This is a genomic window from Boseongicola sp. (assembly GCF_057460485.1).
Map to the genome: position 1 here is coordinate 1 of NZ_JBVCWP010000005.1, position 54,593 is coordinate 54,593.

At 58.8% G+C, this 54,593-nt stretch carries 64 protein-coding genes (1 of these 64 running past the window's edge); 40 read left to right on the top strand and 24 right to left on the bottom strand.

The features are described 5' to 3' along the window. Positions 1-45: 45 nt before the first annotated feature. Positions 46-1,005 (top strand): fumarylacetoacetate hydrolase family protein, encoded by a 960-nt coding sequence (locus AC221Y_RS01740; protein WP_486706693.1) that lies wholly within the window; start codon positions 46-48, stop codon positions 1,003-1,005. Here AC221Y_RS01740 and AC221Y_RS01745 read toward each other — a convergent pair. Then, positions 1,002-1,562, bottom strand: coding sequence for a DUF2585 domain-containing protein (locus tag AC221Y_RS01745; RefSeq protein WP_299751950.1), 561 nt, complete (start codon positions 1,560-1,562; stop codon positions 1,002-1,004). The two genes, AC221Y_RS01740 and AC221Y_RS01745, sit on opposite strands and share 4 nt — an antisense overlap. A gap of 381 nt (positions 1,563-1,943) precedes the next feature. On the opposite strand from AC221Y_RS01745, the gene AC221Y_RS01750 reads away from it, so the two are divergent. Both AC221Y_RS01750 and AC221Y_RS01755 read left to right on the top strand, forming a co-directional pair. Further along, positions 1,944-2,141 carry a DinB family protein gene (locus AC221Y_RS01750; protein WP_299751952.1) on the top strand — a complete coding sequence of 66 codons (198 nt, stop codon included), beginning with the start codon at positions 1,944-1,946 and terminating at the stop codon, positions 2,139-2,141. Continuing rightward, positions 2,138-2,341, top strand: coding sequence for a hypothetical protein (locus AC221Y_RS01755; protein WP_299751955.1), 204 nt, complete (start codon positions 2,138-2,140; stop codon positions 2,339-2,341). The genes AC221Y_RS01750 and AC221Y_RS01755 overlap by 4 nt, the downstream gene beginning before the upstream one ends. On the opposite strand, the gene AC221Y_RS01760 is transcribed toward AC221Y_RS01755, so the two are convergent. From AC221Y_RS01760 to AC221Y_RS01770, 3 genes are all read right to left on the bottom strand, one after another. Continuing rightward, on the bottom strand, positions 2,338-3,078 hold the full coding sequence (locus tag AC221Y_RS01760; protein ID WP_486706694.1) for a metallophosphoesterase: 741 nt from the start codon (positions 3,076-3,078) through the stop codon (positions 2,338-2,340). The genes AC221Y_RS01755 and AC221Y_RS01760 overlap by 4 nt on opposite strands. A gap of 86 nt (positions 3,079-3,164) precedes the next feature. Beyond that, a complete protein-coding gene (gene serA, locus AC221Y_RS01765) occupies positions 3,165-4,757 on the bottom strand; it encodes a phosphoglycerate dehydrogenase (RefSeq protein WP_299751960.1) in 1,593 nt (530 codons plus the stop codon). A gap of 85 nt (positions 4,758-4,842) precedes the next feature. After that, positions 4,843-5,997, bottom strand: a complete 1,155-nt coding sequence (locus AC221Y_RS01770; RefSeq protein WP_299751963.1) for a phosphoserine transaminase — start codon at positions 5,995-5,997, stop codon at positions 4,843-4,845. Positions 5,998-6,160: 163 nt separating this feature from the next. Between AC221Y_RS01770 and serB the strand changes: the two genes are divergently transcribed. Continuing rightward, on the top strand, positions 6,161-7,027 hold the full coding sequence (gene serB / locus AC221Y_RS01775) for a phosphoserine phosphatase SerB (protein ID WP_299751965.1): 867 nt from the start codon (positions 6,161-6,163) through the stop codon (positions 7,025-7,027). A 10-nt stretch (positions 7,028-7,037) separates the two neighbouring features. Here serB and AC221Y_RS01780 read toward each other — a convergent pair whose 3' ends face one another. Continuing rightward, entirely contained in the window at positions 7,038-8,030 is a 993-nt protein-coding gene (locus AC221Y_RS01780; protein ID WP_299751968.1) for an asparaginase, read from the bottom strand. A gap of 160 nt (positions 8,031-8,190) precedes the next feature. Between AC221Y_RS01780 and AC221Y_RS01785 the strand changes: the two genes are divergently transcribed. Then, the gene (locus AC221Y_RS01785) at positions 8,191-8,718 is read left to right on the top strand and encodes an invasion associated locus B family protein (protein ID WP_486706695.1); all 528 of its coding nucleotides are present in this window, start codon (positions 8,191-8,193) and stop codon (positions 8,716-8,718) included. 73 nt (positions 8,719-8,791) lie between these two features. Then, a complete protein-coding gene (rlmN, locus tag AC221Y_RS01790) occupies positions 8,792-9,976 on the top strand; it encodes a dual-specificity RNA methyltransferase RlmN (protein WP_299751974.1) in 1,185 nt (394 codons plus the stop codon). Here the strand turns inward: rlmN and AC221Y_RS01795 are convergent. Then, positions 9,973-10,212 (bottom strand): GlsB/YeaQ/YmgE family stress response membrane protein, encoded by a 240-nt coding sequence (locus AC221Y_RS01795; protein WP_299751977.1) that lies wholly within the window; start codon positions 10,210-10,212, stop codon positions 9,973-9,975. The two genes, rlmN and AC221Y_RS01795, sit on opposite strands and share 4 nt — an antisense overlap. Before the next feature lie 62 nt (positions 10,213-10,274). Then, positions 10,275-11,120, bottom strand: a complete 846-nt coding sequence (locus AC221Y_RS01800; protein ID WP_299751980.1) for an LOG family protein — start codon at positions 11,118-11,120, stop codon at positions 10,275-10,277. A gap of 74 nt (positions 11,121-11,194) precedes the next feature. Here AC221Y_RS01800 and AC221Y_RS01805 point away from each other — a divergent pair, with 74 nt between their 5' ends. From AC221Y_RS01805 to rnr, 9 genes are all read left to right on the top strand, one after another. Further along, the gene (locus AC221Y_RS01805; protein ID WP_299751983.1) at positions 11,195-12,121 is read left to right on the top strand and encodes a threonine/serine dehydratase; all 927 of its coding nucleotides are present in this window, start codon (positions 11,195-11,197) and stop codon (positions 12,119-12,121) included. A gap of 62 nt (positions 12,122-12,183) precedes the next feature. After that, a complete protein-coding gene (dapD, locus tag AC221Y_RS01810; RefSeq protein WP_486706696.1) occupies positions 12,184-13,011 on the top strand; it encodes a 2,3,4,5-tetrahydropyridine-2,6-dicarboxylate N-succinyltransferase in 828 nt (275 codons plus the stop codon). 362 nt (positions 13,012-13,373) lie between these two features. Further along, positions 13,374-13,862, top strand: coding sequence for a hypothetical protein (locus tag AC221Y_RS01815; protein ID WP_486706697.1), 489 nt, complete (start codon positions 13,374-13,376; stop codon positions 13,860-13,862). 44 nt (positions 13,863-13,906) lie between these two features. Beyond that, positions 13,907-14,245, top strand: a complete 339-nt coding sequence (locus AC221Y_RS01820; protein WP_299749959.1) for a hypothetical protein — start codon at positions 13,907-13,909, stop codon at positions 14,243-14,245. Then, positions 14,242-14,889 (top strand): HAD hydrolase-like protein, encoded by a 648-nt coding sequence (locus AC221Y_RS01825; RefSeq protein ID WP_299749956.1) that lies wholly within the window; start codon positions 14,242-14,244, stop codon positions 14,887-14,889. Before AC221Y_RS01820 ends, AC221Y_RS01825 begins: the two co-directional genes overlap by 4 nt. 31 nt (positions 14,890-14,920) lie before the next feature. After that, entirely contained in the window at positions 14,921-16,066 is a 1,146-nt protein-coding gene (gene dapE, locus AC221Y_RS01830; protein WP_299749953.1) for a succinyl-diaminopimelate desuccinylase, read from the top strand. 4 nt (positions 16,067-16,070) lie between these two features. Beyond that, complete coding sequence (locus AC221Y_RS01835) at positions 16,071-16,490, top strand: GNAT family N-acetyltransferase (protein WP_299749949.1); 420 nt, start codon at positions 16,071-16,073, stop codon at positions 16,488-16,490. A gap of 20 nt (positions 16,491-16,510) precedes the next feature. Next, complete coding sequence (locus AC221Y_RS01840) at positions 16,511-17,053, top strand: TIGR04282 family arsenosugar biosynthesis glycosyltransferase (RefSeq protein WP_299749968.1); 543 nt, start codon at positions 16,511-16,513, stop codon at positions 17,051-17,053. A gap of 110 nt (positions 17,054-17,163) precedes the next feature. Then, positions 17,164-19,407 (top strand): ribonuclease R, encoded by a 2,244-nt coding sequence (gene rnr, locus AC221Y_RS01845; RefSeq protein ID WP_299749946.1) that lies wholly within the window; start codon positions 17,164-17,166, stop codon positions 19,405-19,407. A gap of 6 nt (positions 19,408-19,413) precedes the next feature. On the opposite strand, the gene AC221Y_RS01850 is transcribed toward rnr, so the two are convergent. Continuing rightward, complete coding sequence (locus AC221Y_RS01850; protein WP_299749943.1) at positions 19,414-20,388, bottom strand: zinc-ribbon domain-containing protein; 975 nt, start codon at positions 20,386-20,388, stop codon at positions 19,414-19,416. Between the two features lie 148 nt (positions 20,389-20,536). Here AC221Y_RS01850 and AC221Y_RS01855 point away from each other — a divergent pair, with 148 nt between their 5' ends. Genes AC221Y_RS01855 through AC221Y_RS01870 form a run of 4 tightly spaced genes read left to right on the top strand, consistent with a single transcriptional unit; the run spans position 20,537 to position 23,432 of the window. Further along, entirely contained in the window at positions 20,537-21,229 is a 693-nt protein-coding gene (locus tag AC221Y_RS01855; RefSeq protein WP_486706698.1) for a cell division ATP-binding protein FtsE, read from the top strand. Further along, complete coding sequence (locus AC221Y_RS01860) at positions 21,226-22,116, top strand: cell division protein FtsX (RefSeq protein WP_299749940.1); 891 nt, start codon at positions 21,226-21,228, stop codon at positions 22,114-22,116. Before AC221Y_RS01855 ends, AC221Y_RS01860 begins: the two co-directional genes overlap by 4 nt. Positions 22,117-22,119: 3 nt before the next feature. Next, positions 22,120-22,836, top strand: a complete 717-nt coding sequence (locus AC221Y_RS01865; protein ID WP_299749936.1) for a lysophospholipid acyltransferase family protein — start codon at positions 22,120-22,122, stop codon at positions 22,834-22,836. Then, a complete protein-coding gene (locus tag AC221Y_RS01870; protein ID WP_299749933.1) occupies positions 22,833-23,432 on the top strand; it encodes a pyridoxamine 5'-phosphate oxidase family protein in 600 nt (199 codons plus the stop codon). The genes AC221Y_RS01865 and AC221Y_RS01870 overlap by 4 nt, the downstream gene beginning before the upstream one ends. A 4-nt stretch (positions 23,433-23,436) precedes the next feature. Here the strand turns inward: AC221Y_RS01870 and AC221Y_RS01875 are convergent, their stop codons facing one another. The 3 genes from AC221Y_RS01875 to AC221Y_RS01885 all read right to left on the bottom strand — a co-directional run bounded on the left by AC221Y_RS01875 (position 23,437) and on the right by AC221Y_RS01885 (position 26,491). Next, a complete protein-coding gene (locus AC221Y_RS01875; RefSeq protein ID WP_299749930.1) occupies positions 23,437-24,300 on the bottom strand; it encodes a sugar phosphate isomerase/epimerase family protein in 864 nt (287 codons plus the stop codon). An 84-nt stretch (positions 24,301-24,384) separates the two neighbouring features. Beyond that, entirely contained in the window at positions 24,385-25,284 is a 900-nt protein-coding gene (locus tag AC221Y_RS01880) for an NAD(P)-dependent oxidoreductase (RefSeq protein WP_299749927.1), read from the bottom strand. Between the two features lie 247 nt (positions 25,285-25,531). Further along, on the bottom strand, positions 25,532-26,491 hold the full coding sequence (locus tag AC221Y_RS01885) for an L-malyl-CoA/beta-methylmalyl-CoA lyase (RefSeq protein ID WP_299749924.1): 960 nt from the start codon (positions 26,489-26,491) through the stop codon (positions 25,532-25,534). A gap of 332 nt (positions 26,492-26,823) precedes the next feature. Between AC221Y_RS01885 and AC221Y_RS01890 the strand changes: the two genes are divergently transcribed. The 5 genes from AC221Y_RS01890 to AC221Y_RS01910 all read left to right on the top strand — a co-directional run bounded on the left by AC221Y_RS01890 (position 26,824) and on the right by AC221Y_RS01910 (position 30,638). Next, entirely contained in the window at positions 26,824-27,192 is a 369-nt protein-coding gene (locus AC221Y_RS01890) for a methyltransferase family protein (RefSeq protein WP_366141660.1), read from the top strand. 130 nt (positions 27,193-27,322) lie between these two features. Beyond that, complete coding sequence (gene dgcN / locus AC221Y_RS01895; RefSeq protein WP_299749921.1) at positions 27,323-28,324, top strand: N-acetyltransferase DgcN; 1,002 nt, start codon at positions 27,323-27,325, stop codon at positions 28,322-28,324. A gap of 51 nt (positions 28,325-28,375) precedes the next feature. After that, positions 28,376-29,341, top strand: coding sequence for an N-acetyl-D-Glu racemase DgcA (gene dgcA / locus AC221Y_RS01900; protein ID WP_299749918.1), 966 nt, complete (start codon positions 28,376-28,378; stop codon positions 29,339-29,341). Positions 29,342-29,422: 81 nt separating this feature from the next. Continuing rightward, on the top strand, positions 29,423-30,283 hold the full coding sequence (locus tag AC221Y_RS01905; protein WP_299749915.1) for a D-amino-acid transaminase: 861 nt from the start codon (positions 29,423-29,425) through the stop codon (positions 30,281-30,283). A gap of 88 nt (positions 30,284-30,371) precedes the next feature. Continuing rightward, positions 30,372-30,638 carry an EAL domain-containing protein gene (locus AC221Y_RS01910; protein ID WP_366141659.1) on the top strand — a complete coding sequence of 89 codons (267 nt, stop codon included), beginning with the start codon at positions 30,372-30,374 and terminating at the stop codon, positions 30,636-30,638. On the opposite strand, the gene AC221Y_RS01915 is transcribed toward AC221Y_RS01910, so the two are convergent. Both AC221Y_RS01915 and AC221Y_RS01920 read right to left on the bottom strand, forming a co-directional pair. After that, positions 30,598-30,918: a DUF1244 domain-containing protein gene (locus tag AC221Y_RS01915; RefSeq protein ID WP_299749912.1), complete on the bottom strand. Its 321-nt coding sequence runs from the start codon at positions 30,916-30,918 to the stop codon at positions 30,598-30,600. The genes AC221Y_RS01910 and AC221Y_RS01915 overlap by 41 nt on opposite strands. Before the next feature lie 12 nt (positions 30,919-30,930). After that, a complete protein-coding gene (locus tag AC221Y_RS01920; RefSeq protein WP_299749909.1) occupies positions 30,931-31,692 on the bottom strand; it encodes an N-formylglutamate amidohydrolase in 762 nt (253 codons plus the stop codon). A 106-nt stretch (positions 31,693-31,798) separates the two neighbouring features. On the opposite strand from AC221Y_RS01920, the gene pyk reads away from it, so the two are divergent. The 9 genes from pyk (at position 31,799) to AC221Y_RS01965 (ending at position 39,890) form a co-directional block, all read left to right on the top strand. Beyond that, positions 31,799-33,247, top strand: a complete 1,449-nt coding sequence (pyk, locus tag AC221Y_RS01925; RefSeq protein ID WP_299749906.1) for a pyruvate kinase — start codon at positions 31,799-31,801, stop codon at positions 33,245-33,247. Positions 33,248-33,386: 139 nt separating this feature from the next. Next, positions 33,387-33,587 carry a 50S ribosomal protein L35 gene (rpmI, locus tag AC221Y_RS01930; RefSeq protein ID WP_299749903.1) on the top strand — a complete coding sequence of 67 codons (201 nt, stop codon included), beginning with the start codon at positions 33,387-33,389 and terminating at the stop codon, positions 33,585-33,587. A 12-nt stretch (positions 33,588-33,599) separates the two neighbouring features. Beyond that, positions 33,600-33,962: a 50S ribosomal protein L20 gene (gene rplT / locus AC221Y_RS01935; protein WP_299749900.1), complete on the top strand. Its 363-nt coding sequence runs from the start codon at positions 33,600-33,602 to the stop codon at positions 33,960-33,962. 318 nt (positions 33,963-34,280) lie between these two features. Continuing rightward, positions 34,281-34,454 carry a hypothetical protein gene (locus tag AC221Y_RS01940; protein ID WP_299749897.1) on the top strand — a complete coding sequence of 58 codons (174 nt, stop codon included), beginning with the start codon at positions 34,281-34,283 and terminating at the stop codon, positions 34,452-34,454. Positions 34,455-34,945: 491 nt separating this feature from the next. Next, positions 34,946-36,016: a phenylalanine--tRNA ligase subunit alpha gene (pheS, locus tag AC221Y_RS01945; protein WP_299749894.1), complete on the top strand. Its 1,071-nt coding sequence runs from the start codon at positions 34,946-34,948 to the stop codon at positions 36,014-36,016. Further along, entirely contained in the window at positions 36,013-36,438 is a 426-nt protein-coding gene (locus AC221Y_RS01950; protein WP_299749891.1) for an ASCH domain-containing protein, read from the top strand. The genes pheS and AC221Y_RS01950 overlap by 4 nt, the downstream gene beginning before the upstream one ends. 127 nt (positions 36,439-36,565) lie before the next feature. Next, complete coding sequence (locus AC221Y_RS01955; protein WP_299749888.1) at positions 36,566-36,988, top strand: hypothetical protein; 423 nt, start codon at positions 36,566-36,568, stop codon at positions 36,986-36,988. Continuing rightward, positions 36,985-39,381, top strand: a complete 2,397-nt coding sequence (gene pheT, locus AC221Y_RS01960) for a phenylalanine--tRNA ligase subunit beta (RefSeq protein ID WP_299749885.1) — start codon at positions 36,985-36,987, stop codon at positions 39,379-39,381. Before AC221Y_RS01955 ends, pheT begins: the two co-directional genes overlap by 4 nt. A gap of 38 nt (positions 39,382-39,419) precedes the next feature. Continuing rightward, positions 39,420-39,890 (top strand): YtoQ family protein, encoded by a 471-nt coding sequence (locus tag AC221Y_RS01965; protein ID WP_299749882.1) that lies wholly within the window; start codon positions 39,420-39,422, stop codon positions 39,888-39,890. On the opposite strand, the gene AC221Y_RS01970 is transcribed toward AC221Y_RS01965, so the two are convergent. Then, positions 39,891-40,598 carry a glutathione S-transferase N-terminal domain-containing protein gene (locus AC221Y_RS01970; protein ID WP_299749879.1) on the bottom strand — a complete coding sequence of 236 codons (708 nt, stop codon included), beginning with the start codon at positions 40,596-40,598 and terminating at the stop codon, positions 39,891-39,893. A 158-nt stretch (positions 40,599-40,756) separates the two neighbouring features. Between AC221Y_RS01970 and mscL the strand changes: the two genes are divergently transcribed. Both mscL and AC221Y_RS01980 read left to right on the top strand, forming a co-directional pair. Further along, positions 40,757-41,197, top strand: coding sequence for a large conductance mechanosensitive channel protein MscL (gene mscL / locus AC221Y_RS01975; protein WP_299749876.1), 441 nt, complete (start codon positions 40,757-40,759; stop codon positions 41,195-41,197). 99 nt (positions 41,198-41,296) lie between these two features. After that, the gene (locus tag AC221Y_RS01980; protein WP_299749873.1) at positions 41,297-41,851 is read left to right on the top strand and encodes a thioredoxin family protein; all 555 of its coding nucleotides are present in this window, start codon (positions 41,297-41,299) and stop codon (positions 41,849-41,851) included. Positions 41,852-41,866: 15 nt separating this feature from the next. Here the strand turns inward: AC221Y_RS01980 and ald are convergent, their stop codons facing one another. Then, complete coding sequence (gene ald, locus AC221Y_RS01985) at positions 41,867-42,985, bottom strand: alanine dehydrogenase (protein ID WP_486706699.1); 1,119 nt, start codon at positions 42,983-42,985, stop codon at positions 41,867-41,869. Positions 42,986-43,123: 138 nt separating this feature from the next. Here ald and AC221Y_RS01990 point away from each other — a divergent pair, with 138 nt between their 5' ends. Further along, positions 43,124-43,582, top strand: a complete 459-nt coding sequence (locus AC221Y_RS01990; protein ID WP_299754575.1) for an Lrp/AsnC family transcriptional regulator — start codon at positions 43,124-43,126, stop codon at positions 43,580-43,582. 3 nt (positions 43,583-43,585) lie between these two features. On the opposite strand, the gene AC221Y_RS01995 is transcribed toward AC221Y_RS01990, so the two are convergent. From AC221Y_RS01995 to rpsU, 3 genes are all read right to left on the bottom strand, one after another. Then, on the bottom strand, positions 43,586-43,999 hold the full coding sequence (locus tag AC221Y_RS01995) for an OsmC family protein (RefSeq protein ID WP_299754571.1): 414 nt from the start codon (positions 43,997-43,999) through the stop codon (positions 43,586-43,588). Then, on the bottom strand, positions 43,996-44,559 hold the full coding sequence (locus AC221Y_RS02000) for a class I SAM-dependent methyltransferase (RefSeq protein WP_299754573.1): 564 nt from the start codon (positions 44,557-44,559) through the stop codon (positions 43,996-43,998). Before AC221Y_RS02000 ends, AC221Y_RS01995 begins: the two co-directional genes overlap by 4 nt. Before the next feature lie 536 nt (positions 44,560-45,095). Then, the gene (gene rpsU / locus AC221Y_RS02005; RefSeq protein ID WP_486706700.1) at positions 45,096-45,302 is read right to left on the bottom strand and encodes a 30S ribosomal protein S21; all 207 of its coding nucleotides are present in this window, start codon (positions 45,300-45,302) and stop codon (positions 45,096-45,098) included. Between the two features lie 112 nt (positions 45,303-45,414). On the opposite strand from rpsU, the gene AC221Y_RS02010 reads away from it, so the two are divergent. From AC221Y_RS02010 to AC221Y_RS02020, 3 genes are read left to right on the top strand one after another with little or no spacing between them, the layout of a single operon-like run. Next, positions 45,415-46,104, top strand: a complete 690-nt coding sequence (locus AC221Y_RS02010) for a COQ9 family protein (protein WP_299752504.1) — start codon at positions 45,415-45,417, stop codon at positions 46,102-46,104. A gap of 14 nt (positions 46,105-46,118) precedes the next feature. Beyond that, positions 46,119-47,114 carry an NAD(P)H-quinone oxidoreductase gene (locus tag AC221Y_RS02015; RefSeq protein WP_299752501.1) on the top strand — a complete coding sequence of 332 codons (996 nt, stop codon included), beginning with the start codon at positions 46,119-46,121 and terminating at the stop codon, positions 47,112-47,114. Continuing rightward, positions 47,111-47,938, top strand: coding sequence for an aldo/keto reductase (locus tag AC221Y_RS02020; protein ID WP_299752498.1), 828 nt, complete (start codon positions 47,111-47,113; stop codon positions 47,936-47,938). Before AC221Y_RS02015 ends, AC221Y_RS02020 begins: the two co-directional genes overlap by 4 nt. Before the next feature lie 12 nt (positions 47,939-47,950). Here the strand turns inward: AC221Y_RS02020 and AC221Y_RS02025 are convergent, their stop codons facing one another. Next, the gene (locus tag AC221Y_RS02025; protein WP_486706701.1) at positions 47,951-48,580 is read right to left on the bottom strand and encodes a ribonuclease T2 family protein; all 630 of its coding nucleotides are present in this window, start codon (positions 48,578-48,580) and stop codon (positions 47,951-47,953) included. 122 nt (positions 48,581-48,702) lie between these two features. On the opposite strand from AC221Y_RS02025, the gene AC221Y_RS02030 reads away from it, so the two are divergent. Next, positions 48,703-49,452 carry a DUF1013 domain-containing protein gene (locus AC221Y_RS02030; RefSeq protein ID WP_299752492.1) on the top strand — a complete coding sequence of 250 codons (750 nt, stop codon included), beginning with the start codon at positions 48,703-48,705 and terminating at the stop codon, positions 49,450-49,452. A gap of 91 nt (positions 49,453-49,543) precedes the next feature. On the opposite strand, the gene AC221Y_RS02035 is transcribed toward AC221Y_RS02030, so the two are convergent. The 5 genes from AC221Y_RS02035 to AC221Y_RS02055 form a co-directional block, all read right to left on the bottom strand. Next, the gene (locus AC221Y_RS02035) at positions 49,544-50,212 is read right to left on the bottom strand and encodes an ureidoglycolate lyase (RefSeq protein ID WP_299752489.1); all 669 of its coding nucleotides are present in this window, start codon (positions 50,210-50,212) and stop codon (positions 49,544-49,546) included. 93 nt (positions 50,213-50,305) lie between these two features. Then, the gene (locus AC221Y_RS02040) at positions 50,306-51,451 is read right to left on the bottom strand and encodes an iron-containing alcohol dehydrogenase (protein WP_299752486.1); all 1,146 of its coding nucleotides are present in this window, start codon (positions 51,449-51,451) and stop codon (positions 50,306-50,308) included. A 1-nt stretch (position 51,452) separates the two neighbouring features. Beyond that, the gene (locus tag AC221Y_RS02045) at positions 51,453-52,835 is read right to left on the bottom strand and encodes an aldehyde dehydrogenase family protein (RefSeq protein ID WP_486706702.1); all 1,383 of its coding nucleotides are present in this window, start codon (positions 52,833-52,835) and stop codon (positions 51,453-51,455) included. A gap of 76 nt (positions 52,836-52,911) precedes the next feature. Beyond that, positions 52,912-54,276, bottom strand: coding sequence for a glutamine synthetase family protein (locus AC221Y_RS02050; RefSeq protein ID WP_299757467.1), 1,365 nt, complete (start codon positions 54,274-54,276; stop codon positions 52,912-52,914). A 17-nt stretch (positions 54,277-54,293) separates the two neighbouring features. Next, positions 54,294-54,593, bottom strand: partial view of a Na/Pi cotransporter family protein gene (locus AC221Y_RS02055; protein ID WP_486706703.1) — the 3' end only. The gene runs 1,374 nt beyond the window's last position; only the last 300 of its 1,674 coding nucleotides appear in the window; its start codon lies off the right edge, out of view; the stop codon is at positions 54,294-54,296.

Here is a 54,593-nt window from a genome sequence, read left to right on the forward strand (position 1 = left end):
CAGGATTTTTGAACCCAAAGAAGGATCAGAAAGAAGGACCAGACGGTGAAGATAGCAACTTTGGGTCTTGGAGGCCGGGACGGGCGGTTGGTTGTTGTCTCTGACAATCTGAAAACGTGTCGATGGTGTACAGACGCGACATTGCAGGCCGCGCTTGATTTGGATCGGCTGGTACCGGAGGTCACGGACCACGCCTTTGATCTCACACAGTGTGCCGCGCCGTTGCCGCGCGGTCACCAGTTCCTTGATGGATCGGCTTATGTAAACCACGTTGATCTTGTTCGCCGCGCGCGCGGCGCGGAAATGCCTGCGCGATTCTGGACAGACCCGCTGATGTATCAGGGCCTGTCGGTGTTTGCCGCTGCTGGTGATGTGATCAGGGGGCAGGCCGGCTGGGGCGTTGATTTTGAGGCTGAGATTGCGGTTATCACGACCGAGGTTCATCAAGGTATTTCAGCCGAAGAAGCTGCGGGATGTGTGGCCTACGTCATGCTTTTGAACGACATATCCTTGCGCAATCTGATTCCTGACGAGTTGTCCAAGGGGTTTGGCTTCGTCCATTCCAAGCCCATTTCTGCCTGTTCCCCTGTCGCCGTCACGCCCGACGCACTTCCGGGCTGGGACGGGCGCAAATTGCACGGTGTGTTGAACGTCGATCTGAACGGCGCGCCCTTCGGGCGCGCCAATGCCGGCGTGGATATGACTTTCGATTTCGGTGATTTGATCGCGCATGCTGCCAAGACCCGCGACCTGCCAGCAGGGACGGTCATCGGGTCGGGTACTGTGTCGAACCGTGGTCCGCACGGAGGCCCCGGCACACCGGTTGCCGCAGGCGGGCGCGGATATTCGTGTATCGCAGAGCAGCGCATGGTCGAGACGATCCTGAACGGCGCGCCCGTAACCCCGTTCCTCAAGACCGGCGACCGCGTGCGTATCTGGATGGAAGATGAAACCGGTCAGTTGATTTTCGGCGCTATCGACCAGACTTTGCAACTTGATCCCTAACCGACGCTCTGCCAGTCGCGGATGATATCAAGCGGGTACAAAAGCATGATGATGTTCAACGCCAACCCGTCGCGGATAACCCACATGGTCACGCCCTCAAAGACGAACACGATCAGCACGCTTGCCCAGACCGGTAGCCGTCCGGCAAGCCAGAAGCCAACCCACATTGCCAAAACATCCGCGATCGAATTGACAATAGAGTCACCGAAGTAATCTAGTGAAATCGTCACGGCGCGGTAGCGTTCGATGATCGTATCCGAGTTCTCGACGATCTCCCAAGCGGCCTCGACCAGCGTGGCAATCGACAGTCGCCAAGGCACGGAAACGCGCCGGGCCATCAGCCAAAGCAGACCGTAAAACAGAATGCCATGCAGTATGTGGCTTGGCGTGTACCAGTCCGACAAATGCTGAGAGTTCTCGCTCGACATGGTTTGCCCGTGCCAAAGCTTCACCACTCCACAGGTGCAGATCGGTTCGCGTCCAATCCACAACAGCCAAACCGCCATGGTCACAAGGATCAGCGCCGTGGCGGCATAAGGTGTCAGCGCGCGTTGCATGACCTAAAAGAATCACGGCATCATCAATGCGTCCAGCAAAAAAGGTCTGACCGGATGAATGCACAAAAAGCGCCGTTGCTTGCGATGGCCCTTAATCGTGCCTGGGCGAACGCTACGCATTACAAGTCGGTACAAACGTTGCCGCCCGATACCTTCACCGCTGCGCGCCCGGGGTCCTTTTCCTCGCTGTCGTAAACGCTCAACCACATCAATGCGGCCGATCTTTACTATCTCGATGTACTGGAAAGCGGTGATTTCGGTCGATCCGTTTCTGACGGCCCGGACATCGACGACCCGTTCATGCTTGGACAAAAGCAGTATGAAGCCGACCTGCGCTTCACCACACTCTGCGGGAAAATAACTGACAATATAGTTGCCTAAATGCGGGTGACGGAGCGCGCAAGCGGCCCGGTCGAGGAAACCGTCGTCGCGCTACTTGCGCATCTGGTCCAGCACCAAACCCACCACTGTGGCCAGGCGCATGTGCAACTGTCAGACGCCGGGATCCCACCGCGTCAGCTTGATGATTTCTACCTGACCTGTGGCCGGGGGCCTTCGGCTTGGGCCTATTGGGCGTGAAATACGGCCCCATGCGCGGTGAATTCCTGTTTCGCTTCTGGGCATCCATCGCCGCACTTGCGCTTTGTGGCGTGGCGCTTGCCATAAAGGGCGTCCAGATAAATATGGTCGCTGTGGAACCTGGCGTGATCGCCTTTGCATTTCTTGGGGGAAGTGCTGCTCCTGCGGCATGGCACCTGTGGGTGTGCAAAGATCGCTAGTGCGCTTCGACCGGAACGCGCCCGTCATCGGTCAGCGCAAAGCACGCGCCATCTTCAAACACCACCGGCACAAGCTCGTGACCATATCCTGCGCCCGTGTCGATATTCACGCGGTTGCCGTAATGGGTCGGCTCGTCAATCGGCGTGTGGCCATGCACGATCAAGGCCTCATGGCTTTCCAACCGCCACAAAAACTCGTCACGTATCCACAAAAGATCGTCCTCGTCCTGCGTATCCATAGAAAATCCGGGTCGAATTCCCGCATGGACGAAAATCATATCCCCCAGGCGGTGATACAAAGGCATTTTCTCGATGAATGCCACATGCGCCTCGGGTACCGCTTTCTTCGCGCGCGCATGAAACTTTGCAGCCCCCTCAAGCGTGCGCTTTTCGATGCCGTAGGACTTCAAGGTATCCCGCCCACCCATCGATGGGCTGAGCCAATTCAGATCTTTGCGTAACCGGGCGTCGGTGACTTCGCCGGTCCGCACATAATTCGAGAAGAACCGGTCGTGGTTGCCTTTGACGACCAACCAATCCGCACCGGCATCCATCCCGTCCATCAGGAACTGGATAACACCGCGGCTATTCGGCCCGCGGTCCGTCAAGTCGCCGATATGAATAACCGGAGACGTGCCACTGCTCGAGGCTGCGTCAATCGCAATGCGACGATGGGCGATCTGAAGTTGCTCCAGATGGCCATGTACATCGCCTATGGCATAAACTCGGTCACTCATGAGATGGGCTTAGGTCCGGCCTTTGGTCGGGGCAAGAAGTTTCATACTCGTCCTGCCCCGTTAAAAGTTTCAAAATGGCTTAGAGGTCACTCGACTTCGAACTGCAGCGGGCGCACTTGGGTGAACAAACCCGTCTCTTTTAAAGCTCTAATCGCCTGATCCGGCACGGCCTCGTCGACGTACAAAAGCGCGATTGCGTCCTGCCCTTTGACCGAGCGACCCAGCGTAAAGTTCGCGATGTTCACGCCGTGTGCGCCCATCGTGTTACCAAGCGCGCCGATTATGCCGGGCACGTCCTCGTTCGTTGTGTAGACCATGTGCGCACCCACTTCGGCGTCGATGGTGATGCCCTTAATCTGAATGAACCGAGGCTTACCGTCTGAGAAAACCGTCCCCGCAATTGACCGTTCACGCTCGTCCGTCACCACTGTCAGCTTGATATAGGCATCAAACGCGCCTGTTTTGTCCTGCGTTGTGGTCGAAATATCAATACCACGATCCTTCGCGATGATCGGTGCCGACACCATATTCACGTCGGGGTTCGCGGCTTTCATGATCCCGGCGATGACACTTGCGTTCAAGGCCGCTGTATTCATCTGGGCTACTTGTCCGTCGTAAAGGACATTGATCGCGCGCACGGGTTCGTCCGTCAGTTGCCCGACAAACGCACCTAGATGTGCGGCCAACTTCAACCAGGGCCCCATGACCTTGGCTTCTTCCGCCGTGACCGACGGCATATTTAGCGCGTTCGACACCGCGCCTGTCAGCAAATAATCCGACATCTGCTCGGCCACCTGAAGCGCCACGTTCTCCTGTGCTTCGGTCGTGGCAGCGCCAAGATGTGGCGTCACAACAACGTTTGGGAGATTGAACAGGGGGCTGTCCGTGGCAGGCTCCACTGCAAAGACGTCAAACGCAGCACCGGCCACGCGACCGTCTTTCAACGCCTCGGCCAAGGCTTCCTCGTCGACCAAACCACCGCGCGCGCAGTTCACAATCCGTACGCCGGGCTTTAGCTTGGCGATGTTTTCGCGCGACAGGATATTGCGCGTCTTGTCGGTCAGCGGAACGTGGAAGGTGATGAAATCGGATCGTCCCAGTAGCTCATCTAACTCAACTTTCGTCACACCCAGTTTCGCGGCATGGTCTTCGCTTAGGAACGGATCATAGGCGATGACTTTCATCTTCAGCGCCCGCCCACGGTCACAAACGATCCCGCCAATATTGCCGGCGCCGATCACACCAAGCGTCTTGGCCGTCAGCTCAACCCCCATAAACCGTGACTTTTCCCACTTGCCCGCATGGGTTGAGGCACTTGCTTCGGGGATTTGCCGCGCAACGGCAAACATCATCGCAATGGCATGTTCCGCCGTCGTGATCGAATTGCCGAACGGCGTGTTCATCACGATCACACCCTTTTTCGAGGCGGCCGGAATATCGACATTGTCGACCCCAATCCCGGCGCGGCCAATGACCTTGAGGTTTGTGGCTGCCGCCAAAATCTTTGCGGTGACTTTCGTGGCCGAGCGGATCGCAAGACCGTCATACTGACCGATGACTTCCAGAAGCCGATCCTTGTCCTTGCCAAGGCCGGGTTCAAAATCAACATCAATCCCACGGTCGCGGAAAATCTGAACGGCGGTTTCGGACAGCGTGTCCGATACAAGTACTTTAGGCATGTGTTTAGTCCTTCGGAGTGGCAGGATCACTCCCGCCCTAAATTTTAAAATTATCTGGTCGGCTGGGGATCACCCCGCCATATGCTCATGCTGCGACGGAAAGCGCGGCAATCTCGGTCTCGAATGCCCAATCAAGCCACGGCATCAAGGCCTCAAGATCCGAGGTTTCAACGGTCGCCCCACACCAGATCCGAAGTCCCGCAGGCGCGTCGCGGTACGCCCCGATATCCAAGGCCACACCTTCCGCTTCCAGCCGCTTTGCAACGGCCTTGGCAAATGTAACGCCATCGGTGATTCGCGCATCAGTGAACTTCAGACAGACGCTGGTGTTCGAGCGCAATGCAGGGTCCGCCGCCAGATTATCGATCCAGGCGCGCGCCTCGCAAAACGCATGGATCACGCTCGCATTCGCATCGGCGCGGCCGATTAATCCGGCGAGACCGCCAACGCTTTCCGCCCAATCCAAGGCGTTCAGGTAATCCTCAACGCAGAGCATCGACGGCGTGTTGATCGTCGCGCCGTCAAAGATGTCACCGATAACCTTGCCGCCCTTGGTTAGACGGAAAATCTTCGGCAGCGGCCAGGAAGGTGTATAACTTTCAAGACGCTCTACAGCACGTGGAGACAGAATAATCATTCCATGTGCCGCTTCGCCGCCCAGCACTTTTTGCCAGGAATAGGTGACAACGTCCAAGCGGTCCCAAGGTAAATCCTGCGCGAAAGCTGCAGACGTTGCATCGCAGATCGTCAGTCCTGCACGGTCGACCGGAATATCAAAAGACGCAGGCACCCGCACACCGCTTGTCGTGCCGTTCCATGTGAAAACCACGTCACGGTCCCAGTCTACGGCTCCCAAATCAACGATCTCGCCGTAGTTCGCTGTATGCACAGTCGCATCCAGTTTCAGCTGCTTCACAGCGTCGGTGACCCATCCCGCGCCAAAGCTCTCCCAAGCCAGCATTTCAACCGGGCGTTCGCCCAGCAAGTTCCACATCGCCATCTCAACAGCTCCGGTATCGGACGCTGGAACAATGCCGATCAAATAATCTTCAGGTATGCCCAAAATGCTGCGGGTTCGCTCAATCGCGGCCTTCAACTTGGCTTTGCCGACAGCCGCACGATGCGATCGACCAAGCGGGGCATCCGCCAGGGCTTCAAGCGTAAATGTGGGGGGCTTGGCGCAAGGGCCAGATGAAAAACGCGGATTAGCCGGCCGCGTTGCCGGTGTGTTCGTAGCCATTGCTGCTATCCTTCCAGATAAGCGCCCTTCGTTGGGGAAGGGTGTCCCGCCGACAGATTTACGGACGCACGGGGGCTTTCGCAAGCGCCAATATGACGGTAGAGGGCGAAAAAGGGTCGCTGTAAAACCGGACCTGTTTATCATCGGAAATCCCGGATCTGACATGCAAGCTATCTCTCTTATCGCCGCCCCCGGAAAACTTGACCCGGCCCTTGTCACGTCGCTACAAACGGCGTTCGGCGCGGGCTCCGCGCAATGGCTGGCACCCGATGAAGCCGCGGAATTCCCTGTTGAAACAATACCTTCCAATTTTGAAATGGTCCGCGCGAACCTCGCCGCGATAGGCGTCGACCTGAATATAGTTCCTGCGGAGAGCCGCAAAAAGCGCCTTCTGATCGCCGATATGGACAGCACGATGATCGGTCAGGAATGTATCGACGAACTGGCGGCAGAAGCTGGCGTGGGCGAACGCGTCGCCGACATTACGGCCCGCGCGATGAATGGAGAACTGAACTTCGAGGCCGCCATAGACGAACGTGTCGGCCTCCTGAAAGGCCTGCCACTGTCGGTCATCCAAACCGTCCTCGACACCCGCATCACGCTGGCACCAGGCGGCGAAATCCTCCTCAACACGATGAAGGCCAACGGCGCCTACGCGGCCCTCGTCTCCGGTGGCTTCGTGCAATTCACCTCCGCCATCGCCGCCCGCTTTGGTTTTGACGAAAACCGCGCCAACACGCTGCTGACAGATGGCGACCAGCTTTCGGGATACGTCCAACGCCCGATCCTTGGGCAGGAGGCCAAAGTCGACGCCCTGAACGAGATCACAGCGCGCCTCGGCATTTCTCCCGAAGATGCCGTCGCTGTAGGAGACGGAGCGAATGACCTGGCCATGATCCACCACGCCGGAATGGGGGTCGCACTTCACGCAAAACCCACTGTCGCCGCTGCCGCCCCGATCAAAGTCAACCACGGCGACCTCACGGCACTTCTTTACCTGCAAGGCTATGCCAAATCAGATTTCGTCTGACCCGGGGTTTCTAGCCCGCCAAGCCCGCCGCTGGCCGCACAACGCCAGTCACCAAACCATCGCGGTTCTTTACGGGGCGCTCCAGAAAATCCGCGACAACCGGATGGCCGGGGTCCAACGCACCAAGCCGCACCAAAAGCGCAGCAATCGCAGCCGCGGCCCCTCGCATCGCGCCATCGCTGACCTTCAACGCGATCCCAAGGTTTTGGCGCGGCAACATTGCCGCAAAGAACCCTTCCGCGCCGTACTTCACGGCCACAGGCTCAGACGCCGCCCGCATCAAAAGCGTGCAATTGCGCCCGGTTCCCGCAACCATATCGGGGTACGCGATCAGCGCATCGCGCAATGCTACCGCCGCCTTTGATCGCGCATCGGACTTTCCATCCGCACTTGCATAAACTGCCATCGCGCGCGCCACACCGCGTAGGGCTGTCGCAAAGGTCGGCGCACAACACCCGTCAATTCCAAACCCCGGGCTGTCGCGCCCCGTCACGTCCTCGAACGCCTCGCGCACCGCCCTTTGCACCGGATGATCGGGGTCGACATAACCTGCACCGCCACCCAAGTGCTGGTTCAACGTCAAAAAGCCCGCGTGCTTGCCCGAACACTCGTTCAAAGCGCGTGGTAAATCCGTACCCTGCCGGATCATATGGTTGGCAAAATCCGGATCGCTCGACGCTTGGGGTCCGCAGCACAAAGCGTGATCATCAAGACCCAGATCATCCAGCCACCGGTTCACCCGCGACAGATGCACGCGCTCGCCGGCGTGCGACGCACAAGCCAGCGCCAGTTGCTCAGCCGTCAGCCCCGCGCCCGCACCGCTTTCAACCAAAGGCAATGCCTGGATCATTTTCGCAGATGAGCGTGCAAAAACAAGCTCGTCCGGGTTGCCCCAGCTTTCCACAATCGACCCATCGGCCCGCGCAATCACTGCATGACCAAGGTGAGAAGACTCTACAAAGGGTCCGCGTGTGGCCTGCGCCAAAAGCCCAGCATCCGCCATGAAAGAGCTCGCAAATGCTTCACGGCAAATTTCCGCCGCAGGGGGTTCCATCTTTACGCCGAGATACGCTATTCATGCCAAATTGATAAGGGGCATTCACGACCTGCCGACCCCAGTAAATAAGGGCGCGAGCGGGGGCGAAGGGCAAAAGGCAAAGACTATGACAGCACCGATAAAGGCGATGATTTCCGCAAGTTTTCTGGTATTTTCCGCAAGTGGCGCAATGGCTCAGGAGGTCACGAACCGCGTGGCGGCAGACACCGACTGGGCCGTGTTCGAAGGCGAAGACCCGAAGGAATGCTGGGCCGTAACTGCGCCGAAAGAGACTACAAACACTCGCGATGGGCGCAGTGTTTCAGTCCGTCGGGGCGATATCCTGTTGTTTGTGACGTATCGTCCAGCACAAAACATCGCTGGCGAAGTCAGCTTCACAGGCGGCTATCCTTTCGCCGAAGGCTCGACCGTGACGATGGAAGTCGCCGGTTTAAGTTTCGAGCTTTTTTCCGAAGGCGAATACGCTTGGCCTGCAACGCCCGCCGACGACCAGAAGATCGTGACAGCCATGAAGCGCGGCACAAACGCAGTATTGACCGCGCGCTCGTCGCGCGGCACGCAGACAAAGGACACATTCTCGCTTTTGGGTGCGACCGCAATGATCGAACAGGCCGAGACGAACTGCGCCGGCTGACCTAGCCGGGCTTTCCCCTTGGGTATCGCCTGCGCTTCGCCTATATCCCCAGCTTGACCAAAGGATAACGGCCATGGCTACTGATGCACCGATCACGCAAGACGTTCTGACGATCCCCCGGAAAATCCCCGAGGGGCCTGTAAACCTTGTTGGATTGACCCGCCCGCAATTGAAAGACGCGCTGATTGCTGTCGGCACTCCTGAAAAGCAGGCCAAGATGCGTGTGAACCAGCTTTGGCAGTGGATTTACCATTGGGGCGCGCGCGACTTTGCTGAGATGACGAACCTTTCTAAGGACTATCGCGCGTTGCTTGCAGACAACTTCGTCCTTGCCATCCCGCAGGTCGTTACGCGCGAGGTCAGCGAAGACGGAACGCGCAAATATCTCGTTAGGATCGCTGGTGGCCACGAAGTCGAGGTCGTCTACATCCCGGAAACTGATCGCGGCACGTTGTGCGTTTCCAGTCAGGTTGGCTGCACGCTGACCTGTTCGTTCTGTCACACCGGCACGCAAAAACTGGTGCGTAATCTGACTGCGGGCGAGATCGTCGGTCAGATCATGGTGGCGCGCGACGATCTTAATGAATGGCCCGCACCGGGGCAGGGCACGGGCGACTCCGGCCCGCGCCGCTTGTCGAACATTGTCCTTATGGGGATGGGCGAGCCGCTTTATAACTTCGAGAACGTCCGCGACGCGATGAAGATCGCCATGGACCCCGAGGGCATTTCCCTCAGCCGCCGCCGCATCACGCTCTCGACCAGTGGTGTTGTCCCCGAAATTGCCCGCACAGCGACCGAGATCGGCTGCATGCTTGCCATCAGCTTCCATGGCACCACAGACGAAATTCGCAGCAAGTTGGTTCCGATCAACAAGCGCTGGCCCATTGCCGATCTTGTCGAAGCGCTGCGCGAGTATCCGAAAGTGTCGAATTCGGAACGCATAACGTTTGAATATGTGATGTTAAAAGACGTGAACGATAGCGACGAAGACGCCCGCCGTCTGATCAAGCTGATCGAGGGCATTCCTGCCAAAATTAACCTGATCCCGTTCAACGAATGGCCAGGTGCACCCTACGAGCGTTCTGACTGGTCGCGCATCAAGGCCTTCGCCGACATCATCTACAATGCGGGCTACGCGTCTCCTATCCGCAAACCGCGCGGCGAAGATATTATGGCGGCCTGCGGTCAGTTGAAGTCGGCGACAGAACGCGAGCGTAAATCCCGCAAAGAAATCGCGGCTGAGGCGGGCTTGGGTTAGGCTTTCTTAAGCCGTCCGATCACCCACAAAAGTACCACAGCGCCGATTGTCGCGACGATCAGCTCGCCGACAATGCCTGTTGCCGAAAGCCCGACAGCGCCGCTTAAGAACCCACCGATGTAAGCGCCGGCAATGCCAACCAGCAAATTCAACAAAAGCCCCGAGCTTTTGTTCATGAACTTCGAGGCCAGCCAGCCGGCAAGGCCGCCGATAATCAAAAATGCAATCAAATTCATCTCAAGATCCTTCGTCGCTACCCAATCTTAAAGTGATCACTGGCCCACACGGATGCAAGGCCTTACCGTCCCGGTATGCCATCCCGTTTGGTGGCTGGCAGGTGCCAGTTGTCCATACATTCCATCGCCTCATCCGCTGTATCCACGAAGCGGAACAGGTCAATATCGTCCGCAGAAATCGTGCCTGCTTTGGACAAAGCATCCCAGTTGATGATCGTTTCCCAGAACTTCCGACCGAACAAAAGAAATGGCACGCGTTCCATCCGTCCTGTCTGGATCAGGGTCAACGTCTCAAACAGCTCGTCAAGCGTACCGAAGCCGCCAGGGAACACCGCAATTGCTGATGCGCGCATCAGGAAATGCATCTTTCGGATCGCGAAATAGTGGAAATTGAATGCCAGTTCCGGCGTCACATAAGAGTTCGGCGCCTGCTCGTGCGGAAGCACGATATTCAGACCAATCGACACGCCACCCGCGTCCTCGGCACCGCGGTTGCCCGCCTCCATCACGCCGGGACCACCACCGGTGACGATGACGTTCTCGCCCTTGCCTTCGGCCATGGATCGTTCGGTGATGATCTTCGCAAACTCGCGCGCCTCATCGTAAAACGTCGACAAATCTGCCAAGGTCTTCGTGCGCGCTTTATCTTTTTTAACCGGGTCAGGAATGCGCGCGCCGCCAAACAGCACCACGGTCGACTTGATCCCGTATTCCGCCATCAGCATCTCGGGCTTCAACAGTTCAAGCTGAAGCCGCACAGGTCGCAATTCTTCGCGGCACAGAAACTCCGGATCCGCAAAAGCCAAGGCATAGGACGGCGACCTCGTTTGTGGCGTATCGGGGATGCCCTTTGCGGTTTCGATGTCTTGGTGTGCGTCGCGAAATCTGTGGCGATGATCATCCATCATGGGGCGGCTCCTTGTCACTCGGACCCCTTGCATGGCAGGAAGGTCGAAGCTTGTCCAATGGGGGAATTCCTACCGTGAACGCACCAACAGTCGAAGAAATCGCACGCGCAGGGACGCTTATAGAACCCCATATTCATCGCACACCGATCCTTGAAACCTCTGGCCTCATTCAGGGCCGTGAAGTCGCGCTGAAACTTGAGAACACACAAGCCACCGGCAGTTTCAAAGTGCGCGGTGCTTTCACCACATTGCTGTCGTCGGGCGTGCCAAAAGCAGGTGTCGTTGCGGCGTCGGGTGGCAATCATGGGGCCGCGGTTGCGTATGCCGCGCGCGCTTTGGGGCACAAGGCGACGATCTATGTGCCTGAGCTTGCAGGCCCGTCGAAGATTGCTCTGATCCGCGAAACCGGCGCAGACCTCCACGTCGTTTCGGGCACGTATGCAGAGGCCCTGTCAGCGGCGATGGCTTTTGAAGTCGAAACCGGCGCGATGCAAATCCACGCTTATGATGCGCCGATGACCGTGGCGGGGCAGGGCACACTTCTCCGCGAGTGGGAATCCCAGAACCTTGATGCTGACACGATCCTGATCGCGGTTGGCGGCGGCGGTCTGATCGGTGGCGCGCTCGCGTGGTTGCAGGGGCGGCGCAATATCGTCGCGGTCGAACCCGAACTGGCTCCGACGCTTAACGCGGCAATCGCTGCGGGCCGGCCTGTAGACGTCGAGGTCAGCGGGATTGCGGCCAATGCGCTGGGTGCGCGCCAGATTGGACAGATCTGCTTCGATCTGGCGACAAAGCATCAAATCGCCACTGTCACAGTGACCGATGAGGCTATCGCCAAAGCGCAAGCCGCTCTGTGGAAGACCTGCCGCCAATGGGTTGAACCGGCGGGTGCTGCGGCCTTGGCCGCGCTGATGTCCGCGGCCTACCAGCCGGCAAAAAACGAGACCGTTGCCGTCCTCGTTTGCGGCGCCAATCCAGCGCCCGGCCCCTTCGACTGATTGCCCTTTTGCGCGGCGCAGGCTAAATGGCGCGACAACGCTAGACCCAAGGGGAAACCAAGATGTCCAACGCCCAACTTGAAACCGCCATCGAAAGCGCGTGGGAAACCCGCGACCAGATCACGCCCGCCACAACGGGCGAAAGCCGTGATGCCATCGAAGACACGCTGAATGCGCTTGACGGTGGAAAGTTGCGCGTCGCCGAACGTGGTGAAGACGGCACATGGCATGTGAACCAATGGGCGAAAAAGGCCGTGCTTCTGGGCTTTCGTCTGAAAGACATGGAACGGCAGACCGGGTCGGCCCAAGGCGGTGCCTGGTGGGATAAGGTCGACAGCAAGTGGAAGGACTGGGGCGACGATGAGTGGGGTGCGGCCGGTTTCCGCGCTGTGCCAAGCTGCGTTGTTCGCAAGTCCGCCTATATCGCGCCCGGCGTTGTACTGATGCCAAGCTTCGTGAACCTCGGCGCCTATGTCGACAGCGGAACGATGGTTGATACATGGGCCACGGTCGGGTCCTGCGCACAGATTGGCAAGAACGTGCATCTGTCTGGTGGCGTCGGCATTGGCGGCGTGTTGGAGCCGATGCAGGCGGGTCCGACGATCATCGAAGACAACTGCTTCATCGGTGCGCGTTCGGAAGTCGTCGAAGGCTGCATTGTGCGCGAAGGCGCGGTTCTGGGCATGGGCGTGTTCATCGGCCAATCCACCAAGATCGTCGATCGCGAGACGGGCGAAGTGATGTACGGCGAAGTGCCGCCCTATTCGGTGGTTGTGGCGGGATCGCTGCCATCCAAGAACGGTGTTAACCTGTATTGCGCGGTGATCGTAAAGCGCGTGGACGAGCGCACCCGCTCGAAAACTGCGATCAACGAGCTGCTGCGCGACTGATCAGATAGAGCGCCTTTCGGCGCATTCGATCCTTAAAAAAAGAAGGGGCTTTCTGCCCCGTTTTTGCCTCTTGGAAAATTCACCCCCAAGGACTTTTTTTACCGAAAGAAGCTCAGACCGGTCCCGGCAATACCCCTGGAGTGCTTTGCGTGGGGTATCTATTCGCCATGTTTAAGAGTTCAGCGGATGGTTGCCGCTCACGCCAGGCGCTTGGTGATTTGGGGGCTATGCTCCGCTAGACGTCGCAAGATACCCGATCGCGGTTGATCGCCGGTTTCCTGTCTTTGACGGGCAATGGTACCTGTATTTTGGCCCCTATTGTGTCGTGGGGCACAAAATTCCGTCATCCAGGCGATTTCGACGTGCATACTTCGATCTTGTTGGCCGCCGCTCTGCCGGATGATGATTTCCCGATCTTCCTGTTCGCGACCGCCTTGGTCTTGACGGATATGCGCCAGGCAGACGATCCGCCTGATACGCTTTACTGGAATTGGGTGGCCTTTCACGCCCAATACGCTCTTGTCTGTCCCGCGTTGCGCGCGGCGCTGATGAGGGCGTTCAAAGCGGCCGAACTTGCCGGGCGGATCGACCTTGGGCCCGCTCAGGAGCCTGCGAAATGTCTGAAGATGACGCGAGAGGCCGTCCTGACGCTTTTGGATGGTAGCGGCGAGCGATCTTTAACCTCGGCCATCCTTGCCGGGGCTGACGCCACCGAAGTCGGGTGGATCTGGTCCCTGATCGATAAAGTTTCGGGGCCTGCTTTGGCGGCGTTTCGAAACCTCTACCAGCGCCCCGAAGGTCTCGCACCGCCCGAGCCTGCCACCGTTACTTTGATCCCCTGGAAGAGCTGATCTGCGTCTTGCACCCAGCGTTCGTGTCTGACAGGTAAAGTCGCATGGCAAAGGACAAGACATCCCGACCGCAGCAGGTCTTCACGCTTCTTATACAGATCGGCCGCAAAGACGGTGACGGTTTGCCAAAGGGTGCGACCGGCGGTGCGCTTGTATGTTATGCCACCGGCGTGGACGAGGCCGAAGCGGTCCGCGAGGCTGTTGCCGTGTTGAAAAAAGCCGATGTCGCGCCTTTGGACGTCACCGGCTATGGCACCGTTGAGGAACGCGAGGCCGGAGGCCACGAGATCGACGATGAAGAACGCGCACTGATGCAGCGCGCATTGGACGACAACGCCGTTATCGTCGCGCAAATGACCCCCTTTTTCGAGGATAAAAAATGACCGCCGTTTTCCTTGATCTTGACGGAACGTTAATGGATTCGCGGCCCGGCATCACCGGATCGCTGTCGCATGCCTTTGCAACCCACGGCATGGATGACCACGCCACCAGTGATCTGACCTGGATGATCGGGCCCCCTTTCATCGATAGTTTCGCTAAGCTTGGCATTGCCAACCCGGACCCGATCCTTGACGCCTACCGCATCCATTACCAGGCTTCGGGAATGTACGATGCCGAAATCTACGACGGCATCATCCCTGCTCTTCAAGCCATGCGCGATGCTGGCCACCGCCTTTACCTCATGACTGCCAAACCTCACGCCTATGCCACGCAAATCACAGCGCATTTCGGCCTTGCACCCTTCATGACGGCTGAGTTCGGCCCCGAGCTTGATGGTACCCGCAACTGGAAGGGCGATCTTCTCGCCTATGCGCTGGAGAAAACGGGCGAAACGGCGGACGCATCGGTTATGGCTGGCGATCGCTATCACGACATGGGGGCTGCAGCCGAAGTTGGCATGCCCGCGATTGCGGTGCGCTGGGGCTATGGCACACCGGAAGACTGGGTCGGAGCCGCGACCCTAATCGACCATGCCTCGCAATTGCCGGACGCCGTGTCAGCGATCCTCACACATTCCGGGCGTTGAAGTCGCGTAACGGCCAATGTAGCACGTTGTTATGACCATTGACCCCGCTGACCTCACTGCACGACTGATCCAGTGCGCCTCTGTCACCCCTGAAGACGGCGGTGCCATTCCGCTTTTGGCCTCGCTTCTGAAAGAGGCAGGCTTTGACACCTTCCGCGCTGACCGGGGCAATATCCTGAACCTTGTTGCCCGCTTCGGCCCCAAGGGTCATGCCAAAACCTTCGGCTTCAACGGCCACACTGATGTGGTGCCCGTTGGTGATCCCGCCGATTGGACCTATCCGCCGTTCAGCGCGCATATCGACGGCACCACGATGTTCGGACGCGGCGCCGCGGATATGAAATCCGGCGTTGCGGCCTTTGTCGCCGCCGCTGTTGACCGCGCCCGGACCAACCCGCCCGACGGTGCGATCATGATCACCCTAACCGGCGATGAAGAAGACATGGGCATCGACGGCACGCGCGCTATTCTCGACTGGATGGACACTAACGGCGAGGCGATGGACGTCTGCCTTGTGGGCGAGCCGACCTGCCCGAACACGCTTGGCGATACCATCAAGATCGGTCGTCGCGGCTCGATGACCGCCTATTTCACCGCGACCGGCGTGCAGGGTCACTCGGCCTATCCGCATCGCGCAAAGAATCCGGTCCCCGCACTTGCCCGCCTGATGGATCGCCTTGCGACCCACGCGCTTGATGATGGCACGGATCACTTCGACGCCTCAACGCTGGCCGTCACCACCTTTGATACGGGAAATCCAGCCAACAACGTGATCCCCGCCGCTTGTCGGTCCACCGTCAACATCCGCTTCAACGACAGCCATTCCTCGGCGACTCTGACGGACTGGTTAAAAGTGCAAGCCGCCGCCGTTGCGGATGAAACAGGCATAGACATCGCGATGAAAATCCAAGTGTCAGGCGAAAGCTTCGTCACCCCGCCGGGTGCTTTGTCGGACCTGATCGCCAAAGCGGTCGAAGCCGAAACCGGCGTCACGCCAGAACTGTCCACCACCGGCGGCACTTCGGACGCGCGCTTTGTGAAATCCCATTGTCCCGTGGTCGAATTCGGCCTGGTCGGGCAAACCATGCATCAGGTCGATGAGCGGGTCGAGCTTTCCGACATCCACGGCCTGAAGGCGATCTACGCCCGCATCCTTGACGACTATTTCGCAAGCTAACGTCATGACCAAGATCACCACGACCCGCGATATCGATACCTGCCACATGATCCGGAAACTGGTTTTCGTGGTAGAACAGGGCATCGGCCTTGAAGAAGACATTGACGGTTTGGACGATACTGCCACGCATCTGCTCGCCACCGACAACGGCAGCCCGGTCGGCACCGCGCGGCTCCTCGAAAAAGGCACCACGGGCAAAATTGGCCGCCTTGCCGTTCTTAAAGCTCACCGCGGCAAAGGTATAGGAGCCGCCATCGTGCGCGCCGCCCTTGCAGAGTTCGCGTCCCGCCCGCACCTGACCGAAGCCCGTCTTGGCGCACAGATCGAGGCCGTCGCCTTCTACGAATCCCTCGGATTCGGCCAGATAGGCGACGAGTTTGTCGACGCAGGCATGCCGCATCAGGAAATGGTTCGCCCGCTGTGAGGCAGCCGACCCTCGTCATCATGGTCAAAGAACCGCGCCCCGGCTACGCCAAAACTCGTTTGGGACGCGACATCGGCATGACCCACGCGGCGTGGTGGTTTCGTCACCAAACCCGCGCGTTGATCCGCCGCCTGCGGGACCCGCGCTGGCACATCATCCTCGCTGTTGCGCCGGACCGCGAAGGCCTGCAAAGCCGCGTCTGGCCTGAAGATATCGCACGGCTCCCTCAAGGCCCTGGAAACCTCGGGGACCGCATGGCCCGCATGCTGCGCTCCACCACAGGCCCGACCCTGGTTATCGGTGCGGACATCCCCGGCGTAACCTCCCCCCATATCGCGCAGGCTTTTCGCGTTCTGGGCGAAAACGCGTCCGTCCTTGGCCCCGCCCCCGACGGCGGCTACTGGCTCGTCGGCGTGAAACACCCCCGGCGTGCGCCACCGACCCTGTTCCAAAACGTCCGCTGGTCAACCGAGCACGCGCTGAAAGACACAGAAAAAACCCTCCCCACCCCTATCGCCAAAACCGCCACCCTGCGCGACGTCGACACTGCAACCGATCTCTGACGTCACCCATTCAAAAACACCTTGGGGGGGGCGCATGAGGCGGACGGGGCAGCGCTCCCGTAAGATAAATCCCTCGTGACGCGCGCCACGCCCCATGATAGCCCGCACGCATGGCAAGCATCCCCACAAAAGACGAAATTCTCGCATGGATCTCGGAAAATCCGACCCGGACCAACAAGCGTGACATCGGCAAAGCCTTTGGCATCAAAGGCGCGGCCCGCATCGACCTTAAACGCCTGCTGAAAGAGCTTGCAGAAGACGGCCACCTTGAAAAGCATCGCAAGACCTACCGTGATCCCGAGAGCCTGCCGCCCGTTTCAGTTCTGCAAGTTATCGAACCAAACGCCGATGGCGACCTCTTCGCCCGCCCGCTTGAATGGGAGGGCGAAGGCGCCGAACCCAGCGTCCTCCTGATCCTGAAGGCCTCCGAACCCGCCCTTGGCGCAGGAGACCGCATCCTTGCCCGTCTAACTCAGGTCAAAGACGAAGATCACGCCTATGAAGGCCGCCTCATTCGCCGCATCGGCACGAACCCTAAACGCCTGTTGGGTGTTTTCCGCAAACACGCCGAAGGCGGCCGTATCCTGCCGATCGACAAAGGCGCTGACCGCGAATGGCGTGTCGGAAGCGACGCCATAAACGGCGCGAAAGACGGCGAATTGGTCGAAGCCGAACAGGCCGGCCCGAAGGACCGCATGGGCCTGCCCAAGGCGCGCATCGTCGCCCGGCTTGGGAATCCGTCTGCGCCCAAAGCCGTCTCGCTCATCGCGATCCACCAACACGGCATCCCCGATGACTTCCCTGATGAGGCCATAGCAGAAGCTGACGGGATGAAGCCCGCAGACCTCAAGGCTCGCGAAGATCTCACGGAAATGCCGCTGATCACCATCGACCCAAGCGATGCCCGCGATCACGACGACGCTTGCTTCGCCCACGCCGATGATGATCCCAAAAACGAAGGTGGCCATGTCGTCTGGGTCGCTATCGCCGATGTCGCTCATTATATCCGCTCCGGATCAGCGCTTGACCAGGAGGCGCGCAAGCGCGGCAATTCAACCTATTTCCCCGACCGAGTCGTGCCGATGCTGCCGGATCGTTTGTCGGGTGATCTCTGCTCGCTTCACGAAGGGGTGCCGCGCGCTTGCCTTGCCGTCAGAATGCAGATCAACACGGCGGGGGAAAAGATCGGTCATAAATTCGTGCGCGGCCTGATGAAATCTCTGGCATCTCTGCACTACGAAGAAGTGCAGGATGCTATCGACGGCAGGCCGAACGACCGCACCGCGCCGCTTCTTGATTGTGTTTTGAAGCCGCTGTACGCCGCCTACGCTGCCCTTAAAAAAGCACGCGAAGCACGCCAGCCGCTTGATCTGGATCTGCCCGAGCGAAAGATCATCCTGAACGACGACGGCCGCGTCACATCCGTTGCTTTCAGAGACCGCCTTGATGCGCACAAGCTGATCGAGGAATTTATGGTGCTGGCCAACGTCGCCGCTGCCGAAACGCTTGTCGCGAAAAAGCAACCGCTCCTGTACCGCGTCCACGAGGAACCGAACCCTGAAAAACTCGACGCTCTGCGCGAAACAGCACAATCTGCGGGCCTCACGCTTGCAAAGGGGCAGGTCCTTAAGACCGCGCACCTTAACCGCTTGTTGCACGCCGCTGCTGGCACGGACTACAGCGAACAGATCAATATCGCCACATTGCGGTCAATGACCCAAGCCTATTACGCTCCGCAAAACTTCGGCCACTTCGGTCTTGCGCTGCAATCTTACGCTCACTTCACCTCGCCGATCCGGCGCTACGCTGACCTGATCGTCCACCGTGCGCTTGTGTCGGCCCACAAATGGGGTGACGACGGCCTGTCTCACCAAGAGGTCGAAAACCTTGAAGAAACTGGCATGCATATCTCTGATACCGAACGCCGTTCGATGATCGCCGAACGCGACACCTCCGATCGCTACTTGGCGGCGTTCCTGTCTGATCGGATCGGCGCCGAACTGACGGGCCGTATCTCGGGCATTCAACGGTTCGGCGCTTTCGTGAAACTTGATGAAACCGGCGCTGACGGGTTGATCCCGGTGCGTTCGCTTGGCTCGGAATTCTTCCACTTCGACGCTGACAGCCAAACGCTCCAAGGCTCTGACACCGGCCTGACGCTTGGTCTTGGCCTGCGCGTCACGGTGCGCCTGGCCGAAGCCGTCCCGGTCACCGGCGGCCTGATGCTGGAACTGCTCAACGTCGACGGCAAAGCTATCAAACGCGGCCCCACCTCGCGTCGTCGCGGCGGCCCCGTGCGGCGCAAAGCAACCAAAGCGGCCAGCAAAAAGCGGAAAGTCACGCGCAAGCGTTAAGACAGGCTAAGCACCGCCACCGAACAGAGTGTCAAGCGCATCTCGCGCTGAATTCGCGACATCCACATAAGAAATCAAAGCGCCTTCCGTGGGTGGCAGGGCAGATGCAATCGACGGCGCCCATGCATAGGCGATCACCATCACGGCCGCGATTCCAACCGAGGCCACAAACCCAATCCGGAAGCCTTTGCGATGCAGCAACTCTTCGTCGGGCGAGCGCGCATGCCGGGTGTCGCGGTCCCCACCGGGTCGCAAGGTCGAGTTGATTTCATCCATATCCGGCAGCAATTCGCGCCGTGGCTCGACGTATTCGTCTTCCGCTTCTGCCAAGGCATCGCGCGTATTAAGTCGCGCCATCCGCGCCTTCAAAGCCCGCGACGGGGTCTCTTCTTCGGCAGGGGCGTCCAGGCTGAAATCGGTCTGAACCTCAAGCGATGAAGTGGTTGACGGCTTGCGCCTAGAAATCTCACGCTCGGCCTCTTCGCGCAGCAAATCAAGGGCTGCCACATCCGCCGGACGCCGCATGTTGGACAGCTTGGCCCCCACGGGCGTGTCAGGGTCTTCCGCCGGGGAAAGCAGACGTGTTTCCGGCCAGTCCCAACTGTCGTCCTGATCGTCGTCATCCTCGTCGTCTTCCGGTTCAGGCGTAGGTTCAGGTTTACGTTCCGCTTCCCAAGGCTCCTCAACCTCCGGCTCCGGTGCCTCAGACATAATTTCGGACGCAGGTTCAAATTCTGGTTCCGGCTCCAACTCAGGCCCCGGCGCAATCTCGGGGTCGCCGTCCGCCTCAACCTCAGGCGTCTCCCATGGTTCGGGATCGACGTCCGGCGCGGCATCGGGCGCCAAAGCTTCTTTTGCCTGCGGTGCAAGCTCGTACCACGTGTGCCCGCAATTCGAACATTGCACGTCACGTCCCTCGTCGGGGATCATGGTTGCGTCGACTTCGTATTGCGCCGTGCAATTGGGACAGATCAATCGCATCTTATTGCCCTTGCTCTTTTTAGCCTCTATGCCGCCGGACCGGTGTTCACCACAGCCCGTTTCGGCGTTCGCTGGTGTTTACCACTTTCCACGCCGAACTCAAAGCGTCGTTGCATGCATCTCACGACTAAGGCAAAAGCGTCGCGACATGGCTGACCGATCTGCAATCGCGCTGAACTCTGTCACAATGAGTTATAGCGACAACACGCTCTTTCGAGACGTGTCGCTTCAACTTGCGCCGGGCAGCTTTCACTTCCTCACGGGGCCCTCTGGCGCGGGCAAAACCACCCTCATCAAACTTTGCTACGGCGAACTGCAGCCGACCGAAGGCCGCGTCACGCTCTTTGACGAAGACACGGGCCACATGGACCGCGACGCCATCGCCCGCCTGCGCCGCCGCATCGGCGTTGTGCATCAGGATTGCCGCTTCATCGACCACCTAAGTGTCGCTGAAAACGTGCTGCTTCCGGTGACCGTGTCCGGCGGAAACGTCGAGGCCGCGCGCACCGATATGTCCGAGCTGATGAACTGGGTTGGTCTGAACGCGCTCTCCGATCATCGCCCGCCCGAATTGTCGGGCGGCGAACGCCAACGCGCCGCCCTTGCCCGTGCTGTGATCTTGTCACCTGACATCATTTTGGCGGACGAACCCACCGGCAACGTCGACTGGGAAATGTCGCTGAAAATCCTTGGCCTTCTGATTGAACTCAACCTCTTAGGCAAAACTGTGCTTTGCGCTACGCATGATATGTCTCTGATAAGGCAGGCAAAAACACGCGTTTCGACCCGTGTTCTGCGTCTGCGCGACGGTGCTGTCGAACTTGCCGGAGCCGAACTTTGAACGCGCTTCTCCTCCTGCTCAAGGGCGATACCTCTGCCGAAAGCGTCGTCCCCCGCACTGGCTACACCGCGATGCTCACAATCGCTTGCGCCGCCGCCATGGCCTTCCTGGCAGTCTTCGTTCTTGCCCTCGCGTTGTCTGCTGGACGGCAGGCGGGCGACTGGGAAGCCTCGCTTGCTGACACTGCAACAGTCCGCATTTCCGCTCCGGTCGAGATGGCCGCTGTTCAGGCCGAGACGGTTGAAACTATCCTGTCTCAAACCCCCGGCATTGGTGGCACAAGACGGCTGTCGAACGATGAACAGGCGCTTTTGTTGCAACCATGGTTTGGCTCTGATCTGCCGATTGAAACCCTGCGTCTGCCGATCCTGATCGACGTCACTCTGACTGAAAATGGCCCCGACGTGATAGGCCTGCGCCAACGCCTTGCCGCCGAAGCGCCCGGAGCCGTCTATGACGACCACGGCCGCTGGCGCGCACCTATGGTCGACGCCGCGCGCGGGTTGCGCACGCTTTCGCTTATCGCGCTGCTTCTTATCGCAATTGTTACCGGGGTCACCGTCGCCCTTGCCGCCTCGGCCGCTATTTCCGCAAATGGCCAGGTGATCGATGTCTTGCGCCTTGTGGGAGCGGAAGACAGCTATATCACCCGCGCCTTTACCCGCCGTTTCAGTTTGCGCACGCTTGCCGGTGCCGCCGCGGGCACGATCATCGGCCTTTTCGCGGTCGCCCTAATCCCCACGGTTGCAGGGGGTGGTCTTGCCAGCGCCGTTGGCTTTCAGGGAGCGGAATGGATCTGGCCGCTTCTGGTTCCACTGGCCGCCGCCGCGCTTGCCTTCGCCGCCACCCGCGCCGCCGCCGCGCGCCGCTTGAAAGAGGCCGGATAGCCCATGCAACTTGCCCGATCAATGCTGTTCAACATCACGCTCTATGTCTCGATGCTGTGCTACGCAATCGTCTTTGCCCCCTTCGCAATTTGGGACGCGAAATGGGCCGTCAAAGCCTGCCACGAATGGTGCCGCTTCAGCATCTGGTGCGCCTCATGGATGATTGGCCTCAAGGTAGAAGTCCGCGGTACACCTCCGGTGGACGAAGTGATGATCGCGGCAAAACACCAGTCTTTCTTCGATATCATCGTGATTTACCACGCCATCCCGCGTGGCAAATTCATCATGAAACGCGAGCTGATCTACGCTCCGCTTCTTGGCTGGTATGCCTTGCGCGCTGGCTGCATTCCGGTTGACCGTGGCAAGCGCGGGCAAGCCATCAACAAAATGAAAGCCGACGTCGAAAAGGGCCGCAGCTATCCGGGCCAACTGGTGATCTACCCCCAAGGCACCCGCGTCGCACCCGACGACAAAAAACCATACAAAGCTGGTACCGGCTTTCTCTATAATCAGCTTGGCCAGACCTGCATTCCCATCGCCACCAATATAGGTCACTTCTGGCCCAAACGCGGTTACCTCAGACTTCCCGGCACCGCTGTCGTCGAATTCCTCGACCCGATACCGCCGGGCCTCGGCGTCAAAGAGTTCATGGTTAAACTCGAAGAGACGGTTGAAACCAACTCTGACCGACTTCTCGCCGAAGCAAGAGGCCCCCAATGATCGAAACCATCGAACAACTCGAAGCGCTTTATGGCACGCCCAAAGCACCTTCCACGCGCAAAGTCGCGGACCGGATGGTGCCTGTGTATCGCCGCTGGATTATGGCCTCGCGGTTCTGCGTTCTGACCACCGTCGGCCCCGAAGGGTCTGACGGCAGCCCGCGCGGAGACGACAGCCCCGTCGTGACGGAGATTGACGATAGAACCCTTGCGATGCCTGATTGGCGCGGCAACAACCGCATCGATAGCCTGCGCAATATCGTCCGCGATCCACGCGTTTCGCTGATGTTCATGGTGCCGGGATCAACCAACGTCGTGCGGATCAATGGCAACGCCAAAGTCACTGCAGACCCCGACATGCTCACCCGTTTCGAACGCGACGGTGCGCACCCGCGCTCGGTCATCGTGATCGGCATCACGCAGGTTTACTTCCAGTGCGCCCGCGCCATCATGCGGGCACGCCTCTGGACAGCAGGCGACGAAAGCGACGGCCTGCCAAGTCCGGGAGACATCTTGAAAGAGATGACCTCGGGCGAGGTTGGCGGCGCCGACTTCGATCTTGAATGGCCCGCCCGCGCCGAGAAATCTCTCTGGTAAAGCCTCAGCCAAACAGCGCCTTGAACGCCCCGATATTCTGACGGAACCCGGCCTCGAAGTCCCCGTCTCCTGGATGGTAAACGCTCTCGAACGACACCACCCCGTCATAGCCATCGGCTTTTAAGGCTTCGGCAATATCGCCAAACAAAGGCCCCAACTGCCCCTCGCCCATGGGCCGTATCTCCAGGGTCGCGCGCGGTGTATCCACCTTCACATCCTTGATATGCACATGCCCCAGATAGCCACCGCGCACCGCGTCGTAGCCCTCGGGATAGGCCCGCTCATGACACCAGCAATTGTTCGCCGGATCCCAAAGCACCTGCAAAGCGTCCTTGGCATCCAACTCGTCGATCAGCCGCCGCGCCGTATAGTTGGAATTGACCATCGTCCCATTCCCGGTTTCGACCACCAGAACCACGCCCTCGGCGCGCGCGAGTTCAACGGCAGGCGCAATCATCGGCGCCATCGTGTCCCATGCTCCATGGGCGACGTTCCACTTTTCAGCACCATGACTGCCCCAAAGGATCTGCTCCTTCTTCTGCGTCATGATCCGTACCAACGGGGACCCCACCACATGCGCCATATCGATCACCCGCTTCAGCGCATCCATATGGGTCGTATGAAGGTCATCACCCGGCCGGTTGGCCGACGTCATCCCCGCAAACACATGCCGCGAAAGACACGACACTGGCTTTCCCCGATCCCGTAAGAGCGCATCGATCCCAGCGATCTCGGCGGGCGAATGATCCCCCACCTCATGTCTGCCGACAAACTGCAGCTCTGCGTATTCCAACCCAAATTCATCCATCACATCAACGGTATGACCCAGATCCCGACTAATCCCGTCGCAGATAACACCAAGTTTCATCGACACGGTCTCCCTTCATCCTTTTCAAATACCTCGGGATGAGGGGCAGAGCGCCCTCCGGGCGCGAAAGCGCCGACGCCGCCATCACACATTCGGATCACGGTGCAATTCCGCGCCGACGATCTCCTCAATCACCCGCGTGCATACCCAGTTGTCCCCGTTTGGATACTTCGTCCGCCCTGCATGAAATATCTGCATCGCCGACCCCGCCGTATGAAGCGGCACACCAAGTTCCTCGCCCAATCCCATCGAGATTGTAAGGTCCTTGTGCATCGTATTGATGTGGCTTCCGGTGCCCTCAAACTGGCGATCTATGATCTTCTCAAGCGCGTTGTTCACCACACCACAGCCCGCTGAAGAGGTCGAAAACACGTCCAGCAAAACCTGCCCCGAAACCCCCGCCTTAGCGGCCAAAGCCGCCGCCTCGAACGTCGCCGAAAATTGTGCCCCGATCAGCGATTGCAAGCAGGCTTTCACCGTCTGCCCATCCCCGGGCTTGTCACCGACCCGATGGATATTCGCCGAAACCGCCTCCATCACCGGCGCAAACGCGTCCAGCACATCCCCGGAAGCTGCCGCCATCATGGTTAACGTGCCCGCCTGCGCGCCCGGGAACCCGCCCGACACTGGTGTATCAATCAGATGAACGCCTGACCCTTCCATCGCCGCACCAATCGCGCGGGCCTCGCTTGGCTTCACCGTTGCGCTCAAAATCACCGCCGAGCCCTCGGCCATATTGGCCATCAGCCCATCCGGGTCAAAGATCACGTCCTTCGCGTCGTCGCCCTTCATCACCATGACAAAGACGGCGGCCGACGCCCGCCCGATCTCGCTCAGCGTTCCAGCACGCCCGCCCATATCGGCAAAGGCCGCCATTCGCTCGGGCTTCAAGTCTATCCCAACCACATCGAAACCATTTTTGATAAGGTTCAGCGCCAATCCGCTGCCCATATCCCCAAGCCCGACAACACCAACTGTTTTCATCTCTGATCTCCCGTATTTTAGCACCGAGCAAACGGCCGGTGCGTTTCAGAAAAAGCGTGCCTGAAAGCACGCCGGTTCTGCGGGGATTTCACGCGTCATTCTTGACGTCGGGCGGGTCCGGAAGACACCCCGCTGCCCGGTTAGGTAACCCCACGCTAGCACCAGAACTCCAAAACTGGCAAGCGTTTCGGCTTTCGGAATCCCGCAGCTGTAAAGCGCCCAAAGCGATCGCAATGTCGGGCAAGGCCTAACCTGCGACAATCATCTCGGATTGCCGCACGATCACCTCGGCCTGTCGCACGCTTGCGAGGTCTACGAGCCGCCCTTTATAAACCGCAGCGCCTGCGCCTATGGCTTGGGCTTGTGCCATCGCCGCAAGGATTTCGCGGGCTTCGGTCACGGCCTCGTGCGATGGCGTAAACACCTCGTTGGCAATCGCGACCTGCTTGGGGTGGATCGCCCATTTACCGACCATTCCCAACGTCGCCGACCTCCGCGCCTGTGCGCGATAGCCCTCGTCGTCCCTGAGATCTCCGAACGGACCATCCACCGGCAAAACGCCGTGCGTGCGGCACGCAGCCACAATTGCGGCTTGCGCCCAGTGCCACGGATCGGACCAGAATTTCTCGCCCTCGCGGTGCATATAGTAGTTTTCCTGCGTGCCACCGATGCCCGTTGTCTGCATCCCCATCGAGGCCGCAAAATCCGCTGCCCCAAGGCTCATCGCCTGTAAACGCGGGGAACTTGCGGCAATCTCTTCCACATGAGCAATGCCTGCAGCGGTCTCAATAATGACCTCAAGGCTAATCGGCTTGCGGCGTGCTTTGGCGCTCTCAATGGCCGTCACCAAAGCGTCCACCGCATAAACATCCGCCGCGCATCCGACCTTCGGGATCATGATCTGGTCGAGCCGATCCGAGGCGTTCTCCAGCAAATCAACCACATCACGATACCAATAAGGCGTATCCAGCCCATTGATCCGCACGGTCAGATACTTGGTGCCCCAATCCACATCATGCGTCGCTTGGATGATGTTGCGGCGCGCCTCGTCCTTGTCCGAAGGAGCAACTGAATCTTCCAGATCAAGGTTAATCACATCCGCATCGGACGCCGACATCTTCTCAAAAATCGCAGGTCGCGATCCGGGGCCAAACAGCTGGCAACGGTTCGGACGGGCAGGGGCGGCAGGCTGAAGACGGAACGACATATGCGTAACTTTCTTTCGTTTTGGATTTAGCATTTGGTATTATGTTGCGTTGCGGCATGCAAGTCATTTCGCGCATGCAGCATTTTACCGCCACCACAATATACCGAAGATTGCATGTGTTCGGTCACGGGCGTACCTCAATCATGTCCCGCTTTAGGAGCGTTCTCCGGGCAAACGACATCCTTCACAGCCCGGCAACGCCACCGCATCATGATCTTAAGGGTGGTTTTTGTGTGTCATCTAAGCCGCTTTTGTTGTTCACACGAACTGCATGAGAACACTACCAGGCCGTCCATGAAGTTGCCGAACTCACATAGGATGGCCCTTATTCGATCTGCCGCCATCCTCTCTATTTGTTCTTAACGATGTCCATCGTGGGGTTCGGCATTCTTGTCGGCTGCGCGGTCTTGACCCTCGCTTTTGGCGGGGCGACGTTTGCAGTGCTCTGCTTGACGGCACGCGACGAAGAGAATTTTCTTCGGGACCGGTTCGGCGAACGCAATTTGGCCTTTGCCGCGCGAGTTGCTGCGATCATCCCCGATCCGCGTCTCTTTTCAGCTCCGCAGCACGTGACATGCGACGTCGGGCATTTGCGAACAAGCCTGCGCGCCGCACTGGCCTTCCTGGGACTTCTGCCTTTGGCGGAACTGCGCGACCACCTGCACGAAGAGACACTTTTTCCATCGACCCCGATGGTGTAGTGAACATTCTTCGAACAATCGGTAAATTATTCGAAGAATATTGGTGCATTGGCGTTTCTAGCGCGGATATCGCAAAGACTTTCCGCTATATCCGGTGAAAGTGGCGTGAACGCTTACACGGGGACACGTCATGATTCGCACACCATATCTTCTCTTCTTGGGCGACGCCCACGACAATCTTGCCGCCAAAGTTGCGCAAGGCATTAAGGACTGGAATCCCGATAACGTTGTCGGGCAGTTCCGCATGGAAGGCTGCAACGCCGATGTTGGCTCTGCTGATATGTCATTGCAAGAGGCATTCGACAAAGGCGCACGCACGCTTGTTGTTGGCGTTGCCAACCGCGGCGGCATGATTTCGCAGGCGTGGTTGAACGTGCTGGCCGAAGCAATGGAGATCGGCTTTGATATCGCCAGCGGCCTGCACAATCTCTTGCGCGATGAGAACCTGCTGAAGGCCACCTCGGCCCGCACAGGTGCCACGCTTCACGACGTGCGCATCCCGTCGGTCGCCTACCCCATCGCTAACGGAACAAATCGCACCGGCAAGCGCTGTCTGGCCGTTGGTACTGACTGTTCGGTCGGCAAGATGTACACGGGCCTTGCGATGGACACAGAAATGCAGAAGCGCGGGATGAAATCCACGTTTCGCCCTACCGGCCAGACTGGCATCCTGATCACTGGAAAAGGCATTCCTCTTGATGCCGTCGTCGCCGACTTTATGGCGGGAGCTGTCGAATGGCTTACCCCGGACGCTGACGCCGATCACTGGGACCACATCGAAGGGCAGGGTAGTCTTTGGCACGTGTCCTATTCTGGTGTGACCATGGCGCTGATCCACGGCGGACAGCCCGACGCGCTGATCCTTGCCCACGAGCCGACCCGCACCCACATGCGCGGTCTGCCGGACTTTGCATTGCCAAAGCTCGAAGAGCTGCGCGATATGGCTTTGCCCCTTGCGCGGATCGCCAACCCTGCCTGTGTGGTCGCCGGCATTTCGGTCAACACCAAAGCACTTTCCGACGCCGAAGCCTTCGCAGTTTGCGCCGAAATCGAAGATCGCATGGGTTTGCCCACCGTGGATCCCTATCGGCACGGAGCCGGTCGTCTGGTCGACGCCCTAAGCGCGCTTTAAGAACGCGGTTTCCCCGGATACACACGACCTGACAGAAAGAAGGCGCAGCGCATGTTAATCAAGGTTAAGGCCGAAACCTTCCGGCTGGCCGAGACGTTTACCATCTCGCGCGGCTCGCGGGATGCCGCCGAGGTTTTGACTGTCACTGTCAGCGATGGCGTCGTCACTGGCCGTGGCGAATGCGTGCCTTATGCGCGTTATGGCGAAACGCTCGCCTCGGTGATGGACGAAATCCGCGCGCTTCCCGAAACCATCACGCGGCCCGCGCTGCAAGAGACGCTTCCAGCGGGCGCCGCGCGCAACGCCGTCGATTGCGCGATGTGGGATCTGGAAGCAAAACAGGCGGGAAAGCGCGTCTGGGACATTGTGGGCGTGCCCGCTCCGGCGGCGTTAACCACCGCCTTCACCCTATCGCTTGATACGCCTGAGAACATGGAAAAGTCGGCGGCGCGCCACTCGTCCCGTCCGCTTTTGAAAATCAAACTCGGCACGCCCGACGATATGGCCCGACTCGAAGCAGTCCGTCGCGGCGCTCCCGAAACTGACATCATCGTTGATGCCAACGAGGGCTGGACGGCCGACATCTACGCCGACCTTGCGCCGCATCTTATCCGCCTTGGCGTGCTGCTGGTTGAGCAACCTCTGCCCGCGGGTGCCGACGACATGCTCGCCGAGATCGAGCGCCCCCTACCGGTCTGCGCCGACGAAAGCTGCCATGATCGCGCGTCGCTGCCCGGTCTTGCCGGCAAATATGACATCGCAAATATCAAACTCGACAAGACCGGCGGTCTGACAGAAGCGCTTGCCCTGAAAGACGCCGCTCTTGCCGAGGGATACGGGCTGATGATCGGCTGCATGGTCGGCACGTCGCTTGCCATGGCGCCCGCCACACTTCTGGCGCAGGGCGCCGCTTTCGTCGATCTTGATGGCCCGCTCCTTTTGGCCGAAGACCGCAACCCGCCGCTGGCCTATGACAAGGCCGGGTTGCACGCGCCTGTCGCCGCACTTTGGGGCTAGGGGCTTGCACCCGCAGCCGTTCAAAAATATTCCGGATCCCAATGCCTGCTATGGCCCTGCTACCTGCAAAGGAAACCGCCCATGACCCGTATCGTTTATGTAAACGGCGACTACGTCCCTGAAGATCAGGCCAAAGTGTCGGTATTCGACCGCGGGTTCCTCTTTGCTGATGGGGTCTACGAGGTCACCAGTGTTCTTGAAGGCAAAATTCTGGATTTTGACGGACACGCGCGACGGCTGACCCGGTCCCTGAACGAGCTTGATATGGCGGCCCCCGTCACGATGGACGAACTTCTGGACATCCACCGAGAATTGATGGCGCGCAACGATTTGCAAGAGGGCATGATCTATCTGCAAGTCACGCGCGGCGCTGATGCTGACCGCGATTTTGCGTTTCCTGACCCGGTAAAAGTCCCGTCAACGCTTGTTTTGTTCACCCAAGCCAAATCCATTGCCGAAAGCCCTGCTGCGAAAAAGGGCCTTAAGGTCATCTCGATCGAAGACCAGCGCTGGGCGCGGCGTGACATCAAAACCGTGCAGCTTTTGTACCCGTCGATGGGCAAGATGATGGCCAAGGCAGCCGGGTGCGATGATGCGTGGATGGTTGAGGACGGTCACGTCACCGAAGGCACCTCGAACAACGCCTATATCGTCAAAGACGGCAAGATTATCACCCGGCATCTATCCAACGACATCCTGCACGGCATCACCCGTGCCGCCGTTTTGCGGTTTGCCAAAGAAGCGCAGATGGTTGTCGAAGAACGCGCGTTCACCATCGACGAGGCAAAAGATGCCGACGAAGCGTTCATCACCTCGGCCTCGACTTTCGTGATGCCCATAGTCGAGATCGACGGCGCGTCGATTGGGGACGGCACACCGGGGGCGGTCGCGATGCGTCTGCGCGAGATTTACCTCGACGAAAGCCGTAAAACTGCGATCTGAGGCGGAAACGCGTTAGATTTCAATGCATTTTTTGCACTCAGGCTCAGGGAACCCTTAAAGCTCCGAGACTGTTCAGGCCAATCACGTCATCCCCCGCTCTGCCGGCATGGTGCGCTCAATTATGGATCTCTGGCGGGCGCTGGAGATCAAAATCACAGCCGAAAGCGTCGAGCCGAAAGCGCATACACCACTTTTGGCTGATTTGGGATGTGACCGGTTTCAGGGCTATTGCTTTGGCCGCCCGCGCCATCTCCCGATGTTTTGGCTGCGTGGTGGCCAAGTCAGCCCGATCGGACCACGGGCAGTCGGTAGCGTTATTCCCCGGTCCCGACATTCTCCTCGAACGCCCTCTTAAACGCACTTTTCTGATCGTCGGTCGCCTCGGTCTGATGTTGCGCGCGCCAGTCCGCATAGGGCATGCCGTAAAACATCTCGCGCCCCTCGTCCTTTGACATTTCAATGCCGCGCACGCTGGCCGCTTCCTGATACCAACGCGACAAACAGTTCCGACAGAACCCGGTAAGGTTCATCATATCGATGTTCTGCACATCGGCGCGGTCGTCCATCAAATGCTTCTGCAATCGCCGAAAGGCCGCCGCCTCCAGCTCGATCCGGGTCTGGTCGTCAATATCCATGCAAGTGTCTCCTCAGCTTTCAGCTATAGCCAGCGCCTGCGGAAGAAGGCTGGCAAATCGGTCAGCCCACTCGGCCTGACCCGCGTCGGTTTCGATCAAATCGTTCCTGATCTCGATCAAAGTATTCTGCCGCCCCAATGCAATAGCATGGCGATCAATTGTGTCGCCTGTCAGATAGCCGGAATAGGGCTTGTTCGCCCCCACAATCAGTCCCGGAACCTGTTCCAGAAGCTGCACCAAAGGCAGCGAAAGGCGCGTGTCATCGCCGTAAAGCAGTCCGCAATGCCAGGGCCGCATCGGGCGACCGCGAAACTGTGGCGTAAAGGAATGCACCGATACAATCACCGTATCGTCGCTCCGCGCGGCAAGGTCTGCCACGGCCGCGTGGTAGGGGCGATAACACTTCTCCAAACGCTCGCTCACTCCCTCGAGCGAAATCCCGCGATTGGCGCCGATCAGCGTCCCGTCATAAAGCTGCATGACCAGAGTTGGGTCATCTTCGCCCCGATTCGGGTCGATCACCAAACGCGAGAAATTGGAAAGCGCCGCAGGGGCTCCCAGCCTCTCGGCCAATCGCACCGCAACGCCAGCGGCACCGACGTCAAACGCGATGTGGCGCGCCATATCTGTGGCTGCGATACCAAGATCGCCACCGTTCACCCAGTCCGGCACTCGGTTTGTGGCATGATCGCACACCACCAGCCATCGCGAAGCGCGTTCGCCTCCCAAAATATGGTAAGGTTCCCAACTTAGGCTGTGACCATCGCTCTGCATAGGCTGTCTCTATCGACGCCTATTGGAAAGCGCCAGTTGTCACGCGCTAACATTTCCGGCAATAAGCCTCCAAGCCAATGAAAAGACCGAACGAGGAGTTCCGTGCATGAGACGTCAGCGCAACGTAAAGATTGTTGCTACCCTGGGCCCGGCTTCCAGCGATAAGGAAATGATTCGGGCGCTTTTTGATGCCGGTGCAGATGTGTTCCGCCTGAACATGAGCCACGGCGAACACGCCGAGATTGGAGAGCGCCACCGGATTATCCGCGAGATCGAGGTCGAAACGGGCCGCCCAATTGCCATTTTGGCCGACCTTCAGGGCCCGAAGCTGCGCGTTGGCGTGTTTGCCAGCGATGATGGCGAGGAACTTCAAGTGGGTCAGGCGTTCCGTCTTGATCTGGACGAAGCACCCGGCGACTTGACTCGTGTACAGCTTCCTCACAGAGAGATTTTCGAGGCACTCGAACCCGGCTCCAGCCTTCTTGTGAACGATGGTAAAATCCGCCTCAAGGTTGAAAAATGCGGCGCTGATTTCGCCGATTGCACCGTTAAAGTCGGCGGTACGATCTCGAATCGTAAAGGCGTGAACGTCCCCGACGTTGTGCTGCCGCTGGCCGCTTTGTCCGATAAAGACCGCAAAGACCTCGAATTTGTCTGCCGTCTTGGCGTCGACTGGCTGGCCCTTAGCTTCGTGCAACGCACTGCCGATGTCGCCGAAGCGCGTGAATTGGCGCAAGGGCGCGCCGCGATCCTGTCGAAGATCGAAAAGCCCGCTGCCGTAGCCGCGTTTGACGATATCCTCGCCGTGTCTGACGGCATCATGGTTGCGCGCGGTGACCTTGGTGTTGAACTGCCCGTGCAGTGCGTGCCACCGATCCAGAAACGCCTCATCCGCAAATGCCGCATGGCCGCTAAGCCGGTTATCGTCGCCACGCAGATGCTCGAATCGATGATCGACAGCCCGATGCCAACCCGCGCAGAAGTCTCGGACGTTGCCGCAGCCATCTACGAAGGCACCGATGCGGTCATGCTTTCCGCTGAAAGCGCCGCCGGCAGCTTCCCGATCGAAGCGGTGCGGACGATGAACGCCGTAGCGCTTGAGGTCGAAAGTGACCCGACCTACCGGGAAGTTATCGAGGCAAGCCGGGGTGGTCCGAAGCAATCCGTCGCTGATGGCATCGTTTCCGCCGCCCGCGAGATCGCCGAAACGGCTGACATCAAAGTCATTTGCTGTTTCTCGCAGTCGGGTCAAACCGCGTCGCTTGTGGCCCGCGAACGGCCCGGCGTTCCAATCATCGCAATGACCTCGCGGATTGGCACTGCGCGTCGGATGGCGCTGACCTGGGGTCTGCATTGCGTAAAGACCGAGGAAGTCTCTCGCTTCAAAGAAGCCGTCGTCAATGCTGCGCGCGCCGCACGCACCGAAGGCTTCGCGCAGCCCACGGATCAACTGGTTGTCACTGCCGGTGTGCCTTTTGGACAGTCTGGCACCACGAACATCCTGCGGGTTGCGCCCTGCGATGAACGGCTGATCCTGCCGTCTGATCCTGAATAACCCAAAACTGCCCCGCGCCAGGGACGATTTTCCCTTGCCAGACAGCCCTTTCCCGGCTATCCGGCGCACTTCGACAAGCACCCCGGCCAAAGTGGCATGCCGAGGGTGTTTATGAACCGTCCTAATGAAGGAGATGGAAATGCCTAAGATGAAGACGAAGTCGAGTGCCAAAAAGCGCTTCAAAGTGACGGCGACGGGTAAAGTCGTCGGCGGCTCTGCCGGTAAACGGCACGGCATGATCAAGCGGTCCAACAAATTTTTGCGGAATGCCCGCGGCACACGCGTGCTGAGCGAACCCGATCAGAAGTTGGTCAAATCCTATATGCCATACGCACGCTGAGGAGCTTGAGAAATGCCTAGAACCAAAGGTGGCACAGTCACCCACGCCCGCCATAAAAAAGTTACCGACGCCGCAAAAGGCTTTTACGGCCGTCGCAAAAATACCTTCAAAGCGGCCCGTCAGGCCGTCGACAAGGCGAACCAATACGCAACGCGCGACCGTAAGAATCGCAAGCGCAATTTCCGCGCTTTGTGGATTCAGCGTATCAACGCAGCTGTGCGCAGCCATGACGAAGCACTGACATACTCGCGCTTCATCAATGGCCTGTCGCTTGCCGGTGTCGAAGTGGACCGCAAGGTTCTCGCGGACCTCGCGGTGCACGAGCCAGAAGCGTTCGGTGCGATCGTTGAAAAGGTGAAAGCCGCGCTCGTTTAAAAAGGCAGGCAAAAGCTTAGATTTTGGAGCCCGGTCGCCAACGCGGCCGGGTTTTTTGTTTGGTGTCAGTAATATGGCGGGTTGGACCTATTTCGGCTTTTCAACATTGGTTTCCGGATCTCAAGAAAGTAACCAATTTTTTGGGAGCCGACCGTTGCATACTTTGACGACCGTTGCTTTTGTTTCGTCTGCCACCTTATTGGTGGCATGTGGCACGGCCCCGACTGTCTTGGCGCCCCTCACAGTCGGCGCTGCGACCCAATCTATCGGCACACTGCCCGCTGGCGTCACTGTGCCCACGACTCGGCGACTGATACTGTGACCATCATAGATGACGTCACGACATTCGTTGCGACCCGCAACAACACCTACCACCTTGGCGGATTGAATGGGCATACCAGCACTGTCGCCGCTGCCAGCTATGCATCTTTTCGTGAAACATCATCCGGTTCCGGTACAGTGACAATCACAACCATTCCGGCGATGATCTAGGGACACGCGCAGCGTTTCTTGAACGCATCGGCGACACAACACTTCCGACAACTGGGCCCGCCACGTCTGGAGGTGGGTATGCGAGTTGGTACCTGAATGACACCAGCGGTGTAGTCATCCAACTTTTGATGGGATCTACAAGTCTCACAGCCGATTTTGAGGCAGGAACGGACGCAGGCTCGATCATCGACCGCCCTGAATTTAGTGCTCCCAGTATCACATCCACTAATTTCATCTTGGGCCCTTCGGCGATCGAAAACGGCGTCTTTTGGGGAACAGAAGCTGGTGAGCAGGGCAATGATGCACTGGTAACGACGACATCCAACGGGCCAATACTCGGGTTTGTTTGTTGGGCCTAACGGCGAAGAACTGGTCGGCGGGCGGACACTGCAACATGATGAGGGCGGAATCGCCAGGACCGAATACGGCGGCTTCTTGTCTTTTTGCCCCCAGATGGCTAGCAGGGCAGGGATGTTCTCAAGGGGGTCCGAATGGACGATCTTCGGCAAAAATACCTGACCGCAATCGCAGACGCCGCTGACGAAAGCGCGCTTGAAGACTTGCGGGTGCAAGCCGTCGGCAAGAAGGGCGAAGTCTCCCTAAAAATGCGCGAACTTGGACGCATGACGCCAGAGGAACGCCAGGTCTCTGGTCCCGCCCTCAACGCGCTGAAAGACGAGATCAACTCCGCCCTCGCCGGTAAAAAATCGGCCCTTGAAGACGCCGCTCTTGATGCGCGCCTGCGCGATGAATGGCTTGACGTTACACTGCCCGCGCGCGACCGCCCCCAAGGCACCATCCACCCGGTCTCACAAGTCACCGAAGAAGTCACCGCCATCCTCGCCGACATGGGCTTTTCGGTCGCCGAGGGTCCGCAGATCGAGACCAACTGGCACAACTTTGACGCCCTGAACATCCCCGGACACCACCCGGCCCGTACCGAAATGGACACATTCTATATGCACCGCGCGGAAGGCGACGACCGCCCGCCGCATGTGCTGCGAACCCATACATCCCCAGTGCAAATCCGCTCGATGCAAGACACCGGAGCGCCGATCCGCATCATCTGCCCGGGCCGCGTTTACCGCGCCGACTACGACCAGACCCACACCCCGATGTTTCACCAAGTCGAGGGCCTCGCCATCGACAAAGACATCTCTATGGCCAACCTGAAATGGGTGCTTGAGGAATTCTTCTCGGCCTTCTTCGGCACGAAAGTCAAAACCCGCTTTCGCGCCTCGCACTTCCCGTTCACGGAACCCTCGGCAGAAGTCGACATACAATGCTCATGGGAAGGCGGCACCGTCAAAGTGGGCGAGGGCGACGGCTGGCTCGAAGTGCTCGGCTCGGGGATGGTCCACCCCAAAGTGCTGTCGGCCGCAGGCGTTGACCCTGACAAATGGCAGGGCTTCGCTTTCGGCATGGGCATCGACCGAATGGCAATGCTGAAATACGGCATCCCAGATCTGCGCGCGTTCTTCGACAGCGACCTGCGCTGGCTCCGACACTACGGTTTCGCCTCGCTGGATCAACCGACCCTGCACGGAGGTCTAGTCCGATGAGCGACGAATACGAAGATCTCCAGGACACCTACCCTGGTGCCGGCACATTCAAATTCGGCGACACCGCCAAGCTGTCCAAGCGGCTGCTCGCATTGGTCCGCGCGGGCCACAAACGCGCGATAAGCGGCGCGCTGACCGATTTCGCCGACGATCCGCAGTCCATCCCGGTTGTGGGCCGCTGCGACATCGCCACCAACTGGGACGGCACGCCCGCAATTGTCATCCGCACGGTGAAGGTCGAACAGGTACGGTTTTGCGACGTTACCGAAGAGATGGCACTGGCCGAGGGTGAAAACATTGATCTTGAGGGCTGGCAGGACGACCACAAAGCGTACTTCGAGCGCAACGGAGGCTTCGACCCCGAAATGATGCTGGTGTTTGAGCATTTTGAAGTAGTCGATGACTTGGCGGGGCGGGGGTAGTGTTGAGCCGCACCAAACATATGTCTCGCGGGGACTTAGTCCCGCATCACGTCAGACCTGCCTCTGCATGCGGGCCTGATACACCCACCCTCGGGTCAGGCGTGGTGCTCGAAGCGGAGAGTGATCGATGCTGAAGTGGCTATTTGGAAAGAAAAAAGTGATCTATCCAATGTTGGCTCACAGCCGCGGATTGTCGCAAGATATTGTTGGCGAGGGCCATTTTCAGAGCGACCTTGAACAAATAGCCGGTCCAAAGGAAAAAATGTCAGCAAAGTATGAATGTGAAGCCACCTCCGTCTGCGAAAGCGACACCAAACATGATTCCGATGCGGTCGCGGTATACCTTGGCCGGGGACAAGTCGGGCACCTCTTTCGCGAAGGCACAAAGTTGTTTCGAGAAGTGCTGGTGAGCCTCATTGCGGAATTGTCGCCGGTCAACGCGAAGGCAAAGATTGTTGGCGGCTGGAAGAATGACATTTCTGACGGAAGCTACGGAATTAAACTTAACCTGAAGCGCCCACTTGCTTTGGTGAAAGAGAACCCAAAATGAAATTCACCCTCTCCTGGCTCCATGAGCACCTCGATACCACTGCCTCGGTCGCTGAAATCGCCGAGACGCTGACCGACCTCGGTCTCGAAGTTGAAGGTATTGAAAACCCCGCCGAGAAACTGCGCGATTTCACCATCGGCAAGGTGCAGACCGCCGAACAGCACCCCGATGCTGATCGCTTGCGCGTCTGCATGGTCGAAACCGACGAGGGTCTGAAACAGATCGTCTGCGGTGCGCCAAACGCGCGCGCGGGCATCACAGTCGTCATCGCCAAGCCCGGCACCTACGTTCCCGGCATCGACACCACCATTCAGGTCGGAAGAATCCGGGGCGTCGAAAGCTTCGGCATGATGGCTTCCGAACGCGAGATGGAACTGTCTGACGAACACGACGGCATCATCGAACTTGCCTCGGGCGAAGTCGGCCAAAGCTTCGCTGACTGGTTGGCGGAAAATGACCCGGCATTCGTCGACCCCGTGATCGAGATCGCGATCACTCCCAACCGCCAGGACGCGTTGGGCGTCGAAGGCATCGCACGCGACCTCGCCGCGCGCGGTCTTGGCAGCAAAATCGACCGGCCCATCGCTCCCGTCAAAGGCACCTTCAAAAGCCCCATGGGTGTGACAATCGATGACGACGCCCTCGACGGCGCACCCTATTTCACCGGCCGCATGATCCGTGGCGTCAAGAACGGGCCCTCGCCCGCATGGCTTCAGGCCCGCCTCAAAGCCATCGGCCTGCGCCCGATCTCGGCCCTTGTGGATATCACCAACTTCTTCACCTACGACCGCAACCGCCCACTTCACGTCTTTGACGCTGATAAGGTGCAGGGCGACTTGCGCGTCCACCGCGCAAAAGGCGGCGAAACCCTGCTCGCGCTTGACGATAAAACCTACACCTTTGCCCCGGGCATGATCGTCATCTCCGACGACCGCGCGGCGGAAAGCATCGCAGGCGTCATGGGCGGCGAAGAAAGCGGCGTCACCGAAGACACCATAAACGTCTTCCTCGAAAGTGCCTACTGGGACCCGATCACCATCGCCCACACGGGCCGCGACCTAAAGGTCAACTCCGACGCCCGCTACCGGTTCGAGCGCGGCGTAGACCCGGCCTTCACGCTGCCCGGCCTCGAACTTGCCACGCAAATGGTCCTGGACCTCTGCGGCGGCGAAGCCTCCGAGGTGCTAAGCGCGGGGGCCGTCCCCGACACAAAACGCGCCTACAAACTCGACACGGATCGCTGCTCGTCCCTCGTCGGCATGGACATCCCCGCCGAAACCCAACGGGCAACGCTTGAATCCTTGGGCTTCAGTCTTGATGGTGACATGGCCACCCCGCCAAGCTGGCGCGTTGACGTGCAGGGCGAAGCTGACCTTGTTGAAGAAATCGCGCGCATCGCCTCGCTCACCAACTTGATCCCAAAACCCATGCCCCGCATGTCAGCCGGCGTCCCCAAAGCCATCCTGACGCCCCTGCAAAAACGCGAGCAAATCGCGCGCCGCACCACTGCGGCCTTGGGCTATAACGAATGCGTCACCTACAGCTTCATCGACGAAGCCTCGGCGCAGTTGTTCGGCGGCGGAACCGATGCCACGCGTGTCGCCAACCCGATCAGCTCGGAAATGACCCACATGCGCCCAACGCACCTTGCAGGCCTTTTGCAAGCCGCTGCCCGTAACCAGTCACGCGGCTTTGCGGACCTTGCTCTGTTTGAGGTTGGAGCCGTTTTCCAGGGCGGTGAACCCGGCGAACAAGAGCTTCTCGTCACCGGCATCCGCATCGGCGCAACCGGCCCCAAAGGCCCCCACGGCGCACGTCGGGGCGTCGACGTGTTCGACGCCCGCGCCGACGCCGACGCGGTCCTGTCCGCCCTCGGCGCGCCATCCCGCACGCAATTCTCGCGATCTGCGAAGGACTGGTGGCACCCTGGCCGCTCGGCCCGGATCATGCTTGGCCCCAAGATCATCCTTGGCTCGTTCGGCGAACTGCACCCGAAAACCCTGCGCGAACTGGATGTCAAAGGTCCCGCCGTGGGATTCGCGATCCATCTTGCCGCCATACCGCAATCAAAGGCTAAAACCGCCTCGCGGGGTGCCCTTCGCATGAGTGATCTGCAAGCCGTCGAGCGTGACTTTGCGTTTGTCCTCGACGCACAAGTCGAAGCGATAACGCTCGTGAACGCCGCTGCCGGGGCCGATAAAGCCCTGATCGAAGAGGTCCGCGTGTTCGACGAATTCATCGGAGGCAGCCTGGGCGAGGGCAAAAAATCTCTGGCGATCACCGTACGGCTGCAACCCAACGATAAGACCTTGACGGACCAGGAAATCGACGCCGTCGGAGCCAAAATCGTCGAGAAAGTCGGCAAGGTCACCGGCGGCACCTTGCGCGGATAACACCCCGCGCCCATGTCACGACAAAAAGGAGAGCGACCATGACCATGAAAGTATACCTGTCCGGCGAAATCCACACGGATTGGCGCGAGCAGATCATCGAAGGTTCTAAAGACCTCGACCTGGCATTTTCCGCGCCCGTGACCGATCACGATGCGTCCGACGACTGCGGCGTAGCTATCCTTGGGGCTGAACCCAACAAGTTCTGGCATGATCACAAAGGCGCCAAGGTCAACGCGATCCGCACCCGTCATGGCATCGAAAACGCGGACATTGTTGTTGTTCGCTTTGGTGAAAAGTACAAACAGTGGAATGCCGCGTTTGACGCAGGCATGGCCGCGGCTTTGGGAAAATCACTGATCGTTCTTAGCCAACCCGACCACCAGCACCCCCTCAAAGAAGTGCACGCCGCGGCTCTGGCTGTGGCGCAGGAACCGCGGCAGGTCGTCGAGATCTTGAACTACGTCCTAACTGGAAAACTGCCAGAAAGCGGCGCCCTCGCGGCTGAGTAATTATCCATCGCGCGCCGGTATGTTCAGGCCTCGCTGAACCGCCGGACGCGCCAGGAAACGCTCAAGATAGGCCGGGACGTGGGTTAGATTGCCCCAACCCACCAAATCTTTGATGCCGTAGGCTTCCAACTGTCTAAGCCAGGGAGCAATCGCGATGTCGGCGATTGAATACTCACCCGCAATCCATTCTCGATCCGCTAACTTGCCTTCAAGCACCGCCAAAAGACGTTTCGCTTCGGTCTGAAATCGCTTGCGTGGGCGTGGGTCTTCGATCTCTTTGCCGGCGAATTTCACGAAATAACCAAGCTGCCCCAGCATCGGCCCTAACCCGCCCAACTGAAACATCAGCCACTTTAGAACGTCATACCTTGCGGCCCCTTCCGGCATCAGCTTACCGGTCTTTTCAGCCAGATAAATAAGGATCGTGCCGCTTTCAAAAAGCTCGACCATCTCGCCGTTCGGCCCATTTGGGTCGATCAGCGCGGGAATTTTGTTGTTTGGGTTCAGTGACAGAAACGCAGGGCTTTTGACGTCCGCATCGGACAGCGTCACCCGGTGCGCCTCATAGTCCAGCCCAAGCTCTTCCAGCGCAATTGAGACCTTAACGCCGTTCGCTGTTGGAAAACTGTAAAGTTGCATGACATGGGGCCGTGTCGCGGGCCACCGCTGCAAGATTGGGTGGCTGAAAACGGGGCTCTGGATATTCATGGTTCGGTCCTTGGAATATTACGCTGCGTTCAATGCAGCAGGTAGGCTCTTTGGAGCGCTTATTAACCCTAGAATATGTGCGCATTCGTGCTATCGGATGTGCGGGAATGATGTGACGGATGCGCACACCCGGGAACCAAGGCAAAATGAGGGTAAAAATGATCAAAGAATTCAAAGACTTCATCGCGAAGGGCAATGTCATGGACATGGCCGTGGGTATCATCATCGGCGCGGCGTTCACCGCGATTGTGGCATCGCTCGTTGGCGATCTTATCAACCCGCTTATCGGTCTTTTTACCGGCGGCGTGGACTTCACCAACAACTACGCTGTCCTTGCGGGTGACGTGGCAGAAGGGTCAAGCCTCGAAGCTGCACGCGAAGCCGGCGCGTCGGTTTTCGCCTATGGCGCGTTCATTATGGCCATCGTCAACTTCCTGATTATCGCTTGGGTCGTGTTCATTTTGGTTAAGACAGTGAACCGCGTGAAAGAATCTGCCGAGACTGAAGCAGAAGCACCCGCCGCCGAGGAGCCAAAGGGCCCAACGCAGGAAGAATTGCTTGCTGAAATCCGCGATGCGCTGAAGGCGCAAGCGTCCTAAGACGCCGCTAAAGATTGCAATGGGGGTCCGCTTCGGCGGGCCCTTTTTTATACCTAGTTTCTTGCTATTCTCTTCCAAATTTAGCATCGGAGCATCCCTATGACTGCAATACCCCCTGTCTGCGACTTCGGCTGGCCGGCGCCCGCGTTCCAACTGACCGGCACCGACGGCAAGACCTACTCGCTAGATGACCTGAAAGGGCTGAATGGCACTGTCGTTGTCTTCATGTGCAACCACTGCCCCTACGTTCTTGCGGTGCTTGATCGCATCATCCGCGATGCGCGCGAGTTGAGCGACCACGGCGTTGGGTTTGTCGCCATCGGTTCAAACGACGCGGCCATGTACCCCGCTGATAGCTTTGAAAACATGAAGAAAATGGCGGGAAGACACAGTTTTTCCTTCCCGTACCTTTACGATGAAGATCAAAGCGTCGCGCGCGCTTACGGTGCGGAATGCACGCCGGACTTTTTTGGCTTTAACGCTGATCTGACCCTGCAGTATCGCGGGCGCCTTGATGCGTCGCGCGCCAGTGCGGGACCTCCCGATCTGCGCCGTGATCTGTTTGAAGCAATGGTAAGGGTCGCAAATACGGGCACAGGCCCTGCTGATCAGATTGCCTCGATGGGGTGCTCGATTAAGTGGAGGGTGGCCTGATCACCCCCCAAAGCATCACAACTTCAATGCAAGCTGCGGCGACATCACATCAATCCCAAGCGCTTTTCCGACCGCGTAGTAAGTCAGATGTCCCGCGTGAACATTCAGACCGTTCAACAGATGCGTGTCATCTTCACAGGCCGCTTTCCAGCCCTTGTCGGCCAACGAAAGCATGTATGGCATGGTCGCATTGGTTAATGCGATGGTCGACGTCCGCGCAACGGCACCGGGCATATTCGCCACACAATAATGCATAATTCCGTCGACTTCATAGATCGGATCCTGGTGCGTCGTTGCCTTTGATGTCTCGAAGCACCCGCCCTGATCAATCGCCACATCAACGATTGCCGCGCCCGGCTTCATCGTCGACAAATCCGCGCGACTGACCAACTTCGGAGCCGCAGCGCCGGGGATCAAAACCGCGCCAATCACCATATCCGCGCTTGCCACCAATTCTGCCGTCGCTGCCGCACTTGCGTAGCGGTTCTTGAAGGTTCCGCCAAACACATCGTCAAGGTAACGCAACCGGGGGAGGGACCGATCCAGAATGGTCACGTCAGCGCCCATACCAGCGGCGATCTTCGCCGCATGCGTTCCCACAACGCCGCCGCCGATAACCACGACATTCGCCGGTCCAACGCCGGGAACGCCGCCCATCAAAACACCGCGTCCACCGTTCGCCTTTTGTAACGTCCATGCCCCAACCTGAGGCGCAAGCCGTCCGGCAACTTCTGACATGGGTGCCAGCAACGGCAATCCGCCACGCGCGTCGGTCACCGTCTCGTAGGCAATGCAGGTCGCGCCGCTGGCAATCAGGTCGCGGGTCTGGGCCGGATCAGGCGCAAGGTGCAGATAGGTGAACAAAACCTGACCCTCGCGCAGCATTGCGCGCTCGCCGGGCTGTGGTTCCTTGACCTTCACGATCATATCGGCGGTGGCAAAAATTTGCTCTGCTGTGTCCACGATCTCGGCGCCAACGGCGCGGTAATCGTCGTCGGTAAATCCGGCACCGCCGCCGCCACCAGCCTGCACGACCACTTCATGGCCATGTGCCACGGCCTCGCCAGCGGTCGACGGCGTCATGCCAACGCGAAATTCCTGTGGTTTGATCTCTTTTGGGCAACCGATTTTCATGATGTGTGTCCTTCTCCACTCACCCCTCATATGACGCATATTCACTGGAGAGAACGCGCCGATTTCTCTGGCTGTTTGCGGTAAAATCGGCAGAGTCTTCGATGTATATAGCAAATCACGATGGAATCATGCGCCATGATGGAAGTAGACGCGACAGATGCCCGTATCTTAACGGTCCTGCAAAGGAAGGGCCGCATTTCTAACGCCGACCTCTCCGACGAGGTCCATCTGTCCGCCTCGGCTTGTCACCGCCGGGTGCAACGGCTGGAAGAGGCCGGGATTATCCGGGACTACGTCGCCCTCCTTGATCCACGCAAACTTGGCCGTCCCACGGTGGTGTTCGTTGAAATCACGCTTTCGGGGCAGGCCGACGAAGTCCTCGACGCGTTTGAGCGCGAGGTACGCCTGGTTCCGGATGTACTTGAGTGCCACTTGATGGCCGGCAGCGCCGATTACCTGTTAAAAGTCGTGGCGCAAGACACTGAAGATTTCGCCCGCATCCACCGCCGTTACCTTGCCCGTCTTCCGGGAGTCGCTCAGATGCACTCGTCTTTCGCGCTTAGAACTGTGCGCCAGACAACCGCGCTTCCGGTCTAGGCCTCAAACCTCGATGATCTCGAAATCGTGGGTCACCGTGGCTGTCTTCTCAAGCATGCGCGTGGCCGAGCAATACTTGTCGACCGACAGATCAATTGCCCGCGCGACCTTCGCTTCCGACACATTCCGCCCCTTCACGACGAAATGCATGTGAATGCGGGTGAACACCCTCGGCACCTCACCGGCGCGATCCGCGTCCAGTTCCACAATCACATCGTCAATGTCCTGCCGCCCTTTCTCAAGGACTGACACCACATCAAACGCCGAACAGCCCCCGGCGCCGATCAGCACAAGCTCCATAGCACTTGGCCCCGGTTTTGGCCCATCGCCGGCACCCTGCCCAAAGGTCACGCGAAACCCGTCCTCGGTTTTGCCTTCAAAGGTGCGATTATCTGTCCAGGTGATAGTGGATTTCATAGGATTGGCCTCGGTGAGCTTTTCGAGAGGTATTTACGTTGCGACGGTGTTCGGGGCAAACCAAGAAATAGGGGATCGCCGGAGGGATCTCCGACCTTATGCCGCGCTTCGAATTTGACGTGCCGTGGCGGTGGGCCACGTCGCTTTTCAAGAACAGCGCCGGATTTGTACAAATGAAGCGTTGCAAGACTGCCCGAAGTCGCCTCAATTTTTTGGCCTTTGGTGTGATACCAATGGTGCATGTCATCATACATCTGTCGGATATCGCCGATGAACGAGTCCGGCTTTTGATACCCGCCTTCATGCGTGGACCAGCAGGTTGCGTGAAGATCGTCAATTGCATAGATGCCGCCGTCTTTCAGCAGCGGGAAAAGGACGTTCAGGGACGCCCGAATATTTTTCGAAACGAGGCTTCCATCGTCAAGCACAATGTCGATACCACCCATTTCCCCGACCACATCTTCGAGAAATTTGGGATCATCCCGCGACCCGATCCGGACCCGCCCGTCTAACCCGTTCATTGCGGCACAATTGGGATCAATATCGCCCCCAAAGATCACAGCCTCCGAGCCAAATTAGCGCCCCCAAAGCGACATCGGGCCTCCCGCAGAGACGTCAATTTCAAGAAGCCTGACCAGCCCGCACCGAAGCGGCGCAACATACCTCTCGTAGATAGGTAGGTAGATCGGTAGATAGTGATGCCATTTGTGGATGACCGGCCCCTCATGCGACCAGAATAATCCCTCAATGCCGGCCGGTCGCCTGCGCCGTCGGGCATGCCTTCTCTGTTGGCAAACCGTCCCATCCGTTTCTGGATTGCGGCGTTATCATCATTTCTGCTCGCCACGGCGTTGTTCTCCGATGTGCTGCCAGCTTGGGCAACACTGTTTGTCTTCATGTGGTGACCAGGCACTCGGCCCTGGCCGAAAGCGCGTCGACCCCGTCTTCAATTCTCTAAAATATCCGAGTGACCCTGTCCAGAAAGCGAGAACTGGTTTTCCAATCTCACCCCCTAAAAACAACAAACCCCCGAAGCAAAGCTGCGGGGGTCGTCATTGGCCGTTCCGAAGAACCGCCCAGTGCTAAACTGAAACGCTCAGACTATTCCCTCGCGCTGTGCCGCTTTACGGGCTAGCTTGCGGGCACGCCGGATGGCCTCGGCCTTCTGGCGCACGCGCTTTTCAGACGGTTTCTCGAAATGTTGCCGAAGCTTCATTTCACGGAAAACGCCCTCACGCTGCAGCTTTTTCTTCAGGGCACGAAGCGCCTGATCGACATTGTTGTCGCGAACACTGACCTGCATGTGGTTGTCACCACCTTTCTAAGTTAGAGTTGCAGAATTGCAGGAGGTGGCGATTTAGCATGGGCGGCCTAACTTGTCCACAATACCGACCACGTCAAAAGGGGACCAAACGATGACCGAAACCATCCGCGCACAGCTTCTTGACGCCATCCTCCCGCATGTGCCGTTCGACGGCTGGTCCGACGTCAGCTTTCATGCTGCCATCGCTGATCTTGGGATGGAAAAGGCGCTTGCGGATACGATCTGTCCACGCGGGGCGATGGACCTTGCGATCGCCTACCACCGCCGTGGTGACGCGGCGATGGTTGCCGCCATGAAGGCCTCCAACATGGCTGAAATGCGCTTTCGCGATAAGGTCGCGACCGCCCTGAAGCTGCGCGTCGAAGCGATGGATGACCGCGAAGCCGTCCGCCGTGCTTCTGCCCTTTTCGCTCTGCCACATAACGCCGTCGAGGGCGCCAAACTTATCTGGGAGACGGCTGACAAGGTCTGGACCGCGCTTGGCGATACCTCCAACGATGTGAATTGGTATACAAAGCGCGCGACGCTTTCGGGCGTCTGGGCCTCGACCGTGCTGTATTGGCTTGGCGATGACAGCCCGATGGCTGCCAATACGTCTGACTTCATCGACCGGCGCATCGACAACGTGATGCAAATTGAAAAAGCCAAGGCAAGCTTCAAGAAGACCCCGCTCGCCAAGCCGTTCATGTCCTTGCAGGACGTGATCTTCAGCAAGGTGAAAGCCCCTGATTTGTCGCCGCGTACTGATCTTCCGGGCCGCTGGAACAGGCCCGTAAACTAAGGCAGGTGACCTTTATGAACACCACAATGCGCGCGATCGAAATCAGTACCCTCGGCGGCCCCGAGGTCCTGACCCTTTGCGAGCGCCCGATCCCCGCGCCCGGTGTGGGCGAAGTCCTGATCCGGGTCGCCTACGCCGGCGTCAACCGTCCCGACGCCCTGCAACGCTCGGGCAGCTATGCGCCGCCACCCGGTGCCTCTGATCTTCCGGGCCTTGAGGCCTCGGGCCACATTAGCGCCATCGGCCCCGGCGTGGCGGCCTTGCGCGAAGGTGACGCCGTCTGCGCTCTTCTTCCCGGTGGGGGCTACGCCGAATACGTCACCACCCCCGCCAGCCACTGCCTACCGATCCCGTCGGGCATGCCCCTTGAACAAGCCGCCTGCCTGCCCGAAACCTTCTTCACCGTCTGGTCCAACGTGTTCATGGCGGGGGGGCTGAAAGCGGGTCAAACCTTCCTCGTTCACGGCGGCACGTCCGGCATTGGCACGACGGCGATCCAGCTTGCCCACCGCTTCGGTGCCCGCGTGTTTGCAAGCGCCGGATCATACGAAAAGGTCAAGGCCTGCGAATCCCTCGGCGCTGAGCGTGGTATCAACTATCGCGATGAAGATTTCGTCACAGTGATGACGGAGGCAGGCCGGGCCGATCTTATCCTCGACATGGTTGGCGGCAGCTACATTCCGCGCAACATCAAGTCGCTGAAAACCGGTGGCCGTCTGCAAATGATCGCCTTCCTCGACGGCCCAAAGGTCGAACTTAACTTCGCTGAAATAATGGTCCGTCGCCTCACCATCGGTGGCACCACACTTCGCCCGCAATCCGTCGCTGCCAAAGCTGCGATTGCTGAAGACCTGCGCGCCAAAGTCTGGCCGCTTCTCGACGCGGGCCGCATCCGCCCCGTCATAGATCGTGCCTTCCCGCTGGCAGATGCCGCTGCTGCCCACACCGCCCTGGAGGCCGATCACATCGGCAAAATCGTCATGTCCGTCAACGAAGGAGCCACCTCATGACCCTCATCCCCACATACGGCGTTATCCCAGCCCTTGGCTACGGCACCTTCAAGCGCAAAGGCGACGAGTGCCTCAGATGCGTCGACCATGCGGTGAACGTTGGTTATCGCCACTTCGACACTGCCGCATTCTATGAAAACGAAGTTGAAGTCGGCCAGGCTCTGCGCGGATCGTCCGCTTCCCGCGACGACCTCTTCGTCACAACGAAAGTCTGGTACGACCAGCTTGGTGCGGGCAAGGTCCGCGCCTCAACCGAGGCTTCTCTGGAACGCCTCGGAATGGGGTATGTCGACCTTCTTTTGATCCACTGGCCATCCCCGGATGACGAGGTTCCGCTTCAGCAGTACATGGAGGAAATCGTCTCCCTCAAAGCAGAAGGCCTGACGCGCAATATCGGTGTGTCGAACTTCACCAGGCGTCACATCGACGAGGCCATCGCCGCCATCGGAACCTCCGAAATTGCCACGAACCAGTGTGAAGTGAACGTGATGTTCCACAACGAACCTATCGTCACGCACTGCCAAAACGCAGGCATCCCGATGACGGCTTACCTGCCGCTCGCCAAAGGGGCTGCCTCATCAGGTTGCGAACTGGAACGCATCGCGGCCAAATATGGCGCTACCGCCGCACAGATTGCGCTTTCATGGCTTTTGGGCAAAGGCCACATCGCGATTCCGTCTTCGTCGAACACCACCCGGATCGAGCAAAACTTTCGCGCGGCTGATATTTCGCTTAGCCCGGGCGACACCGAAGCCCTCGATCAGATGAACGACGACCGCCGTGTCAGCCCGCTTTGGGCGCCTGATTGGGATATTGCCGGCTAGCGACCAGACGGCCTAGCGAATAGGTAAAAACAGCGCGTCCTGCATCGTGCAGTCCCGCGCCACAGACCCAGAACAGGCTCGCGGTTCCAGATCATGGGTCAGACAAATCCGCGCTTCGTGAATGCGTCCCGCCTTGCAGGTTATCGTCAAACCATCCGGCGACAGCCGGGCGTTGTCCTCCAAAAACGCAGCTTCAACCACCGACGCCGGCACCTCAACCGCTCGCGTCAAACGACGAAACACGTCCGGTCTCTGAACGCTCCCGTAAGCCTTGCGTGCCAATGCATAAAAATCCCGCGACGATAGCCCCGAACAGCGCCCGTGCTTGTTCCACTGATGCCAGGCTGACCCGCCGGATCCCATAATATCCGCCATCGCCGCCGTTTCCCGCCGCGACGGATTACGCTCGGACGTGTTGCAATAACTCGGCCAACCCTGTTCGAACTGCGGCCAAAGCCCATGCAGCACCCAGCCCAAGGCAGCTGTGTCATTGCATTGCGGGGACCCCCGGTCATCCCCCTCGAGCGCGCACCACGTCGGCGACCAGCTTAAGGCCAACACATAATAATCAAACTCGCCCGCCCGCTCACCGTCGGCAAAAGCAAACCCCGCCGACATCACCCACATCAAGACCCAACGCATTTGCTCTTCCCTCCGGACGAAAACGAGACTATGTCCCTGCCAACTTCCCCGAAATCGACGACCTGGTCCACCCGGACCGCCTGATTTCGCGGCGTGGGAAAGATGTGTCAGGAGAAACGTTCGTGAACAAACCGATCATGGCCAAAGCGACCGCCGTCTGGCTGGTTGATAATACAACGATCACCTTCAAACAGGTGGCCGATTTCTGCGATCTGCACGAGCTTGAAGTGCAGGGCATCGCCGATGGAGACGTAGCGCAGGGAGTGAAGGGGTTTGATCCCATCGCGAACAACCAGCTGACGCAGGAAGAGATCGACGCGGCCGAGAAAAGCCCGGCCCACGCGCTCAAGCTGAAATATAACGCGGCTGCTCTTGGCGAAGAAAAGCGCCGCGGCCCGCGCTATACGCCTTTGTCCAAGCGTCAGGACCGCCCGGCGGCGATCCTCTGGCTTGTGAAATTCCATCCGGAATTAACAGACGGTCAGATCTCGAAGCTTGTTGGTACCACGAAGCCGACGATCCTGTCGCTCCGTGAGCGCACGCACTGGAACATCTCGAACATTCAGCCCGTTGACCCGGTCGCGCTCGGTCTGACCAAGCAGTCCGAACTTGACGCGGCGGTTCAGAAAGCCAACCTGAAAAAAGCCAAAGAAGGCGGCGTCATGTCCGATGACGAGCGTCGCAAGCTGGTTTCGACCGAGCAATCGCTTGGCATGCCCGACGAGCCAAAAATCCCGACTGCCATTTCCGGGCTTGAAACGTTCACGCTTTCGGATCATGTCAAAGACGAGAAAAAGAGTGACCACCTCGACGCGGACAGTTTGTTCAATCTGCCCGACAACGATGAAGACGGTGACGACGAAAAGTCGTAAAAAGTTCCCTCGGCTGCCAATAGGCCCTCAGTCAATTACGACTGGGGGCCTTTTTTTTGGCAAAGCCTTCCTGCGGACGCAGTTCACCACGTTATCGCGCAACATTCTGAGAAAGAGGAACCGAAAGGTAAACGCCGAACTCCTGTCCTACGTCACAGCTGACACGCGCGTGGACGCGACCTTGCCGGTCCAGAAATCTCTGGTTGTCCTCAACCGGAAAAATCCCCTCGTGCCAAATGCCAGGATTGATATACAGCCCCGTCGATCCATCGCACCAGAATGCGATGACCTTCTCAGGTGCAAGATCATCACCGGGCAATGCAACTGGAACCACAAACGGCTTTTGTTCCAGAGGAAAAAACATCTGCCCACCGTCCGGGTGGTAATTCATATGCCACAAAAGGACCTTTTCCCTTGGGCAAGTGGCGGCTTCGACCGAGGCTTTTTGCGGATCCGTAGACCAGCCTAGAACATAGTTCCCGTTCACCGCTTCATTCGAGCCGTACAAGACATCGCCCTTCCAGTTTCCGTGAAAGACGCCTTCGACAAATCCACCCTCGTCGCCGGTGCCTTCGTCGATCGGCCGCCAGCCCTGTGCAGGCCAACGCACGATTTCGATGTCAAACGTATCAGGATTGTTTACGAGGCAGCCATACGCCTTGACGCTGTCTTTTGTCGCAACAATCAGCGGCACGTCGAATTGCGCAAGGGATGGCTTTTCCGACGCATCGAATATGTAGTTTGGGGATGATTGGGTCATGTCAGCCTCTCAATTAGAATAGCCTCGGTGCGCACCACACACCGAAAGAGCGCGCGGAGTGCCAATGCGTCGTCACTCTCTGCCACCCGCTGCCTAAAGCATCGCCTCCAGCAGCGTCCGGGTGTTGGCCCGCGTCATCTCGACCGGATTTCCGCCCGTCGACGGATCGCGTAACGCCGCATCCACAAGGGCCTCGATATCCGGGTCCGTCACTCCAAGGTCGGTCAGCGTTTTTGGGATGCCAAAACTGTCGTTGAATTCGTCCACAAAGGCGCGAAAGCCTTCAAAGCCACCCTCAATCCCCAGGTACCCCGCCGCGAGATCGAACCGGGTACGGATCGCATCTGCGTTGAATTTCAGCACTTCGGGCATACAGACTGCATTGGTCGTTCCGTGGTGCGTATGATGCACCGCGCCGACTGGATGACTAATCGCGTGGATCGCCCCAAGGCCCTTCTGAAACGCTGTCGCCCCCATCGCCGCCGCGCTCATCAAGTTGGCCCGTGCATCGATATCGCCGCCGTCCGCATAAGCCCGCGCCAGGTTGTCGATCACCAGCTTCATCCCTTCCAGGGCAATGCCCTGGCTCATCGGGTGATAAAGCGGGCTGGAATAGGCCTCGACACAATGGGCAAAAGCATCAAGGCCTGTCCCTGCCGTGATAAATTGCGGCATGCCCACCGTCAGTTCGGGGTCGCAGATGACGACGCTTGGCAGCATTTTGGGGTGAAAAATGATCTTCTTTTCGCGAAGCTCCGTGTTGGTGATGATCGACGCGCGCCCGACCTCTGACCCGGTGCCAGCGGTGGTCGGCACAGCGACAATCGGATGGATGCCCGCCGGATCAGCGCGGGTCCACCAGTCGCCCACATCCTCGAAATCCCACAAGGGGCGGGTTTGCCCTGCCATAAAGGCGATGGTTTTCGCCAGATCCAATCCCGAGCCGCCGCCGAAAGCAATTACCCCGTCAAAGCCGCCCTCGCGGTAGACCTGCAAGCCGTCGTTCACGTTCATATCTGTCGGGTTCGCATCAACCCGCGAAAACATCGCGCGCCCAAAGGCTTCGGCCTCCAGAAAATCCAGAGTCCTTGCCGTGATATCCATCGTCGCAAGGCCACGGTCCGTGATCAGAAGGGGGCGGGTGATGCCAGCGGCCATGCAGGCGCCGCCAATCTCAGCAATGCGGCCTGCGCCGAAGCGGATCGCGGTCGGATAGGACCAGTTGCCAGTCAATTTCATATCAGTTCTTCCGCAAATGATAAGATTTCGGCCGCGTCAAAGATTGATAGGCCAGTGTTGAGAGCCCCGCGCCACGCCCGGTGTCCTTGCATCCTGTCCAGCACAGCGCCGGGTCCAGATAATCGCAGCGGTTCATGAACACGGTGCCGGTTTCGATAAGATCACCGATCCGTTCAGCGGCGTGCGCATCCTTTGTCCAAACGCTCGCCGTCAGCCCGAAATTGGTGTCGTTCATCAGGCGCACGGCCTCGAAATCATCCCCGACGGGCATGATCCCTACCACCGGTCCGAACGTCTCTTCGCGCATCACCCGCATGTCATGGGTGACGCCCGTCAGCACCTGAGGCGTCACATAGGGGCCCACGCCATCATCTGCCGCCTTTTGTGGCACATGCGCAGTCGCGCCGTCCCTCACAGCATCGGCTACCTGTCCACGCACCACATCGGCAAAGCGCTGGTTCGCCATCGGCCCGAGCGTCGTTTCTGGGTCAAGCGGGTTGCCAAGCTTCAGCGCCTTGGCCCAGATCACGGCCTTTTCGACGAAGGCTGGAAACAGCGATTGTTCGACATAAATCCGCTCGATCCCGCAACAACACTGACCGGCATTGAAGATCGCACCGTCCATCAGCGTATCCACCGCGGCATCCAGATTGGCATCGATGCGCACATACCCTGGATCCTTGCCGCCAAGTTCGGTCGAAACCGGAATGAACGTACCCGCAGCCGCCCGCTCCATCGCCTGACCGCCGCCAACCGAGCCGGTGAAATTAACGAAATCCACAGCCCGCTCCGAGATCAGGGCGCTCGTCGTGTCATGATCCAGAATTACGTTCTGAAACACCTCTTTCGGAACGCCCGCTTGGTGAAACGCCTCGGCCAGACGTTCGCCCACCTGAAGCGTTTGCGCGGCGTGTTTCAACATCACCGTATTGCCCGCAATCAGCGCCGGCGCGATGGTATTGATCGCCGTCATATAGGGATAATTCCACGGAGCGACGACCAGAACCACACCCCACGGCACACGCTTTATCACCCGTCGGAATGTGTCGCTGTCCTCGATCACATCGTCCGCGAGGCCCTCTTCCGCGATCTTCGCCATGTACTGCGCGCGCTCGTTAAACCCGCCAAACTCGCCGCCATATCGAATGGGTCGCCCCATCTGATGCGCCAGTTCAAGCGCCATGCGATCGGTGCTCTGCCCGACGATCTCGACGGCTTTCAGCACCAGATCGACGCGTTCGCGAACCGGACGCCCGGCCCAGGACCCCCGTGCCGCCTGTCGCGCACGGCGGGCCGCCGCAAAGGCATCGTCGCGCGAAAGCGGCGAGCGGGTCAGATAGACGGACCCGTCGATGGGCGATATCAACTTGATTTCATTTGTCATTTTTTCATTCACGGTTCGTTTCTGATATAGGCTGTGAAATACGCATCGATGCGAGACCGTATCGCTCCCCGGTCGGTCATGCTCGTTCAAATCCCCGCGCAACTTCCCAATCGGTAACAACCTTGTCGAACTCTTCCTGTTCGACTTCCGCCGCGCGTGTATAGTGATCTACCACCCAGTCTCCCATCTGTGCACGCAGCATCGAAGACCCGCGCAATGTCTCGGTCGCCGCCCGCAGGGTCGATGGGATCTCAGGCACGTCGTCCATGCTATAAATGTCGCCCTGGATAGGATCGCTCAACGACAACTCCTCTTCGATGCCGGTTAGGCCGGCCGCAAGCTGCGCCGCGCAGGCAAGGTACGGGTTGATGTCCGAACCGGGTATCCGACACTCGATCCGCACGCCTTTGGTGCCATCACCCACAAGGCGGTAGCCTGCCGTGCGATTGTCTATAGACCACGCAATCTTCGTCGGCGCAAAGGTGCCGGGTAGGAAGCGTTTGTAGCTGTTCACATAAGGCGCCATGAAGAACGTGACATCCGCGGAGTATTTCAAAAGTCCGGCAACATAGGACTTCATCGTGTCCGACATCGCCAGAGCAGTACCTGCTGCGTGAAAGGCATTCTCGCTGCCCTTGAACAGCGACTGATGGATATGCGCCGCCGAGCCCACCTTCGCGTGATGCCACTTTGGCATGAACGTCGCGGCGTGGCCCTTGGCGTTGGCGATCTCCTTGATTGCCTGCTTGGCGATTGTGTGGTGGTCGGCCGCCAGCATCGCTGTCGCATAGCGAATGTTCAATTCGCCCTGTCCGGTTTCCGCCTCGCCCTTAGAGTTTTCGACCGGCACGCCCGCCGCGACCAGCAGATTGCGGATCGGCCGCATGACATGCTCTTCTTTCGTCGTCTGAAGAATATGGTAGTCTTCGTTATATCCACTGATCGGCGTGAGATCACGAAAACCAGCGCGTCGGATATCGTCGAAGCTTTGTTCAAACAGAAAAAACTCCAGCTCGGTCGCCATATTGGGCGTGAACCCCATCGCCTCGGCGCGTTTGATCTGCTCTTTCAAGATCTGACGTGGCGCGTGGGGCACGGGCTCGTGGGTGTGATGATCGATAAGGTCACACAAAACCAAAGCGGTTCCTTCAAGCCACGGAATGCGGCGCAATGTCGATAGATCGGGCTTCATTACATAGTCGCCATAGCCCGCTTCCCACGATGTTGCGGCAAAGCCATCGGGCGTGTTCATTTCGATATCGGTGGCCAGCAAGTAATTGCAGCAGTGCGTTTCGTTGTATCCCGATTCAAGAAAATTCGAGACATGGAAGCGCTTGCCCATCAGGCGGCCTTGCATGTCGATCAAACAGACAAGTACGGTATCGATAGTGCCCTGGGCCGCGTCTTCTTTCAGCGCGTCAAACGTCAGATTGGCAGTCATGTGGTCCCCCTGCGAGATTAAGTCGTTGCTTCATTCAAATCAGTGATGAGCCGCGTTTCAAGAATCTGCCCGTTCCGATACAAAATCGGATAGGCGATGGCGGCAAGATGGCCATAAAGTTCGCGCAGTGCACGCAGAGTTTCCAGATGGACATCGCTTGAGGCAAAGCTGTCGGTTTCGCCGGTTTCAAGCCGCTTTAGATGTGCTTTGCGGCTGGCGCGTTCGCGGCGTTTGACCTCGGCCTTGTCCAGCACGAGTCGACGTGCGGCTTCGATGTCGTCGACAAGAAGCACATGACGAGCAAGTCCGAACCCCGC

Excerpts from the sequence above, each read along its gene's own strand:
- AC221Y_RS01745 (WP_299751950.1), bottom strand. The coding sequence starts at position 1,562 with ATGCAACGCGCGCTGACACCTTATGCCGCCACGGCGCTGATCCTTGTG.
- AC221Y_RS01750 (WP_299751952.1), top strand. The coding sequence starts at position 1,944 with ATGCGGGTGACGGAGCGCGCAAGCGGCCCGGTCGAGGAAACCGTCGTC.
- AC221Y_RS01760 (WP_486706694.1), bottom strand. The coding sequence starts at position 3,078 with ATGAGTGACCGAGTTTATGCCATAGGCGATGTACATGGCCATCTGGAG.
- serA (WP_299751960.1), bottom strand. The coding sequence starts at position 4,757 with ATGCCTAAAGTACTTGTATCGGACACGCTGTCCGAAACCGCCGTTCAG.
- AC221Y_RS01770 (WP_299751963.1), bottom strand. The coding sequence starts at position 5,997 with ATGGCTACGAACACACCGGCAACGCGGCCGGCTAATCCGCGTTTTTCA.
- serB (WP_299751965.1), top strand. The coding sequence starts at position 6,161 with ATGCAAGCTATCTCTCTTATCGCCGCCCCCGGAAAACTTGACCCGGCC.
- AC221Y_RS01780 (WP_299751968.1), bottom strand. The coding sequence starts at position 8,030 with ATGGCGGATGCTGGGCTTTTGGCGCAGGCCACACGCGGACCCTTTGTA.
- AC221Y_RS01785 (WP_486706695.1), top strand. The coding sequence starts at position 8,191 with ATGACAGCACCGATAAAGGCGATGATTTCCGCAAGTTTTCTGGTATTT.
- rlmN (WP_299751974.1), top strand. The coding sequence starts at position 8,792 with ATGGCTACTGATGCACCGATCACGCAAGACGTTCTGACGATCCCCCGG.
- AC221Y_RS01795 (WP_299751977.1), bottom strand. The coding sequence starts at position 10,212 with ATGAATTTGATTGCATTTTTGATTATCGGCGGCCTTGCCGGCTGGCTG.
- AC221Y_RS01800 (WP_299751980.1), bottom strand. The coding sequence starts at position 11,120 with ATGATGGATGATCATCGCCACAGATTTCGCGACGCACACCAAGACATC.
- dapD (WP_486706696.1), top strand. The coding sequence starts at position 12,184 with ATGTCCAACGCCCAACTTGAAACCGCCATCGAAAGCGCGTGGGAAACC.
- AC221Y_RS01820 (WP_299749959.1), top strand. The coding sequence starts at position 13,907 with ATGGCAAAGGACAAGACATCCCGACCGCAGCAGGTCTTCACGCTTCTT.
- AC221Y_RS01825 (WP_299749956.1), top strand. The coding sequence starts at position 14,242 with ATGACCGCCGTTTTCCTTGATCTTGACGGAACGTTAATGGATTCGCGG.
- dapE (WP_299749953.1), top strand. The coding sequence starts at position 14,921 with ATGACCATTGACCCCGCTGACCTCACTGCACGACTGATCCAGTGCGCC.
- AC221Y_RS01835 (WP_299749949.1), top strand. The coding sequence starts at position 16,071 with ATGACCAAGATCACCACGACCCGCGATATCGATACCTGCCACATGATC.
- AC221Y_RS01840 (WP_299749968.1), top strand. The coding sequence starts at position 16,511 with ATGGTCAAAGAACCGCGCCCCGGCTACGCCAAAACTCGTTTGGGACGC.
- rnr (WP_299749946.1), top strand. The coding sequence starts at position 17,164 with ATGGCAAGCATCCCCACAAAAGACGAAATTCTCGCATGGATCTCGGAA.
- AC221Y_RS01850 (WP_299749943.1), bottom strand. The coding sequence starts at position 20,388 with ATGCGATTGATCTGTCCCAATTGCACGGCGCAATACGAAGTCGACGCA.
- AC221Y_RS01855 (WP_486706698.1), top strand. The coding sequence starts at position 20,537 with ATGGCTGACCGATCTGCAATCGCGCTGAACTCTGTCACAATGAGTTAT.
- AC221Y_RS01865 (WP_299749936.1), top strand. The coding sequence starts at position 22,120 with ATGCAACTTGCCCGATCAATGCTGTTCAACATCACGCTCTATGTCTCG.
- AC221Y_RS01870 (WP_299749933.1), top strand. The coding sequence starts at position 22,833 with ATGATCGAAACCATCGAACAACTCGAAGCGCTTTATGGCACGCCCAAA.
- AC221Y_RS01875 (WP_299749930.1), bottom strand. The coding sequence starts at position 24,300 with ATGAAACTTGGTGTTATCTGCGACGGGATTAGTCGGGATCTGGGTCAT.
- AC221Y_RS01880 (WP_299749927.1), bottom strand. The coding sequence starts at position 25,284 with ATGAAAACAGTTGGTGTTGTCGGGCTTGGGGATATGGGCAGCGGATTG.
- AC221Y_RS01885 (WP_299749924.1), bottom strand. The coding sequence starts at position 26,491 with ATGTCGTTCCGTCTTCAGCCTGCCGCCCCTGCCCGTCCGAACCGTTGC.
- dgcN (WP_299749921.1), top strand. The coding sequence starts at position 27,323 with ATGATTCGCACACCATATCTTCTCTTCTTGGGCGACGCCCACGACAAT.
- dgcA (WP_299749918.1), top strand. The coding sequence starts at position 28,376 with ATGTTAATCAAGGTTAAGGCCGAAACCTTCCGGCTGGCCGAGACGTTT.
- AC221Y_RS01905 (WP_299749915.1), top strand. The coding sequence starts at position 29,423 with ATGACCCGTATCGTTTATGTAAACGGCGACTACGTCCCTGAAGATCAG.
- AC221Y_RS01915 (WP_299749912.1), bottom strand. The coding sequence starts at position 30,918 with ATGGATATTGACGACCAGACCCGGATCGAGCTGGAGGCGGCGGCCTTT.
- AC221Y_RS01920 (WP_299749909.1), bottom strand. The coding sequence starts at position 31,692 with ATGCAGAGCGATGGTCACAGCCTAAGTTGGGAACCTTACCATATTTTG.
- pyk (WP_299749906.1), top strand. The coding sequence starts at position 31,799 with ATGAGACGTCAGCGCAACGTAAAGATTGTTGCTACCCTGGGCCCGGCT.
- rpmI (WP_299749903.1), top strand. The coding sequence starts at position 33,387 with ATGCCTAAGATGAAGACGAAGTCGAGTGCCAAAAAGCGCTTCAAAGTG.
- rplT (WP_299749900.1), top strand. The coding sequence starts at position 33,600 with ATGCCTAGAACCAAAGGTGGCACAGTCACCCACGCCCGCCATAAAAAA.
- pheS (WP_299749894.1), top strand. The coding sequence starts at position 34,946 with ATGGACGATCTTCGGCAAAAATACCTGACCGCAATCGCAGACGCCGCT.
- AC221Y_RS01950 (WP_299749891.1), top strand. The coding sequence starts at position 36,013 with ATGAGCGACGAATACGAAGATCTCCAGGACACCTACCCTGGTGCCGGC.
- AC221Y_RS01955 (WP_299749888.1), top strand. The coding sequence starts at position 36,566 with ATGCTGAAGTGGCTATTTGGAAAGAAAAAAGTGATCTATCCAATGTTG.
- pheT (WP_299749885.1), top strand. The coding sequence starts at position 36,985 with ATGAAATTCACCCTCTCCTGGCTCCATGAGCACCTCGATACCACTGCC.
- AC221Y_RS01965 (WP_299749882.1), top strand. The coding sequence starts at position 39,420 with ATGACCATGAAAGTATACCTGTCCGGCGAAATCCACACGGATTGGCGC.
- AC221Y_RS01970 (WP_299749879.1), bottom strand. The coding sequence starts at position 40,598 with ATGAATATCCAGAGCCCCGTTTTCAGCCACCCAATCTTGCAGCGGTGG.
- mscL (WP_299749876.1), top strand. The coding sequence starts at position 40,757 with ATGATCAAAGAATTCAAAGACTTCATCGCGAAGGGCAATGTCATGGAC.
- AC221Y_RS01980 (WP_299749873.1), top strand. The coding sequence starts at position 41,297 with ATGACTGCAATACCCCCTGTCTGCGACTTCGGCTGGCCGGCGCCCGCG.
- ald (WP_486706699.1), bottom strand. The coding sequence starts at position 42,985 with ATGAAAATCGGTTGCCCAAAAGAGATCAAACCACAGGAATTTCGCGTT.
- AC221Y_RS01990 (WP_299754575.1), top strand. The coding sequence starts at position 43,124 with ATGGAAGTAGACGCGACAGATGCCCGTATCTTAACGGTCCTGCAAAGG.
- AC221Y_RS01995 (WP_299754571.1), bottom strand. The coding sequence starts at position 43,999 with ATGAAATCCACTATCACCTGGACAGATAATCGCACCTTTGAAGGCAAA.
- rpsU (WP_486706700.1), bottom strand. The coding sequence starts at position 45,302 with ATGCAGGTCAGTGTTCGCGACAACAATGTCGATCAGGCGCTTCGTGCC.
- AC221Y_RS02010 (WP_299752504.1), top strand. The coding sequence starts at position 45,415 with ATGACCGAAACCATCCGCGCACAGCTTCTTGACGCCATCCTCCCGCAT.
- AC221Y_RS02015 (WP_299752501.1), top strand. The coding sequence starts at position 46,119 with ATGAACACCACAATGCGCGCGATCGAAATCAGTACCCTCGGCGGCCCC.
- AC221Y_RS02020 (WP_299752498.1), top strand. The coding sequence starts at position 47,111 with ATGACCCTCATCCCCACATACGGCGTTATCCCAGCCCTTGGCTACGGC.
- AC221Y_RS02025 (WP_486706701.1), bottom strand. The coding sequence starts at position 48,580 with ATGCGTTGGGTCTTGATGTGGGTGATGTCGGCGGGGTTTGCTTTTGCC.
- AC221Y_RS02035 (WP_299752489.1), bottom strand. The coding sequence starts at position 50,212 with ATGACCCAATCATCCCCAAACTACATATTCGATGCGTCGGAAAAGCCA.
- AC221Y_RS02040 (WP_299752486.1), bottom strand. The coding sequence starts at position 51,451 with ATGAAATTGACTGGCAACTGGTCCTATCCGACCGCGATCCGCTTCGGC.
- AC221Y_RS02045 (WP_486706702.1), bottom strand. The coding sequence starts at position 52,835 with ATGACAAATGAAATCAAGTTGATATCGCCCATCGACGGGTCCGTCTAT.
- AC221Y_RS02050 (WP_299757467.1), bottom strand. The coding sequence starts at position 54,276 with ATGACTGCCAATCTGACGTTTGACGCGCTGAAAGAAGACGCGGCCCAG.